At 64.8% G+C, this 49,431-nt stretch carries 52 protein-coding genes and 1 pseudogene; 28 read left to right on the forward strand and 25 right to left on the reverse strand.

What is annotated here, in order from left to right; translation table 11 throughout:
* Positions 1-945 precede the first annotated feature (945 nt).
* The 3 genes and pseudogenes from XI08_RS14795 to XI08_RS14805 form a co-directional block, all read right to left on the reverse strand.
* Complete coding sequence (locus XI08_RS14795) at positions 946-1,140, reverse strand: hypothetical protein (protein WP_018322145.1); 195 nt, start codon at positions 1,138-1,140, stop codon at positions 946-948.
* A 300-nt stretch (positions 1,141-1,440) separates the two neighbouring features.
* Positions 1,441-2,052: pseudogene (locus tag XI08_RS14800) on the reverse strand (aldo/keto reductase); the annotation flags it as partial.
* Positions 2,053-2,221: 169 nt separating this feature from the next.
* Complete coding sequence (locus XI08_RS14805) at positions 2,222-3,295, reverse strand: hypothetical protein (protein WP_271574942.1); 1,074 nt, start codon at positions 3,293-3,295, stop codon at positions 2,222-2,224.
* 248 nt (positions 3,296-3,543) lie between these two features.
* On the opposite strand from XI08_RS14805, the gene XI08_RS14810 reads away from it, so the two are divergent.
* Positions 3,544-4,572, forward strand: a complete 1,029-nt coding sequence (locus XI08_RS14810) for a patatin-like phospholipase family protein (protein ID WP_028175852.1) — start codon at positions 3,544-3,546, stop codon at positions 4,570-4,572.
* A gap of 6 nt (positions 4,573-4,578) precedes the next feature.
* Here the strand turns inward: XI08_RS14810 and XI08_RS14815 are convergent, their stop codons facing one another.
* Both XI08_RS14815 and XI08_RS14820 read right to left on the reverse strand, forming a co-directional pair.
* On the reverse strand, positions 4,579-5,007 hold the full coding sequence (locus XI08_RS14815) for a CBS domain-containing protein (RefSeq protein ID WP_027547081.1): 429 nt from the start codon (positions 5,005-5,007) through the stop codon (positions 4,579-4,581).
* 191 nt (positions 5,008-5,198) lie between these two features.
* On the reverse strand, positions 5,199-6,020 hold the full coding sequence (locus tag XI08_RS14820; protein WP_271574943.1) for a rhomboid family intramembrane serine protease: 822 nt from the start codon (positions 6,018-6,020) through the stop codon (positions 5,199-5,201).
* 452 nt (positions 6,021-6,472) lie between these two features.
* Between XI08_RS14820 and XI08_RS14825 the strand changes: the two genes are divergently transcribed.
* Together XI08_RS14825 and XI08_RS14830 are read left to right on the forward strand one after the other, a co-directional pair.
* Positions 6,473-7,027, forward strand: a complete 555-nt coding sequence (locus XI08_RS14825; RefSeq protein ID WP_027547079.1) for a PAS domain-containing protein — start codon at positions 6,473-6,475, stop codon at positions 7,025-7,027.
* A gap of 236 nt (positions 7,028-7,263) precedes the next feature.
* Positions 7,264-8,052 (forward strand): Crp/Fnr family transcriptional regulator, encoded by a 789-nt coding sequence (locus tag XI08_RS14830; protein WP_442869820.1) that lies wholly within the window; start codon positions 7,264-7,266, stop codon positions 8,050-8,052.
* Positions 8,053-8,330: 278 nt separating this feature from the next.
* On the opposite strand, the gene XI08_RS14840 is transcribed toward XI08_RS14830, so the two are convergent.
* Positions 8,331-8,816: a phasin gene (locus XI08_RS14840; RefSeq protein ID WP_271574946.1), complete on the reverse strand. Its 486-nt coding sequence runs from the start codon at positions 8,814-8,816 to the stop codon at positions 8,331-8,333.
* A 499-nt stretch (positions 8,817-9,315) separates the two neighbouring features.
* On the opposite strand from XI08_RS14840, the gene XI08_RS14845 reads away from it, so the two are divergent.
* Complete coding sequence (locus XI08_RS14845) at positions 9,316-9,744, forward strand: cupin domain-containing protein (protein ID WP_271574947.1); 429 nt, start codon at positions 9,316-9,318, stop codon at positions 9,742-9,744.
* A gap of 34 nt (positions 9,745-9,778) precedes the next feature.
* Here XI08_RS14845 and XI08_RS14850 read toward each other — a convergent pair whose 3' ends face one another.
* Entirely contained in the window at positions 9,779-10,585 is an 807-nt protein-coding gene (locus XI08_RS14850) for a transglutaminase-like domain-containing protein (RefSeq protein ID WP_271574948.1), read from the reverse strand.
* A gap of 174 nt (positions 10,586-10,759) precedes the next feature.
* Between XI08_RS14850 and XI08_RS14855 the strand changes: the two genes are divergently transcribed.
* A complete protein-coding gene (locus XI08_RS14855; RefSeq protein WP_271574949.1) occupies positions 10,760-11,200 on the forward strand; it encodes a GFA family protein in 441 nt (146 codons plus the stop codon).
* Positions 11,201-11,282: 82 nt separating this feature from the next.
* Here the strand turns inward: XI08_RS14855 and XI08_RS14860 are convergent, their stop codons facing one another.
* Positions 11,283-11,672, reverse strand: coding sequence for a COG4315 family predicted lipoprotein (locus tag XI08_RS14860; protein ID WP_027547072.1), 390 nt, complete (start codon positions 11,670-11,672; stop codon positions 11,283-11,285).
* 146 nt (positions 11,673-11,818) lie between these two features.
* Between XI08_RS14860 and XI08_RS14865 the strand changes: the two genes are divergently transcribed.
* Complete coding sequence (locus tag XI08_RS14865) at positions 11,819-12,325, forward strand: GNAT family N-acetyltransferase (protein WP_271574976.1); 507 nt, start codon at positions 11,819-11,821, stop codon at positions 12,323-12,325.
* Between the two features lie 11 nt (positions 12,326-12,336).
* On the opposite strand, the gene XI08_RS14870 is transcribed toward XI08_RS14865, so the two are convergent.
* Both XI08_RS14870 and XI08_RS14875 read right to left on the reverse strand, forming a co-directional pair.
* The gene (locus XI08_RS14870) at positions 12,337-14,271 is read right to left on the reverse strand and encodes a DEAD/DEAH box helicase (protein WP_271574977.1); all 1,935 of its coding nucleotides are present in this window, start codon (positions 14,269-14,271) and stop codon (positions 12,337-12,339) included.
* Positions 14,268-14,600, reverse strand: coding sequence for a hypothetical protein (locus XI08_RS14875; RefSeq protein WP_271574950.1), 333 nt, complete (start codon positions 14,598-14,600; stop codon positions 14,268-14,270). The genes XI08_RS14870 and XI08_RS14875 overlap by 4 nt, the downstream gene beginning before the upstream one ends.
* Between XI08_RS14875 and XI08_RS14880 the strand changes: the two genes are divergently transcribed.
* Positions 14,599-15,123 carry a hypothetical protein gene (locus XI08_RS14880; protein ID WP_271574951.1) on the forward strand — a complete coding sequence of 175 codons (525 nt, stop codon included), beginning with the start codon at positions 14,599-14,601 and terminating at the stop codon, positions 15,121-15,123. The two genes, XI08_RS14875 and XI08_RS14880, sit on opposite strands and share 2 nt — an antisense overlap.
* A gap of 128 nt (positions 15,124-15,251) precedes the next feature.
* The gene (locus XI08_RS14885) at positions 15,252-15,605 is read left to right on the forward strand and encodes a cupin domain-containing protein (RefSeq protein ID WP_271574952.1); all 354 of its coding nucleotides are present in this window, start codon (positions 15,252-15,254) and stop codon (positions 15,603-15,605) included.
* A 23-nt stretch (positions 15,606-15,628) separates the two neighbouring features.
* On the opposite strand, the gene XI08_RS14890 is transcribed toward XI08_RS14885, so the two are convergent.
* The 3 genes from XI08_RS14890 to XI08_RS14900 all read right to left on the reverse strand — a co-directional run bounded on the left by XI08_RS14890 (position 15,629) and on the right by XI08_RS14900 (position 17,939).
* Entirely contained in the window at positions 15,629-16,141 is a 513-nt protein-coding gene (locus XI08_RS14890) for a hypothetical protein (RefSeq protein ID WP_271574953.1), read from the reverse strand.
* Between the two features lie 104 nt (positions 16,142-16,245).
* A complete protein-coding gene (locus XI08_RS14895; RefSeq protein ID WP_271574954.1) occupies positions 16,246-16,671 on the reverse strand; it encodes a VOC family protein in 426 nt (141 codons plus the stop codon).
* 116 nt (positions 16,672-16,787) lie between these two features.
* Positions 16,788-17,939 carry a zinc-binding dehydrogenase gene (locus XI08_RS14900; RefSeq protein ID WP_271574955.1) on the reverse strand — a complete coding sequence of 384 codons (1,152 nt, stop codon included), beginning with the start codon at positions 17,937-17,939 and terminating at the stop codon, positions 16,788-16,790.
* 162 nt (positions 17,940-18,101) lie between these two features.
* Here XI08_RS14900 and XI08_RS14905 point away from each other — a divergent pair, with 162 nt between their 5' ends.
* From XI08_RS14905 to XI08_RS14920, 4 genes are all read left to right on the forward strand, one after another.
* Entirely contained in the window at positions 18,102-18,581 is a 480-nt protein-coding gene (locus XI08_RS14905) for a GNAT family N-acetyltransferase (RefSeq protein WP_271574956.1), read from the forward strand.
* A 172-nt stretch (positions 18,582-18,753) separates the two neighbouring features.
* Positions 18,754-19,995 carry an MFS transporter gene (locus XI08_RS14910; protein WP_271574957.1) on the forward strand — a complete coding sequence of 414 codons (1,242 nt, stop codon included), beginning with the start codon at positions 18,754-18,756 and terminating at the stop codon, positions 19,993-19,995.
* 133 nt (positions 19,996-20,128) lie between these two features.
* The gene (locus tag XI08_RS14915) at positions 20,129-20,740 is read left to right on the forward strand and encodes a PilZ domain-containing protein (protein ID WP_025575880.1); all 612 of its coding nucleotides are present in this window, start codon (positions 20,129-20,131) and stop codon (positions 20,738-20,740) included.
* Positions 20,741-21,070: 330 nt separating this feature from the next.
* Complete coding sequence (locus XI08_RS14920; RefSeq protein ID WP_271574958.1) at positions 21,071-21,694, forward strand: transglutaminase-like cysteine peptidase; 624 nt, start codon at positions 21,071-21,073, stop codon at positions 21,692-21,694.
* 121 nt (positions 21,695-21,815) lie between these two features.
* On the opposite strand, the gene XI08_RS14925 is transcribed toward XI08_RS14920, so the two are convergent.
* Positions 21,816-23,585 carry a CYTH and CHAD domain-containing protein gene (locus XI08_RS14925; RefSeq protein WP_271574959.1) on the reverse strand — a complete coding sequence of 590 codons (1,770 nt, stop codon included), beginning with the start codon at positions 23,583-23,585 and terminating at the stop codon, positions 21,816-21,818.
* Between the two features lie 448 nt (positions 23,586-24,033).
* Entirely contained in the window at positions 24,034-25,338 is a 1,305-nt protein-coding gene (locus tag XI08_RS14930; RefSeq protein WP_271574978.1) for a metal-dependent hydrolase family protein, read from the reverse strand.
* A gap of 442 nt (positions 25,339-25,780) precedes the next feature.
* Here XI08_RS14930 and XI08_RS14935 point away from each other — a divergent pair, with 442 nt between their 5' ends.
* On the forward strand, positions 25,781-25,990 hold the full coding sequence (locus XI08_RS14935) for a hypothetical protein (protein WP_271574979.1): 210 nt from the start codon (positions 25,781-25,783) through the stop codon (positions 25,988-25,990).
* A gap of 18 nt (positions 25,991-26,008) precedes the next feature.
* On the opposite strand, the gene XI08_RS14940 is transcribed toward XI08_RS14935, so the two are convergent.
* Positions 26,009-26,716 carry a GntR family transcriptional regulator gene (locus tag XI08_RS14940; RefSeq protein WP_271574960.1) on the reverse strand — a complete coding sequence of 236 codons (708 nt, stop codon included), beginning with the start codon at positions 26,714-26,716 and terminating at the stop codon, positions 26,009-26,011.
* A gap of 270 nt (positions 26,717-26,986) precedes the next feature.
* Here XI08_RS14940 and XI08_RS14945 point away from each other — a divergent pair, with 270 nt between their 5' ends.
* The 6 genes from XI08_RS14945 (at position 26,987) to XI08_RS14970 (ending at position 32,577) form a co-directional block, all read left to right on the forward strand.
* A complete protein-coding gene (locus tag XI08_RS14945) occupies positions 26,987-27,973 on the forward strand; it encodes an ABC transporter ATP-binding protein (RefSeq protein ID WP_027547057.1) in 987 nt (328 codons plus the stop codon).
* Between the two features lie 45 nt (positions 27,974-28,018).
* A complete protein-coding gene (locus XI08_RS14950) occupies positions 28,019-29,308 on the forward strand; it encodes an ABC transporter substrate-binding protein (RefSeq protein WP_271574961.1) in 1,290 nt (429 codons plus the stop codon).
* 4 nt (positions 29,309-29,312) lie between these two features.
* Positions 29,313-30,272: an ABC transporter permease gene (locus XI08_RS14955; protein WP_025575682.1), complete on the forward strand. Its 960-nt coding sequence runs from the start codon at positions 29,313-29,315 to the stop codon at positions 30,270-30,272.
* A gap of 2 nt (positions 30,273-30,274) precedes the next feature.
* On the forward strand, positions 30,275-31,153 hold the full coding sequence (locus XI08_RS14960; protein ID WP_025575681.1) for an ABC transporter permease: 879 nt from the start codon (positions 30,275-30,277) through the stop codon (positions 31,151-31,153).
* Positions 31,154-31,173: 20 nt separating this feature from the next.
* A complete protein-coding gene (locus XI08_RS14965) occupies positions 31,174-31,905 on the forward strand; it encodes an aspartate/glutamate racemase family protein (protein ID WP_271574980.1) in 732 nt (243 codons plus the stop codon).
* 177 nt (positions 31,906-32,082) lie between these two features.
* The gene (locus tag XI08_RS14970) at positions 32,083-32,577 is read left to right on the forward strand and encodes a hypothetical protein (protein WP_271574962.1); all 495 of its coding nucleotides are present in this window, start codon (positions 32,083-32,085) and stop codon (positions 32,575-32,577) included.
* 205 nt (positions 32,578-32,782) lie between these two features.
* Here XI08_RS14970 and XI08_RS14975 read toward each other — a convergent pair whose 3' ends face one another.
* A complete protein-coding gene (locus XI08_RS14975) occupies positions 32,783-33,136 on the reverse strand; it encodes a hypothetical protein (RefSeq protein ID WP_271574963.1) in 354 nt (117 codons plus the stop codon).
* Positions 33,137-33,240: 104 nt separating this feature from the next.
* Positions 33,241-33,561: a hypothetical protein gene (locus XI08_RS14980; protein WP_271574964.1), complete on the reverse strand. Its 321-nt coding sequence runs from the start codon at positions 33,559-33,561 to the stop codon at positions 33,241-33,243.
* Between the two features lie 95 nt (positions 33,562-33,656).
* On the opposite strand from XI08_RS14980, the gene XI08_RS14985 reads away from it, so the two are divergent.
* A complete protein-coding gene (locus XI08_RS14985) occupies positions 33,657-33,887 on the forward strand; it encodes a hypothetical protein (protein WP_271574965.1) in 231 nt (76 codons plus the stop codon).
* 76 nt (positions 33,888-33,963) lie between these two features.
* On the opposite strand, the gene XI08_RS14990 is transcribed toward XI08_RS14985, so the two are convergent.
* On the reverse strand, positions 33,964-34,494 hold the full coding sequence (locus tag XI08_RS14990; RefSeq protein WP_271574966.1) for a gamma carbonic anhydrase family protein: 531 nt from the start codon (positions 34,492-34,494) through the stop codon (positions 33,964-33,966).
* Positions 34,495-34,586: 92 nt separating this feature from the next.
* Positions 34,587-34,916: a DUF6949 family protein gene (locus XI08_RS14995; protein ID WP_027547050.1), complete on the reverse strand. Its 330-nt coding sequence runs from the start codon at positions 34,914-34,916 to the stop codon at positions 34,587-34,589.
* Positions 34,917-35,138: 222 nt separating this feature from the next.
* Here XI08_RS14995 and XI08_RS15000 point away from each other — a divergent pair, with 222 nt between their 5' ends.
* Positions 35,139-35,846, forward strand: a complete 708-nt coding sequence (locus XI08_RS15000; protein WP_271574967.1) for a hypothetical protein — start codon at positions 35,139-35,141, stop codon at positions 35,844-35,846.
* Positions 35,847-36,167: 321 nt separating this feature from the next.
* Positions 36,168-38,015 (forward strand): caspase family protein, encoded by a 1,848-nt coding sequence (locus tag XI08_RS15005; protein WP_271574968.1) that lies wholly within the window; start codon positions 36,168-36,170, stop codon positions 38,013-38,015.
* Between the two features lie 46 nt (positions 38,016-38,061).
* On the opposite strand, the gene XI08_RS15010 is transcribed toward XI08_RS15005, so the two are convergent.
* The gene (locus XI08_RS15010) at positions 38,062-38,967 is read right to left on the reverse strand and encodes an AraC family transcriptional regulator (protein ID WP_271574969.1); all 906 of its coding nucleotides are present in this window, start codon (positions 38,965-38,967) and stop codon (positions 38,062-38,064) included.
* 195 nt (positions 38,968-39,162) lie between these two features.
* Here XI08_RS15010 and XI08_RS15015 point away from each other — a divergent pair, with 195 nt between their 5' ends.
* Genes XI08_RS15015 through XI08_RS15025 form a run of 3 tightly spaced genes read left to right on the forward strand, consistent with a single transcriptional unit; the run spans position 39,163 to position 42,910 of the window.
* On the forward strand, positions 39,163-41,289 hold the full coding sequence (locus tag XI08_RS15015) for a molybdopterin-containing oxidoreductase family protein (RefSeq protein ID WP_271574970.1): 2,127 nt from the start codon (positions 39,163-39,165) through the stop codon (positions 41,287-41,289).
* Positions 41,290-41,291: 2 nt separating this feature from the next.
* Positions 41,292-41,597, forward strand: a complete 306-nt coding sequence (locus XI08_RS15020; protein ID WP_271574971.1) for a ferredoxin family protein — start codon at positions 41,292-41,294, stop codon at positions 41,595-41,597.
* Entirely contained in the window at positions 41,594-42,910 is a 1,317-nt protein-coding gene (locus XI08_RS15025) for an FAD-dependent oxidoreductase (RefSeq protein WP_271574972.1), read from the forward strand. The genes XI08_RS15020 and XI08_RS15025 overlap by 4 nt, the downstream gene beginning before the upstream one ends.
* A gap of 19 nt (positions 42,911-42,929) precedes the next feature.
* Here the strand turns inward: XI08_RS15025 and XI08_RS15030 are convergent, their stop codons facing one another.
* Both XI08_RS15030 and cysE read right to left on the reverse strand, forming a co-directional pair.
* A complete protein-coding gene (locus XI08_RS15030) occupies positions 42,930-43,148 on the reverse strand; it encodes a DUF3126 family protein (protein ID WP_007602550.1) in 219 nt (72 codons plus the stop codon).
* A gap of 125 nt (positions 43,149-43,273) precedes the next feature.
* Complete coding sequence (gene cysE / locus XI08_RS15035) at positions 43,274-44,098, reverse strand: serine O-acetyltransferase (protein ID WP_027547047.1); 825 nt, start codon at positions 44,096-44,098, stop codon at positions 43,274-43,276.
* 275 nt (positions 44,099-44,373) lie between these two features.
* Between cysE and XI08_RS15040 the strand changes: the two genes are divergently transcribed.
* Complete coding sequence (locus tag XI08_RS15040) at positions 44,374-45,738, forward strand: hypothetical protein (protein ID WP_271574973.1); 1,365 nt, start codon at positions 44,374-44,376, stop codon at positions 45,736-45,738.
* On the opposite strand, the gene XI08_RS15045 is transcribed toward XI08_RS15040, so the two are convergent.
* Together XI08_RS15045 and XI08_RS15050 are read right to left on the reverse strand one after the other, a co-directional pair.
* Positions 45,724-46,479, reverse strand: a complete 756-nt coding sequence (locus tag XI08_RS15045) for an alpha/beta fold hydrolase (protein WP_038967757.1) — start codon at positions 46,477-46,479, stop codon at positions 45,724-45,726. The two genes, XI08_RS15040 and XI08_RS15045, sit on opposite strands and share 15 nt — an antisense overlap.
* A gap of 35 nt (positions 46,480-46,514) precedes the next feature.
* A complete protein-coding gene (locus XI08_RS15050) occupies positions 46,515-47,651 on the reverse strand; it encodes a hypothetical protein (RefSeq protein WP_271574974.1) in 1,137 nt (378 codons plus the stop codon).
* Positions 47,652-47,969: 318 nt separating this feature from the next.
* On the opposite strand from XI08_RS15050, the gene XI08_RS15055 reads away from it, so the two are divergent.
* Both XI08_RS15055 and XI08_RS15060 read left to right on the forward strand, forming a co-directional pair.
* The gene (locus XI08_RS15055) at positions 47,970-48,215 is read left to right on the forward strand and encodes a zinc-finger domain-containing protein (RefSeq protein WP_008140025.1); all 246 of its coding nucleotides are present in this window, start codon (positions 47,970-47,972) and stop codon (positions 48,213-48,215) included.
* A gap of 19 nt (positions 48,216-48,234) precedes the next feature.
* Positions 48,235-49,431: FAD-dependent monooxygenase (locus tag XI08_RS15060; protein WP_271574975.1), on the forward strand; the 1,197-nt coding region annotated here is incomplete at its 3' end.

Below are 49,431 nucleotides of genomic sequence, written 5' to 3' on the forward strand. Positions count from 1 at the left end.
GCAAATGCCTTGACTTCAGAACCCCGGCAGAGGCCTTCTCCTCCCAACTGTTGCACTTCGAGTGTGAATCCACCTCCCGGCCTTCGCCGGGACGACATTGGGGAGGTGCGCGCAACTGCATCAACACCGTCATTGCGAGCGCAGCGAAGCAATCCAGAATCTTTCCGCGGTGACAGCCTGGATTGCTTCGCTGCGCTCGCAATGACGGAGTATGTGGTAGCAGCGTCGCTCAATTCGCATTCTCATCGCAGACACACCTTCGCACCCTCGCGGCTTGTTTCGCCCGAGCTTTGCTTCGTCACTTCGCCCTCAGATGAAAGAGGGCGCAGGGAAGGCCGGGAGCCGGTTGGCTCCCATTGGCCGCCATGCCAAACGCGGATTGCGCTACGATGCACAGCGGGGAAACAGGGCAACCGGAGCATCCCGGCCTTCCCTGCGCGATGGTTGGAACGGCTTATGTCGTGCTCTCCCCGGGGAGCGATGCACTATTGCCCCCGTCGCCTTACGGATGGCTGATGCGCGGGTCCGGTCGGGCCGCACACATCACCGCAAGACTTGGCGCACAGACCCCGGGCGCCAGGACGACACGATTTGGCCGTACGCCGATCACACCGGTCGTACGCGCGATGCTGTCGCTCACGGTTACCCGCCCTGCGATGCCTTTCGCGCCGATGTGACCCACGTCCACCGCCGCCCGGCCCGCGTTCGTGACGATCGCGATACGCCCCTCTTCCTTGGGCCGGAGTGCGCGCACTATCCGCTAATTCCGAATTTCGGTAAAGTGGAATATTTTCGCGTCCGCGCGTTGACCGGCATCTTGCGTGTCTTGCCCGTCGGGCAACGCAAGGTGTTGTAGCCCGGATGAGCGCAGCGACATCCGGGACCGCGGCACGAGCTGTCCCGGGTATCGCTCCGCTCACCCGGGCTACGGAACTGCGGACGCTGTTAGTCCTCGCTGGACGCCGCCGAGCGGTTGCGCAAGTAGGCCTGCGACAACAGGAAGAACAATGCGCGCTCGCCATGATATTTGGCGGACGGCCGGGTGCGCTCGAACCCGTCGGCAAATATCTTGCCGGACTGGTCGCACACCTGCCATCGCCAGCCAAACCGCTTACGCCTGGTGAGGATCACTTCGAACATGCCGACGGGCTTGGTCCCTGCTCCTGCCGGTCTCGCAAGCGCACACGCCTGCTCCGGCCTCCCCCGTTAGACGGATGCTCGACATATAACGCAGCAGGATGGAAAGAGAATAAAATTGATTGTCGAAAACGCGCATCTTGCACCGGCTGTGACGAAGTCGCGACGCCTGTGGAATAAGCCGATGCTTCCGGTGTTTTAAGGCCGTTCGAGCGCTTGATAGCGCTGACAGTGGTATTCAAATCCGAACACAGGACGAGAACGCCCGGTAAGCGAACACTCACCGGGCGTTGATGCGAGATGTCAGCGGCCGACTCGCGCCTGGAGATGCGCAGGATAGCGATCACCCTGCACCGCGACCTTGGCCAGCACTGCCGCAATCGCAGCGAGATCCGCCTCCGACAGCGTCACCGCGGCCGCGCCGACATTCTCCTCGAGCCGGTGCAGCTTGGTGGTGCCCGGGATCGGCACGATCCACGGCTTCTGCGCCAGCAACCAGGCCAGCGCGATCTGCGCCGGCGTCACTTTCTTCGCTGCTGCGATCTCGCCGAGCAGATCGACCAGGGTCTGGTTCGATTTTCGTGCGCTGGATGAGAAGCGCGGTACGATGTTGCGGAAGTCGCTCTTGTCGAACGTCGTGCTTTCGGTGATCGCGCCGGTCAGGAATCCCTTGCCGAGCGGGCTGAAGGGAACGAAGCCGATGCCGAGCTCTTCCAGCGTCGGCAGGATCTCCTGCTCCGGCTCGCGCCACCACAGCGAATATTCGCTTTGCAATGCGGTCACGGGCTGCACCGCATGGGCGCGGCGGATGGTCTGCGCGCCCGCCTCCGACAGGCCGAAATGCAGGACCTTGCCGTCGCGGATCAGGTCCTTCACCGCGCCCGCGGTGTCCTCGACCGGCACGTCGGGATCGACGGTGATGATCGGACTCGTGACCTCCCCTCCTCGTCATTGCGAGCGCAGCGAAGCAATCCAGAATCGTTCCGCGGAAAGACTCTGGATTGCTTCGCTGCGCTCGCAATGACGAGGTGGAGCGACCTAACGCGATATCGGCAGGGCGACTCGCGGCCCCCCTCACCCGGGATCAGCGCGCGACGACTTCGACTTCGCCGTCGACGCCGTTGACGACGTTGAAGCCGCGCTCGTAGACCTTGCCCTCGTTCTTGGCGATGGCGCGGTATTCGCCTTCCGAGAGCACGACGCGAGGGAAGGCGCCGATCGATTCCTTGATGACGTCGCCGCCTGGGGTGAGCACCGACCAGGCGGTGTTGGCGAGCGCCTCACCGCCCTTGTCGCTGACGAGCTTGAGCGTGATGACGGCGGCGCGGTGGGTGATGGTGACGTCGGTGAGCTTGCCGGCCTGGACGCGGATGTCCGAGCGCACCACCGAATTGGCGTCGCCATAGTTGGAGATGATGTAGTAGGTGCCCTCCGGTATCAGCACGACGTCGCCGGCGGCGACATTCGGCACCAGCGAGGCGCGCTCGCCGGATTCGAACTGGCTGCCCTTGTAGATCGCGAACGAGATCTGGTTCTGCGGAATGCGGCTGGTGCCGACACGGCCCTCGATGCGCAGGCCGCCAGCCGGCAGCACGAACGATTCGCGATCGGTCTCGGCCTTCAGGCTGACGGTGCGCACCGCGCTGACGAGCCCGAAGGCGACGTGCACGACGTAATTGCCGGGCGGCAGCACGATGTTGGGCGTAGCGCTGCGATCCTCGCGGATCAGCTTGAAGGTGCCGTTCTCGTCGGGACGGTCGGCGAACACGCGCCAGACCAGGCCGCTGGTGATCGGGGGGGTGTCCTTGCCGTATTTGGCGGTCAGCGACAGCACGCCCTGTCCGGGCACGGCGGCATTGAGCGGCGCGGCCGGCGGCACGGTCGTGACCGCGGGTGGCGGCATGCTGGGGGACACCGGCTGCATCAGGGTCGGCGGCAGGCTGGGGGGAGCCGCCCCCGGCCCGGAGGGTGGCGCCAGGCTGACGGCGCCGCCGGGGTCGGGCACCGACGCGGGGGGCACCGGCGGCGGGCGATCGGAGAAAAGCTGCGCCTGGGCAACGCCTTGACCCAGGATAACGAGGCACGCGGCAAGGATCAGCGCCGGCAGCAGCGATACGCTGCGCCGCCATCCGATGATGCCGTCACCCCCGATAGTCATGCCACCTGCTTTTCACCGAAAACGCGGCAAATTCAAGCCTCTGATACCCCAGGAAATACGGCCCCGCCACGGTTGATGGAACCCGGTTGACGCCTGCGTGATTAGACAGGAGGCAACCGCCCCTCGCCATACTCCTGCCCAGCGCCCTCTCCAAAGCGGCATAAACCATGCTTCGCCCCGGTTCTGGCGCAGAGCAGGTGCTATGCCTAATCTGGTGGTGCGGGCTGGCCACGCGTAGGAGAGTTCTGGTGCTCGACAGATTGAAGGGCCGCGGCGCGAATGGCTCGAACAGCGAGAAGATCGGCCTCGGCAGCATTCGCCGGCCGGTCATTGGCCTCGCCCTTGGCGGCGGCGCGGCGCGCGGCTTCGCCCATATCGGCATCATCAGGACCCTGCTCGCCAACGGTATCGTGCCCGACGTCGTGGTCGGCACCTCGATTGGCGCCGTGGTCGGCGGCCTTTATGCGTCCGGCAAGCTCGATACGCTGGAGGAGTGGGGCCGCGGTCTACAAGGCATGCGCAACATCCTTGGTTATCTCGACATCCGCCTCAACGGCTCGGGTCTGATCGGCGGCGAGAAGCTGGCGACCCGGCTCGAGGCAGCGTGCGGCCAGACCTTGATCGAGGACCTTCCGATCAAGTTCGCCGCCGTCGCGACCGAGGTTCGCACCGGCCACGAGATCTGGCTGACACGCGGCCGCGTGGTCGACGCGATGCGCGCCTCCTACGCCCTGCCCGGCATCTTCTCACCCGTGCTGATCGGCGATCGCTGGCTGGTCGACGGCGCGCTGGTGAATCCGGTGCCGGTCTCGGCAGCGCGGGCGCTCGGCGCTGAAATCGTCATCGCTGCAAATCTTTCCAGCGACATCTTCACCTATTCGACGACGGTCTATTCGCACGGCGCGGCACCCGGACCGGCCGCCCCTGCGGCCGAAGAGACGACGCCAAAACGGCGCTTCCCGAGATTCTTCTCGCCCGAGAAGACGGTAAAGCGCGAGTTCTTTGGCGGCGGGGACCGGCCCGGTCTCTCCTCGGTGATGGTTGACGCCTTCAACATCATGCAGGACCGCATCACCCGCGCCCGCCTCGCCGGCGATCCTCCGGACCTGCTGATTACACCGCGGGTCGGCCAGTTCGGCTGGTTCGACTTCCACCGCACCGACGACCTCATCGCGCTCGGCACCCGCGCCGCCGAGCGTGCGCTGGACTCGATCCAGGAGGCGATCCATGCGCTGGCGCCGCCGCCCGAGGGCGCGGCGCCCAAAGCCGGCGAATGACGGCGGTCAGGCCGTCTTGATGTAGTCGCGCAGGGCTTCCTGCTCGGACTCGTATTCCTGGACGCGGCGCTTGACGATGTCGCCGATCGAGATCAGGCCGACCACCTTGCCGTTGTCGACCACTGGCAGATGGCGGAACTTGCCTGTCGTCATCGTCTCCATGAGCTCGGCGACCGTATCGGTCTCCTTGCAGGTCACGACCTTGCGGGTCATGACCTGGGAGACCGGCTCGTCCAGCGCGCCGGCGCCGCGCTCGCCGATCACGCGCACGATGTCGCGCTCGGACAGGATGCCTTCCAGCCGGCTCTGGTCCATCACCAGCACCGCGCCGATCTTCTTCTCGCCGAGCAGTTTGACCGCGGCGGCCAGCTTGGCGTCGGACTCGACGCTCATGATCTGGTGGCCCTTGGTATTGAGAATGGAACGTACCGTCATTGTCGCCTCCCTGAATCGGAGCCGTCCGCCTTTCGGCAGTCGGGACTTGTTCCTCGAGTCTTCAACTAACAGTTTAGGCGCTGGTTTCACGCTTCAGGCGCTTTGCGAAGCATCGCCGCTAGCGGCCTGTCGCTTCGGAACATTCTTCGCGCGAATGATGGATGAATTCGGGCCGCGCCGCAAGCGCCGCTTCAAACTCGGTCTGAAACGTCCCGTGATGACGCATCCGCAGCATCGTTTCGCACGCGCGGCACCGGATCGAACAGCGCGAACAGCAACAGGCCGGCGAAGAAGCCGCCGATATGCGCCTGCCAGGCGACGCTCGTGGTTTCGGCATCGATGCCGATCGCACCGACGCCGAAGATGATGTTGACGCCGAACCACACCGCGAGGAAGCCGACCACCCGCCCGTCGCGCAGCGCGCGCGACAGCGGCAGGGCTGGAACCCTTGCAGCGGTATCGGCGTCCGAACGGCTGAACGACAGGAAGCTGCCGCGAACGAAGGCAAAGCGGATCGCCGCCGCCATCGCGCCCGACACCGAGGCCGAAGCGCCGATCATCGGCGCCACCGCATGCTCATGGGTGACGAGATGGGCGAGCGCGCCGGCCGCCGCCGTCACCGCCAGAAAGAGGAAGAACCTGATCGTGCCAAAACGCCGCGCCAGCGCGCTGCCGAACGGCAGCAGCCACAGCACGTTGAAGCCGAGATGGGTCAGATTGGCGTGCAGCAGCGAATAGGTGACGAAGCTCCAGACCTTGGCGCCGGCGCCGCCGGGGATCTGCAGATTGAGCAGCGAGGAATCGTAGCGCTTCGGGATGAAGCCGAAGACGTCGATGGTCCAGTTCTCCAGTTCCGGCGGCAGCAGCACCCGCAGATGGATCAGTGCCAGCAGGACGATATAGGCGGTCAACGCGAACGGTAGCGTTAGGATCGGCTCGCGCGGAGCCGCCTCGACGACGGCCGGCACGTCCGGCTGAGGATCGTGCGGCGGAGAATCTTGCGGGGAATCCAAGGCAGCTCGCTTTCAGGCGCGATCGGAGCGGTAAGCTTGGAGATAGTCGCCTTTGCCGGCCTTGCGCAAGTGCACAAAAGGAAAAGGCAGGGCCCTGGGAAAGCCCTGCCTGTCCGTGTCGGCCTTCCGGTTGCCAGAGGAATAAGGTGTATCCCCACCCCTCCCCGCGGCCCATGACCAAACTGTTTGACGCCTGTGTACAGGCCCCGCCGAGAACCTGGAGAAAAGCGGCGAGGCTTGCGACCGCGGTCACCATAGCAGGGCTGCGGGACACGGAAAGCGCATAGTTAATTTAACGTTAACGACGCAAAGACACCGCCCGGAGCGGCTAAAACGCCCTCGCGGCATGGACGCTGCAAATCCCCTCCTGCACAACAACAAAGGGATCGCGGGTGCACTGAAGCGGGACAGGTTTGTCCCGCGAGGTTGCGCCCCGGGGTAAGCGTTCAGTCATGAAACATCCGTCGAGCCGCGCGTTCTTCGCATATTGGGACAAGAAGCGCGGCACTGCGCGGGCCCCTGACCGGGCCGACATCGACCCGGCCGCAGTCCGCGGCCTGCTCGGCGACATCTTCGTGCTGTCCTGCGAACCAAAACTCGGCTTCCCGTTCCGCGTCGCCGGCACCCGCGTCTGCGCGCTTGCCGGGCTCGACCTCAAGGACCAGAGCTTTGCGGCGCTGTTCACCGATGCCAGCCGCAGCGAGATCGGGGAGATCACGACTGTCGTCGCCGACGAGACGCTGGGTGCGATCGCCGGCGTCACCGCCGCGCGCGAGGACGGCAGCAAGGCGCATCTGGAGTTGTTGCTGCTCCCCTTCAACGCCCGGCCGCACACGCCTGTCAGCGTCACCGGCGTGCTCGCACCGTTCGACGACGAATGCGGCGCGCTTGGCCCGTTCACCCTCACCTCCTGGCGCTATCTGCACCAGCCGGAGAAGCTGCTGCCGCGCGCGATCCGCAAATTGCAGATCGCCCGCGGGCTGATGGTGTATGAGGGGTTGCGGTAGGAGCAGCCCTCGTGTCGGGCGCGCAGTTTTTGCAAACCGCCGACCAGATTTTCAGCGCGCGCGTCGATTGAAAGTCAAACCGCGCCGGCGCGCGGGCGCGCGATCCGTCATTGGAACCTTGCCTGTTGAAATGCGTTGGTCCACTTGCCGTGGCAAGCGTCGGCGCGGCAACGCGGCTCGGCCGGTGACGATGCATTCGCTCGCCGCCGAGCCTCCGTCGAGGGGCTACTCCCGTGATGGAGCGCGCGACAAGAGTTGGTAATCGCCTGTTAGCTGCGTTACCGCCGGCCGACTTCGCTTTGCTCGCACCGCATTTACGAAAAGTACCGCTCCTGCACGACGCAGTCCTCGTTCGATCGGGCGACCGGATCGAGCACCTTTACTTCCCCTGCAGCGGCGCGATCGCCCTCATCATGGAGTTGCCGAACGGACAGACGGCGGCAACCGCGGTGATCGGCAACGACGGCGCCGTCGGACTCATGACGGCGCTCGGCCCCGTCCGATCTCCCCTGACGGCGGTTGTCCGCGTGGCCGGGACCGCACTGCAGATCTCACCGGCGCGATTTCAAGCGGCGCTCGAACGCAGTCCCGCCATCGCAAGCGCGGTTCAGATTGTGACCAGGGCGATGATGACGCAATTCCTGCACGTGGCGGCCTGCAACGCGCTGCACTCCGTCGAAGCGCGCCTCGCCCGCTGGCTGCTTCACATTCACGACCGGACGGATGGCGGTGACATCCTGCCCCTGACCCAGGAGACGCTGTCGGAATTGCTCGGCGTCCGGCGCACCACGGTCACGCACGTCGTGAGCGCACTTCGCGCATCAAGGGCCATCAAATCAAATCGGCGCGGCCAGCTCGAAATCGACAGGCAACGGCTCGAGGCCGTCGCTTGCGAATGCTACAAGGTGATGAGCCGCAGGATCGATCGGATCGTGTCGCAGGACGCGGTAAGGATCCTTCACGCCGCGCCGGCGCGGAATGGCTGCCCGCCCCCGGACTTCCCGTTCGCCAAGACCGACTCGTAGACCCAGGCCTCCCTGGCGAACCACTCGTGCGTCGCCGCGCACATCCGGCAATAGGTGCGCGAGAAAAAGACCGCACTGCAGCGAAACCTGTCGCCATCCATCTCGATGCCCGTCGGAATAGCGCTCCCGGTTTCCGGGCACTTGATCATCACCATACCCATCCTGATTTCCCTCCAGCTTGGCATCACCTCACGGCGAGGCCGGCCGCCATCGGCTGGACGGCGTCTCTTCTCGCGAAGACGCTCGTCCAGCCGATCCACGTGGCCGGCAGCTTCGATTCAAGCAGCCCTACGCAGTACCCGGTTGAAGCTGTTCTTGATCGGCTCGGCCGTCTCGGTCGCGACCTTCTGGGCCAGGTCCCAAAGCTCCCGGTTCTGGGCGGAAGCCGCTTCAAAGGTCTTGCGACCGTGTGCGGTGGAGAGGTTCACGAGGTCCGCAAACGACCTCGCATCCGCAAGCTGGGAGAAGAATTCCAGCGCGGTGCTGGTATTGGTGTTGGATATTTCGATGAGCTTGGTGCCGTAATCGGCGGAACGCCTGGCATTGGTCGAACAGGCGTCGCAGAGAGCCGTGGTGATCTCCTCGGACGTCACCTTCATCTGCTCGAAATTTGCCTTGGCCCGTGTCGCGGCCGGCGCGGCGAGATCGCCGAAGATTGCCTGGATGTTGAAAAACGGCATGTCGAACTTGAGCTTTGTATTTCCGTTCGCCGTCCCATTCAGCGGAGCGGCATTCGTTTCGGCTTTCATATCGGCATCACTCACGGGCTTTCATCCTTTCAAGCGAAACTAGACAATGGATTGAAGACTCCCCGACGCGTCCGGATGGGGACGCAACTTCCTCAACTTTCACGATGGTGGGATGCTGCTGCGGATATTGCGCTCTCGCCCCCTGCCGGAGCCAACTATGCCCTACGAAAGTCGACGCTTCGGTTCGCTTTCGGACTCTCGATTTGAATTAATTCGAATAATGCGACGAAGCGGCGCAGCGAGAATCCTGCGTCTTTAAAGTTGTTGTAATTGCATGCGCCAACTTCAGATCAGCGCCGGCGAGCTATTCAGGGGCGTCGATCCCCGGAGCCGTTTGAGCCGGAATGTTCTGCCGCCTGCTCAGCCGGCAAGTCGGCCTGCAACGGACCCTGTGCGACAAATTTGGCCGGTCGTACGCAGGCTGATCGTGTATGAAGGGCTGCGGTAGATTTCGTTTCGACGTGAGCGAGCGCCGCGATCTCGATGCAGCCTCTCTCACCTGGACGAAACAGCCATGCCCGACATCATCAGTTTCGGTACGCTCGAGCTCCGCTTCCTGCACAGCAAGGACGACACCGGCGGCAGCGTCGATATCTTCGAAATGACGTTGCAGCCGAATGCGCGGATGCCGATCCCGCACTATCACGACCGCTGGGATGAAACGATCTACGGGCTGTCCGGCGTCTCGACCTGGACGATCGACGGCCAGCAGACCGATCTTGGCCCCGGAGCCTCAGCCTTCATCAAGCGCGGCATCGTGCACGGCTTTATCAACCGTTCGACGGGGCCTGCGACATGCCTGTGCATCCTGAGCCCCGGGGTGCTGGGACCGCAATATTTCACCGAGATGGCAGCGCTCCTGTCGGCCGGCGCGCCACCCGATCCCGTGAAGATGAAAGAGACGATGCTGCGCTACGGACTGGTGCCGGCGCCGGCTGCGTGAGCCAAGCTCGCCGGCGAATGGAAATGACCGGCCATCATGCGATCTCGTCGGTCCAGACCTTGAAGCTGGCCAGCTCGTTCGGGCCGAAAGTCTGCGTGATCGGAACGTCGCAGGCATCGCGCCCCTGAGCGATCAGGATGCGGCCCTGCCGCGGCACGTTGTTGCGCGGGTCGAAAGTGTGCCAGCGGCCGCCGATGAAGGCCTCGAACCAGCCGGCGAAATCGCCCACCGCCCAAGGCTGCGGCGTGCCGACGTCGCTCAGATAGCCGGTGCAATACCGTGCCGGAATGTTCATGCAGCGGCAGAACGCAATGGCGAGGTGGGCATAGTCGCGGCAGACGCCCTTGCCCTCCTGGTATGCCTCCCACGCCGTCTTGGTGGCGCGCGCGTGCTCGTAGCCGAAAGCGATGTGGCCGTGAACGAAATCGCAGATCGCCTGCACCCGCGCCCACCCCGGGGGCGTCTTCTCGAACAGCTTCCAGGCGATCTCCGAGAGCCGGTCGGTCTCGCAGTAGCGGCTGCCGAGCAGATAAACCAGCGTATCGGAAGGCAGCTCTTCGATCCTGTGCTGAACCGCCGACGCAACCACCGGGTCCGGCAGGCCGTTGTCGCGAACCACGCCATCGGCGGCAAGGCGCACGCGGCCGGCCGGCGCGACCATGCGGCTGCACCAATTGCCGAACATGTCCCGATAGGGTGTGATCTCGACCGCAGGCATTGTGGTCAGGAAATCCGGCACGATGACATCGGAGGCACGCGTGAAATGCGTGCCCAGCACCATGATCATCGGCGTTGGCTGCGGGAAATCGTAGAGCATTTCGAATCCGACACGGAACTTCATTCGAAACGCCCTTTCGGCTGGATGTCAGCCCGAAATGGCTACGAAACCATGGATTACAAGGCGCGCGGCCCGACTTACGCGTGCCCGGCGCGGTTTGCGCACTGTAAATCGCACGCATAAGGCGATCGTTTGCGCTGCTTCACCGCCGCCGTCTCCGCGACTAGACTGCCTTCCGTGGAAGAACTGACCTGCGGGGAGAGCATGCTGACCGGAAGTTGCCTGTGCGGCGCCGTTGCGTATGAAGTGGATGCGGAGCCCGCACCCTTCGTGCATTGCCATTGCCAGACCTGCCGCAAGACGCACGGGTCGGCGTTTTCCAGCGTGATGCCGGTGCCACGCGCGGCGTTCCGGTGGGTGCGCGGCGACGAGTTGCTCGCCGCATTCGAGTCCTCGCCCGGCAAATTCCGCCGCTTCTGCACCCGCTGCGGCTCGCACATCACGGCAGAACGGATCGCGCAGCCGAACGTGCTGTTGCGCATGGGATGCCTGGATGCGCCGGTCGCGGGCCCCGCGCACGCTCACATCTGGCGCTCGGACGCGGCAAGCTGGTACGACCCCAAGGACGCGACGCCGGAACTGCCGGAAGGGGCCGCCGGCCCTCCCCCGGCGCGATAGAATTCCTCGCCCGAGACGCCGCCTGCGCTATCGGGCCGGACGTCGCCTGCCACAGCGATATCAGGCCCGTGCTTTCAATCGCTCACGGCATCGCCAGGTGCCAGGCGCCGTTGAGAAAACCGTCGCCGGTGATGTCGCCGGGCTTGGTGTCCTTGGCGAAAGTATAGAGCGGCTTGCCCTTGTAGGCCCATTGCCTGGAACCGTCGTCGCGCGTGATGATGGTGTAGCCGTCGCCGGCGGCATCGCTGGCCTCGGCCTTCAGCACCGGCCAGTTCGTCGCGCAAGGTCCGTTGCAGGCCGACTTGCCGTCCGCGTCCTTGTCGAAGGTGTAGAGCGTCATGCCCTTGGCGTCGGTGAGCACGTTGCCCTTGTCGGTCTTGCCGGTTTTCGTCGGCGGCGCGGCGAAGGCGGCGGGAATGATTGCGAGCGACACGGCGAGCGTGAGCGCAAGGCGGATCGGGGATGTCGTCATGGTCTCTCCTGTCATGCAATTGGCTTGCATGGGTAGGACGCCGCGCGAGCCGTCATATTCCTCTGCGCGCGGCAAAGAAATTTTTCGCTGCACGCATCATCGTGCCGGAATAAACTGGAATGAGTGAGACGGAACGACGGACCGACATGAGCAAGCCGCATTGGCGTCCCGCGCACATCTCCGACCTGCCCGCGATCGGCGCGATCGCGGCGCGCATCCATCCCGATCTGCCTGAACGCCCCGAGGTGTTCGCGGAGAAGATGCGGCTCTATCCCGATGGCTGCCATGTGCTCATTGCGGACGAGGAGATCGCCGGCTACGGACTTTCGCATCCCTGGCGCCGGCACCGGATTCCGCCGCTCGATGGATTCCTCGAACGACTGCCCGATGATGCGGACTGCCTCTATGTGCACGACGTCGCCGTGCTGCCGGATCATCGTGGCGGCGCAGCGCGTACATATGTCGCGAAGATGGAGGAACTTGCGCGCGCGTCGGGCATCGCCGCTCTCGCGCTGGTCTCGGTCTACGCCACGCGGCCGCTGTGGGAACATTTCGGCTTTCGGCCCGTCACGGCGGATGCGGAGCTGCGCGCAAAGCTCGCAGGCTACGGCGAAAGCGCCACCTACATGCTCCGCGACCTCGCCGCGACGTGACGCGCCTCGGCTCAGCCCCGATGCTTCTTCTTTGTCTTCTTTCCGGGCGCGCCCTTCACAGGCCACGCAGTGACCGCAGGCGGCTGTCCAGCGTGGCCGGGCTTGTTCTTATGCTTCTTTTTCTTCCCGAAAGCAGGAGCATCGTCGAATTTCGGCCCGCGCTCGCCGAAAGCCTTGCTGCGCGGCTTGAATCCCGCCTCGCGCGGGCGATCGTCGCGACGTTCACGATGATCGCTGTCGCCGCTCTCGCGCCGAGGCGGCTTTGACCGCTCTTCCGAAGGCGCTTGCCGCTGCGGCGCATCCGCCATCGGTTCGAGGCGGATATTGTCTTCCTTGTCCGGACGCTTGATCTTGGCAGCGAAGGAGTCCGCGACCCGCTCGGAAATTTGGAACTCGGTCGTCGTGTCCATGATCTTGATGGCGCCGATGTCGCCCTTGTCGATGCCGCCACGACGGCAGATCATCGGCAGGAGCCAGCGTGCTTCTGCGTTCTTTCTTCGTCCGATATTGGCGCGGAACCAGACGCTGCCCTCCGCCATGCCGTGTTTCGACGACGATTTCCCCGATTTGGGTCGCCGTTCGGCGCGATCGTCGCCGCCAGGTGCCCGGACATTGTCGCGACCGCGATCCTCGCGCGGCCGGCCGGTTCGCTCGCCGGGATCGATGATGTCTTCGGGCGACGGTAGCCGCGCGCGATAGAGCCGCGCCAGCGCGGCGGCAATATCTTCAGCCGAACGCTCGGCCAACAACGCCTGCGCCAGCGCCAGATCGTCGGGCGTCGTCTCCTCGGTGAACAGCACGTCCTTCATGCGCTCGTGATCGAGCTTGCGGATCTCGTCCGCCTGGGGCGCCGTTCCCCAGACAGCATCGATGCCTGAGAGATTGAGCAGCAGCTCCGCACGCCGCCGCCGTGCGGGCGGCACCAGCAGGACGCTCGTCCCCTTTCGGCCCGCACGTCCGGTACGGCCCGAGCGATGCTGCATGACTTCGGCGTCGTTGGGCAGGTCGGCTTGAATGACGAGGTCGAGGCTCGGCAGGTCGATGCCGCGGGCGGCGACGTCGGTCGCCACGCAGACGCGGGCACGCCCATCCCGCAGCGACTGGAGCGCCAGGGTGCGCTCGTTCTGCGTCAATTCGCCTGATAGCGCGACGACGGAGAAGCCACGCTCCAGCAGCGCCGCCTGCAAATGCCGGACGGCATCGCGCGTGCTGCAGAACACCAGCGCGCTCGGCGCCTCGAAGAAGCGCAGCACGTTGACGACCGCGTGCTCGACATCGGCGGGGGCGATCCGGATCGCGCGATACTCGATATCGGCGTGACCGCCCTCGTCGCCCGCGACCTCGATCCGGAACGCCTGCTGCTGATACTGCTTGGCCAGCGCGACGATGCCGCGCGGAAACGTCGCCGAGAACAACAGGGTGCGGCGCGTCTCCGGCGTGGTCTCGAGGATGAACTCCATGTCCTCGCGAAAGCCGAGATTGAGCATCTCGTCGGCCTCGTCGAGGACGACGGCCTTCAATTCGGAGATGTCGAGGCGGCCCCGGCGCAAATGATCGCACAGCCGGCCGGGCGTGCCGACGACGATGTGCGCACCGGCCGCCAGCTCACGCTGCTCGCGCCGCGGATCCATGCCGCCGACGCAGGAGACGACGCGCCCGTCTGCGTGCTCGTACAGCCAGGCCAGTTCGCGCTGAACCTGCAAGGCAAGCTCGCGGGTCGGCGCCACGATCAGGGCGAGCGGCGCGCCCGCCCGCTCGAACCGCTCGGTGCCATCAAGCAGATCCTTGGCCAGGGCCAGTCCGTAAGCGAGGGTCTTGCCGGAGCCGGTCTGGGCCGAAACCAGGAGGTCGTGGCCCGCGGCCTCCTCGGTGAGCACAGCGAGCTGAACGGGGGTCGGACGGTCGTAGTTGCGCTCGGCCAAAGCTCGGGCGAGCGGCGCACTCATGGTCGGGAATGACACGGGATAAACCTTGGTTGGTCCAGGCGCGGAACGTCGAGCCGCGCGACCTGAAGCTGCGTGCTCGGCAAATGGTCCGGCCGCACGCGTGGTGATTTGATTTGGACGCTCTTTACGCCAAGCGCGGGCAAATCACCATGCCTATGACGCATGGCTTTGGCGACATCGCGAATAAGCTTACCGGCCGCTCGACCTACTAAATGCAGCATTTCCGGGCCGTTTTGCTGCATATAGTGAGCTTTTGCCCCAAAGCGGCTGATTTTCGCGGCCGCCTCGCTTAAATTGTGCGCGATTGGACGTGCCGGGAATGCGCGCATGACCTCTTCCGTCAAACGCACCTGCGGCGATTGCACGCTCTGCTGCAAGGTGATGGGCATCGAGACGCTGGCCAAGCCCGCGAATGCCTGGTGCCGGCACTGCAAGCCCGGCCGCGGCTGCGCCATCTACGCCGAGCGTCCGGCCGAATGTGAGAACTTCGCCTGCTTGTGGCTGGTCAACGATCTCCTCGACGAGCGCTGGAAGTCAAGCCGGTCGAAGCTGGTCCTGACCACGTCGGAGGATGGCATCGAAGTCCGATGCGACCCGGGCTTTCCCGACGCCTGGCGCAAGGAGCCCTTCGCCGACGACATCCGCGCATGGGCCGTCGAAGGCGAGACCTGCGACATGACGGTGGTCGTGATCGTCGGCCAGCGCGTGGTTCTCGTCACGCCGGATCGCGAATTCGATCTCGGTGTCGTGGGGCCGGATGATCGGATCGTACGGGAGCTGGAGGGCACGAAGGTGGTGGGGGCGGCGGTGGTGAAGGAGAGCGAGATCGATACAGGGAGCCCGCACCGCTGACTTAACCGGCACCCTTGGATCTCGGCAGCCGGGATCAAGCGATCGACCGGCTAACCGGATACAAGTCTTGTCGCGTCGGCTATTCGATCCCAAATCGTGCCTCGCGAAAGAACAGCACCGGAGGGCCCATGGCCGACAGCATATCGCTTACCGACAAGCTCGCGACCTTTCAGGACTATTGGTCGCCGCGCACGATCACGACCTTCAACGATTGCGACGTGATGGTGGTGAAGGTGAAGGGAGAGTTCACCTGGCACAAGCACGAGGACACCGACGATTTCTTTCTGGTCCTCAAAGGCAATCTGGACATCGAATTGCGGGATCGCACGGTGACGCTCGGTCCGGGCGAACTCTACGTCGTGCCCAAAGGCGTCGAGCATCGCCCGGTGGCGCGCGAGGAGGTTCACCTGATGCTGATCGAGCCGACCGGCACACCGAACACGGGCGACAAGGCAACCGCCGCGGCGCGCAAGCTGGCATAGCGGGCAACACGCCTGGCGCGGCCTTAATCCCTGGAGGTCGCCAGTTTGCTGAAGCTGCCGACCAACCTGGCTCTTGCGCGCGCAACAGCATCCTTGGCCGCGCGGGCCAGGGCTCGGATGGCGCGCCAGGCTTCGGTCGCCTGCAGCCACGCCTTCGCGGCGGCGTATTTTCCGTAACTCCAGGCAAAAGCGGGAATTCGCATCAGCTTGTCGCGCGTGAGATGAAACAGGCGCTCGACCAGCACCAGCTTGAGCAATTCGCCGACAATGAAAGTCAGGGCACCGCTCAGGACCTGACCGGTTGCGGCGAGGTACGCAGCAACCGGCTTGACCGGCTCCAGAATAATGACGGGCACGGAGAACAAGGCGAGCGACGGATAAGGCGGCAACGATTTGATCCAGGCGCGCAATTGCCTGAATTCGAAGTGCCGCCCGATCCAGCGCGCAATCGGCCTCGCCACGGCCATGAAGATCGCATCCACCAGGAAGTAGATCGCAGCCAGGACGTAAGTGACAGGTTTCAGGATTCGCTTCACGGCACCTCTCCCGCGAAGTGAAAGCCGGAACTTGGGCTTAAGTTTCACCCCTGCGTGAATAGTTCGGGGATATCGGATGGAACTTTTTGGGCATCGGCTCCCGCTCAGATCTCCGCGTACACCTCCAATAAATTGCCGTCGGGGTCGCGGAAGAACAGCGTCCGATGTCCAAAGGACTGGTTCGTCGGCGGCGACAGCAGCTCAACACCCTGCCGAACCAGCTCGTCGGCGCACTGGTCGACCTCGGCCGCGGACACCCTGAAGGCCAGTTGCAGCGATGCAGTGCCGGGCGGGACCGGCGCGTCCGCCGCGATTCGGCTCGGCCTTGCCAGGGCCAGCGTGTTGCCGCCCAGACCGTACTCGATCCAGTTCGGCGAGAGCTCGCGCAGCAGCGGAAAGGCGAGCACGCCCTCGTAGAAGCGGCGCATCGCCGCCATGTCGCGCACGAAGATGACGGTGTAGTCGATCGCGCGAATGGCATGGAAGGGGGAGCGGGTGCGCTGGTTTGGTTCGGGTATCTGTTCGTCCATCGTCGTATCCTTCATTCCAAACGCCCGCACGTAGCCCGCATGAGCGAAGCGACATGCGGGAAAGCCTCGTCAACAAAGGTCCCGGATGTCGCTTCGCTCATCCGGGCTACAGATCTTCACTCCACCAGCTCCGGCCACGGCACGATCGTGGACTTCACCGTCTTCATCGCCATCGCATCCCTCACCGCCTGCGCGACGCCCTCTTCCGTGAACGGATAGATCGTCTGCATCTTCAGCCACGGATATTTGCCAGCCGTGCGGTAAAGCATGTCGACGCCGAGCGGCAGATCGTTGGCGGTAAAGCCCCAGGATCCGAGCACGTTGAGGTCCTTGGTGCAGATGCGGTGCCACGACGTGTCGATCGAGCCGGCGTCGGTGAACTGGCCCATCTCGACATAGGTGCCGCCGTCGCGCAGCATCTCGATGCCTTCGGGGCCGGCGGTCGGATGTCCGGAGCAATCCATCACGAGATCGGCGCCGAAGCCGCCTACGATCTCGCGCACGCGCGCGATGCGATCTTGCGGTGATTTCAGTTCCTCGATGTTCACCGTCGCCTCCGCGCCGAACGCGCGGGCGAGCTTGAGCCGCGGCTCCTCCGGCGCGCCGACGCAGATCACGCGCCCTGCCCCCATCTCCCGCGCGGCCGCGACCGCCAGGATGCCGATCGGGCCGGAGCCCTGGATCACCACCGTGTCGCCCCAGGAAAAACCGCCGGCGCGGCTGGCGCGGTTGAAGGCGCGGATGCAGGACGTCAGCGGCTCCGACAGTGCGCCCAGCCGCAACGACATGTCGTCGGGCAGCTTGTAGATCTTGGTGCCCGGCAGCATGTCGAGGTCGACATAGACATATTCGGCCCAGCCGCCCCACATGTGAGGCGCCTTGTCGAAGCCGAGATAGCGGCCGTAATAGACCGGCGTCAGGCACTTGTTGGCGGTCTGCGGGTAATGGATGCAGTAATAGCAGCGGCCGCACGGCATCAGCGGCGGGATCATCACCTTCGAGCCGACGGTCAGCGGCTTGCTCATGAAGTCCTCGGAAAACTCCTCGCCGCATTCGACGATGATGCCGCCGAGCTCGTGGCCCAGCGTGAACGGCCAGGGCAGCGGCTTCGGCCAGTGACCTTTGAGGATGTGCAGGTCGGTGCCGCACACCCCGCAGGCACCGATCTTGATCAGCGCGGCCTTGCGGCCGACCTTCGGCCACGGCACGGTGCGGATGACAGGCTCCGAGCCCGGTCCTGCGTGAGTGCAGACGCGGATGTGCTCCATGGTGTGTCCTCGCTGCCCGTCTGTTATGATTGATTGGTGCGGGCGTGGGGCGAAGCGTATGTGAGATGCGCGGTCGTGCCAAGCGCGAGTCTCGTAGCCCGCATGAGCAAAGCGATATGCGGGAGCAGCGGCCCCGGATATCGGGCTACGAGGACAACGCCGATGCTGCGTGACTATCAGCCAGTGGATGCGGAAGCGATCAGGCGCGTCGCGCTGGCGGCCTTCGCGCAATTCGAGCAGGACTTTTCCGACTGGCCGTTGTTTACCACCAATGTCGCGAAGATGCCGGAGCTTGCCAAGACCGGCGAGATCATCGTTGCCGAAGATAGCGGCCAGATCGTCGGCGCCGTGGCCTATGTCGGTCCGCAAGCCCCGAAGCCGGCGTTCTTCGATCCGGCCTGGCCGGTGATCCGCATGCTGGTGGTCGATCCCTCGGCGCGCGGCAAGGGCATCGGCCGGCAATTGACCGAAGAATGCCTGCGCCGCGCCGAGCGCGACCAGGCGGGCGTCATCGCACTCCACACAACGCCGATCATGACGGTCGCGCTGCCGATGTATCTGCGGATGGGATTTGCCAGGGTTCGTGAGGCGCCGGATATTCTGGGGGTGCCGTATGCGGTCTACGTGAAGTCGCTGGGGTAGGAGCAGGTTCGTAGCCCGCAACCTTGTAGCCCGCATGAGCGAAGCGACATGCGGGAAGACGCTTGCCCCGGATATCGCTTCGCTCATCCGGGCTACAGGACACACACCCAAGTGTCTTGAGCGCCCACCGACGAACGTGTAGGGACGACTCAAGTCCCACCCAGGTGCCCGCTTGAACCCCCTTCCCCAAAATCCCGTGGTCGCGTCCGGCTCGTTCGCGGCGATGAAGTCGGTGCCGTACCGGCTCCAGTTCACCGCCTACGTGCTGGCGATGATGGCGGACAATATCGAGCATGTGATCAGCTATTGGGTGGTGTTCCAGAAATTCCATTCGCCGACGCTGGGCGGATTTGCCGTGCTGTCGCACTGGCTGCCGTTCCTGCTGTTCTCGGTCGCGGTCGGCGGGCTCGCCGACCGGTTCGATCCGCGGCGGATCATCCAATGCGGCATGCTGCTGTTCATCGTGGCCTCGGCCGGATGGGGCTTCTTCTTCATCACCGATACGATCCAGATGTGGCACGCCATGCTGCTGCTGGTGATCCATGGCTGCGCCGGCGTGCTGTGGCAGACGCCGAACCAGTTGCTGCTCTACGACCTCGTCGGTCCCGCGGATCTTCCGAGCGCGGTGCGGCTGAATGCGATGGCGCGCTATCTCGGCATTCTGGTCGGACCTGCGGTCGGCGGCGTCATCATGCTCACCCTCGGCACCTCGCACGGCATCATCTTCAACACGCTGTTCTACCTGCCGATGCTGCTGTGGCTGTTCTGGGCGCCGGTGCGCGACAAGAGCATCGCCGTGCGGCGCTTCGCCGTGCGCGGACTTGCCGACATCGCGCTGACCATCCGTGCCATCGGCACGCAGCCGGTGCTGACCGCGATGACGTGGCTCGCCGGCCTCACCTCGTTCATGATCGGCAACGCCTATCACGCCCAGATGCCGGGCTTTGCCGGCGATCTCGGCCATGGCGACCCCGGCGTGTCCTACAGCGTGCTGCTCGCGGCCGACGCCGCCGGTGCGCTGCTCGCCGGCATTGCGCTGGAATCCTGGGGCCGGCTGAAGGGCACGCCGCGCACCGCGATCCTGCTGGCGATGCTGTGGAGCGCCTCACTGCTCGGCTTCGCGGCGGTGCGGGTCTATCCCGTCGCGATCGTGCTGCTGTTCTTTGCAGGCTTCTTCGAACTGTCGTTCAACACCATGGCGCAGGCCCTGGTGCAGCTGAACGCGCCGTCCGACATCCGCGGCCGCGTCGTCGGCCTTTATAATATGGCCGGGCTCGGGATGCGGGCCTTCAGCGGCATCACCGTCGGGCTATCAGGCGCGGCGATCGGCATTCACTGGTCGCTCGGGCTCTCGGCCGCGGTGCTGCTGGCGCTGCTGCTGTGGTTGTATCGGCAGGGAACAAGACCGGCCTGACCGTCCGCTGATGTGGCTCTTCGAGCGTATTGTGTCCGTCCGTGACCGGCGCGCCCGATCCTAACGCGGCATTAACCCTATGCACCTTAGGGTCGTGCCGGACTCCGCCCGGGCGGGGGGTCGGGTGTTGAAAATGGCGTTGGCGAACAAAAAACTTCTTCCGGCCGCCGAGGAACGACGGCGTTTCCAGCGGGTCAAGGTGCACCTGCTCGGCCGTTACATGCTGCCGGACCGCCGGGAATTCCCCTGCCAGGTGATCAACATGTCGCCGGGCGGATTGGCCCTGCTCGCCCCCGGCATCGGCAATGTCGGCGACCGCGTGGTCGCCTATCTCGACCATATCGGCCGCGTCGAGGGCAAGATCACCCGCATCATCGACAATGGCTTCGCCATGACGATCGGGGCGACGCCCAGGAAGCGCGACAAGCTCGCCGCCCAGCTCACCTGGCTCGCCAACCGCGACATCCTCAACCTGCCGGAGGACCGCCGCCACGATCGTATCGTGCCGCGCAACCCGATCGCGGTGCTGACGCTCGAGGACGGCACCAAGATGACCTGCCGCATCATCGACCTGTCGCTGTCGGGAGCGGCCATCGCCGCCGAGAACCGCCCGCCGCTGAAATCGATCGTCCTGCTCGGCCGGGTCCAGGGCCGCGTGGTCCGAAACCTCGAAGACGGCTTCGCGCTGGAGTTCATGCACGAGCAGCCGGTCGAGACACTCGAAGAGAGCGTTACCGCGCGGTAAAGCGAACGCGCGCCAAAACCACTGATTTTCCAGCCTCAAAGGCGGCCTCCGCGATGCGGACGCCGCATTTTTCGTGCGCGGTGACGGGTCCGCGCGGGTTAACGCGGGACCTGTTTGCGCCTCGGCGCAGCAGTTCCGCCAGCGTTTCCGCGTTAACTCCTAAAATTTGAATCAATTACAGTCATCTCGAATTTTATTCGAATTCGATTCAAGTATAGATCGAATTCGCCGCGCGTTTTACTTGTATTCGTCTCGACTTGACTTGACTGACTTAGCGGCAACTCAAAAGCTCCATGCGAAATGTGGTCCCAACAAGAAACGGGGGCCGCAATGTTTGATTTCAGGGGACAGGGGAAGAGGCTGGCGATCGCCGCCATGCTCTTCGGGATCAGCGCGACAGTGCAGGCCGGTGAGAACCGTCTGCTCTACGCAAGCCTCGGCGACACCACGCGCGCGCCGATCGGCTGGGTCGAGTTCTGTGCCGACAATGCCGCTCAGTGCCAGGGCGGACCGACGCAGCCGCGCGACATCGTGATGTCGCAGGCCGCATGGCGCGACCTCGTCAAGGTCAATCGCTGGGTCAACGAGACCGTCAAGCCTTTGACCGACCAGGAGCACTGGGGCGTGATCGAGAGATGGTCGCTGCCGTCGGACGGCTACGGCGACTGTGAAGACTACGTGCTGTTGAAGCGCAAGATGCTGATGGATGCCGGCTGGCCTCGCGAGGCCCTGCTCATCACGGTCGTGCGCGACAAGAAGGGCGAAGGGCACGCGGTGCTGACGGTGAAGACCGACAAGGGCGAGTTCGTTCTCGACAATCAGAACGAGAACGTCGTTGCCTGGACGGAGACCGGCTACCGCTTCGTCAAGCGCCAGTCGCAGAGCGATCCCAATGTCTGGGTCTCGCTCGGCGACACCAAGCCGGCGGTCTCCACCGCCAGCGCCAGGGACTAGCAGTCAGGAACAAACGAGTTACGCGGCCCGGTCACATCCCCACCCCTCCCCGTCCCAGACCGGTTCGCGCGCGGCCAGGCTTCCCCCAAAGCCTGGCCGCAACTTTATTGGGGATGCACGATCAGTCCTGCGAGGCCTGGCGAGACCACGGCACCCGCGCGGCGATGAAATCCCGCCACGCGCCCTGCAACGACGGCTGCACGCCGATCGATGCACGCGCCTGCCAGCCGGCGATCGCCGCCGCGGCGATGGCGCTGTCGGGCTCCGCATCAAGTCCATCGAGCAATGAGGCCGTGACCGCCATGTCGTTGAAGGCGCCGAGCTCCTCCTGCAGACCGGCGAGCCGGTGTGCAAATTTCCTCGCGGACTTGCGATCCGCAAACAGCGGCAGCAGGAACTCGCTGAGATAGCGCAGCCGCTTGGTCGCGAGCCGCACCCGATGCAGCTCGTCGATCGTGAGCGACTTGAACCGGCGGCCGCGCTTGAGCACCTTGGCATATTGCTCCGACAGGATGCGCTGCGCGAAGTTGACGGCGGGCTCGGCGAGCTGACCGAGGTCTTCGGCAGCAACGTCGTTGCGCCAGCCCCGCGTCTCGATCCAGTGACCGAGGCCGATCAGGAAAACCGCGCAGCGGCGATCGTCGAGCGCCTGATGCGCCTTGCGATAGGCGTCCGACTGGCACTTGGCCCCAGCCCGGCCCAAGGCATCGAAGCCGGCAACCGAAGCACAGGCTTTCGCGATCGTCGGCAAGGTCTCGAGCTGGAACACGTCCCAGTCTCGCGCGGCGGACAGGTCCTGCGTCAGCCATCTTGCTTCCGACCGCAGCGCGTCGAGATTGCTGAGTGCGCCGACCGATCGCATCAGGTCCAGCGCCGATCGCAGCCGGCGCAGCGAGACGCGCAGCTGATGGACGCCTTCCGGATTGCGCCCGTCCTCGGCCGCCGGCAGCGACTGAAGCAGGTGAAGGAAGCAGGAGCGCAGAATCGTCGCGAAGGCTTCGTCGAGCGTGACCGACGGATCGAGGCGAAGCTTGCGAGGCCTGCGTGCCGAGGGCGGCGCGCCCGCGGCAAGTTCGAAGCCGCGCGCCGACTTGGCACGAATGGACGGCTTCACCGCCCCCTGCTCCGCAAGCCGCAGCGCGACCTCGTAGATCGTGCTCGCGCTGCCGCTCTTGAGTTCCAGCTCGATCTCGCTCACGGGGATCGACCGGTCGCCGGCCGTCAGCACACCCTGGTCGAAGGCGATCTCGACCGTCCCGGACGGCAGATCGACGATCCTCGCATGCCGATGGACGTCGGCGGTGAAGACGGCTTCGAGCGGCTGTGCTTCGAGGTGGGAGCGAAGCTTCTCCGGAATGAACGGCATCGCCAGGGCGACATCCGGCGCCAGCGACGGAACGCTCGCCTCCCATTCGCCACGGCGCAGCGGATCGTCCGCCGTGTCGGTCTTCACGGTCTGCACGAAGCGCGCGCCGCTCCGGCGTACGCGCAAGCTCAGGCCGCTGCGCCGGAGCGCACGCTCGGCCGTGTCGTAATAGACGGATTTGAGATGTTTTCGCGAACCCTTGTTACGCGCGTTGGCCACGATGACCGGGGCGGCGTTGAAATGCGCCATGCGATCGGCATCGACGAGAAGCTTGAGTTCGATCTCCCCGGCGGGACGCTCGGCAGCGCTCGACTCAGCTGTTTCCTGTGCAGGCGGCGGAGTTTGAGATGGCGTCTGATCAATCACAGCGCCCTCGACGATAGTTGGTTCCGCGCCGGGCTCGCTCGGTTCACGTTGCCTGAGGAAGCCGGAGACGACTTGTGGTCTCTTGTTGTCCTTCGGGACAGGATTCCCATCCGGCGCGCCCGGAGTCCTGCGAGCCGCTGTTGCGTCTGACTTTAGCATTTAGGGTGACATGACAGTTTGATGACAGTGCGACAGCATATAGCCGGTGTGGCCCGCGAGGAATAGTAACGTTACGTCGTCGCGCCTAATCGTCCACACGACGCGTCGAATGCAAAATCCAGCAGGCGCTGTCACAATCCGGCGTGATGTCATGAATTAGATTGCTGCCGAGCGCGGCAAGTGATCGAATTGACAAGCGAATCTTGCCGTTCTCGAAACCGAGATGAACGCGTCAGCGAGCTTGCCTCATGCTAGCCGAGAAATTCTTTCTGGTCCTGGAGACGCTTAGAAGTCACGCCGCCGATGACAGGCCCGAGTTTGTGACAAGCCCGGCGCGATCTCCCGCGGTGCAGGAGACCGCAACCGGTTCGCTGCGCAAGAAGTCGGTTCCCGATCATCGGGACTAGAAGCGCTCCAATGTCGAAGGTCGCGCCTGCACATGCGCGCATCAGTGCGCAAGACTGTTCTTGTAGACTTTGCCGCCCTTCATGATCACAACGAAATTCTTCGCGGGATCTTCGATGAGAGCGATGTTGTCGAGCGGATTGCCGTCGACGAGCAGGAGATCGGCCAGCGCGCCCTCCTCCACCACGCCGAGCTTGCCGGGATAGGGATTGCGCAGGCCCGACAGGCTGAGCAATTCCGCGTTGGTCGACGTCGCCATGGCCAGCGCTTCGGCCGGTGTGTACCATCGGGTCAGCGCGACCAGCATCGATCCCTGCTTGTCCGCCAGCGCCTTCGAGAACAGGACATCGGTCCCGAACGCCGTCTTGATGTGGTACTTTTTCGCCAGCGCGTAGACGCGGTCGGTGCCGGTGACCACCTGCCGCATCTTGTCCTGCTCTGCCGGCCCGAGCCCGGACGCCATGGACATATCCAGGAACGGCTGGGTGCTGAGCCAGATGCCCTTCTCCGCGATCAGCTTCGCGCTCGCCTCGTCCATGAGATGACCGTGCTCGATGCATCTCACGCCGGCTGCGACCGAGCGCTGGATCGCGACCGGTGTATAGGCGTGCGTGACGACATAGGTGCCCCAATTGTCGGCGGCTTCGACCGCCGCACGCAGCTCGGGCTCGGTGAAGGTGGAGACGTCGAGCGGACTGAAGGGCGACGCCACGCCGCCGCCCGCCGTGAGCTTGACCTGCGAGGCGCCCTGCATGAGCTGCTCGCGCGCGCGCACGCGCACCTCGTCGGGACTGTCGGCGACCATGCTGCCGCCGACCAGCTCCATGCGGCTGAGCATGCCTCCGATGGTTCGCGGCAGATCGGAGAGCTGCCGGAAGTCGCCATGACCGCTGGTGATGGTGATGATGGCACCGGAGGGATAGATGCGCGGACCGGCGACGAGGTCCTCGTCGATCGCCCGCTTGAGGCCGAAACTGGGCCCGCCCATGTCACGCACCGTGGTGAATCCGCGCATCAGCGTCGCGGTCGCCTCGCTCGCGGCCAGCAGATTGTTGTAGCCGACGTCGCCGAGGGCCGCGGCCGGCGTCGGACGCACCAGCATCGCGTGCCAATGCGCGTCGATCAGCCCCGGCATCAGCACCCGGCCGCCGCCGTCGATTGCTTGGGCGTCGGCCGTGATGTTCACGGTCGATATCTTCTCGATCTTCGAGTTCCTGACGAGAACATTGGACGCGGCGGAGAGCGCGCCGCTCTTTCCGTCGAAGATCCGGACGTTGCGGAACAGGATTGAGGAGTCCTGCTGGGCCGGCGCTTGCGACGAGAGACAGAGGCTCGTTCCAACCGACATGAGCAGTGCGGCGACTCTGAAGAGTCCGGCCGGCGTGGTCAAATCCCACATGTCCAATCTCCACGCAGATACGCGGCCGCGCAAGTTCTGGCCGCAAGTCGCCGGGGCGAACATCAGCCAGCCGCGGTGTGCGATGTTACCCGCGGATTGATGCCTGCAAACCGCATTGAGTCAATTTGCAAACCACAGTGAGATTTTGCAAATCAGCCATACGACGCGATCAGCAACGTGCCCGGTGTCAGATAATGGGTAAGCGCGACTGCCGCACATGCGTCGAACTCAAATCAAAACGCGAATATCCGGCTTGGCGCGTGATCAACGACAGATTGCAACGTCTTCGCTCAGGAGTACGATCCTGCGCGATCTACGCGACTGCAGGCACTTGGCAGCGCGGATTTTTGGCAGAGGGGATTTTGCAGCATCTCAAATGACGAGGCGTAACATGGTGGCGCAAACGAGTGACGGAAACGTCCTGCTGGTCAAGAAACTCGGCGGACTCTTCGCAATCATACTTGGATGCCTGCTGACGGCCGTCGGCGTGACGTTCGAATCCAGCGGCACGACTTTTGTCGGCGTGCTGTTGCTGGTCCTTGGAGCCGGCCTGCTCGTGCTGAAGATCGTCAGACGAAACCAGGCGCCTCCGCTGACCTAGCCGGCGGCCGCGGTTCGCCTATGCGCCCAGCACATCCGCGAGCCGCGTCTCGTCGGCGGCGGGATCCTTCAGGAACAGCTCGGCTTCGATCTCGTTCAGATGCGACAGCATCTGCGCGCGGGCGGCTTGCTTGTCGCGCTTGCGGATCGCGGTGACGATCTCGGCGTGGTGGTCGGTGCCGCAGGCCGGGGTGTCGTGGCGGCGATAGAGCAGGATGATGAGCGAGGAGCGCGCGATCAGTTCCTTGAGGAAGCCGAGATAGATGCTGTGGCCACTCATCTCGGCGACGAGCTTGTGAAATTCGCCGGAGAGCCGGACCGAGGCGCGCGCGTCGCCACGCAGCTCCGCCTCGCGCTCTTCAGTGAGATGTTGGCCGAGGCGGTCGAGCCAGGCCGCTGACACCGCTTCACACGCGTGGTCGACGATGGTGGGCTCGATCAGTCGGCGCGCCTCGAACACTTCGCGGGCATCGGCGGGCGTCGGCCGCGCGACGAAGGCGCCGCGGTTTTTCTCGATGTTGACGATGCCCTCATGCGCGAGCTGCTGGAGCGCGGTGCGGACCAGCGTGCGGCTCGCGCCGTAGATCTCGCCGATCTCGTCCTCGCCGAGCTTCGTGCCCGGCAGCAGACGATGCTCGAGGATCGCCGCGGTCACACCCTCCCTGATACGGCTGACGCGATCGCTCGCGTCTGGCGCATCGGATTTCTGGCGGGTCTTGGCGGCCATCAGTTCGAGGGGGTTGGGTTTGAGGGCTCGATCGGCGACGTTTGGCTTTCAATGTTAGTCGACCAGCTGTATCCAATCACAGGCGAAACTTTATACAATCCGAGCACATTTTGTGTGCATATTACTGCCCACCCGGCGAGCCGCGCCGCTGCGCCGGATTCGATCTAACGACCTGACTCCATTGCACAGTTTTGGAATTCGGCACTCTCCGGGCGGTTGGCACGGACCTTGCGGAGAAAGCCGGAGCATCGCCCTCCCAGCGGACACGCCATGGCCACTCCTGCCGCTCTCGAACTGGTCGCCGTCACCAAGCGCTACGACACGACGTTGGCGGTCGACGACGTCAACCTCAAGATCCCGGCAGGCACCTATTGCTGCCTGCTCGGCCCCTCCGGCTGCGGCAAGACCTCGACCCTGCGCATGATCGCAGGCCATGAGGCGGTCAGCGAGGGCGACATCATTTTGGGCGCGCAGAACGTCACCGACCTCGAGCCCGCCAAGCGCGGCACCGCGATGATGTTCCAGTCCTACGCGCTGTTTCCGCATTTGACCGTGCTCGACAACGTGGCCTTCGCCCTGAAAATGCGCGGGATCGACCGGGCGACGCGGCACAAGCGCGCCGGCGAACTGCTCGAGCTGGTGGCCATGACCCCCTATGCGGCGCGGCTGCCGGCGCAGCTCTCCGGCGGCCAGCAGCAGCGCGTCGCGCTCGCCCGCGCCTTGATCACCGAGCCGCAGATCCTGCTGCTCGACGAGCCGCTCTCCGCGCTCGATCCGTTCCTGCGGGTGAGGATGCGGGGCGAGCTGAAGCGGCTGCAGCGCGAGCTCGGCATCAGCTTCATCCAGGTCACCCACGGCCAGGAAGAGGCGATGGCGCTCGCCGACCACATCGTGGTGATGAACCACGGCAAGATCGAGCAGCAGGGCACCGCCCGCGACATCTTCCACCATCCCCGCACCGAATTCGTGGCGCGCTTCATCGGCGGCCACAACGTCCTCAGCGACGCCGGCAAACTCATCGCCGTGCGCGCCGATCAGCTCGGCATCGTGCCGTTCGCCGATGGCGCGTACGGCGCGCCAGCGCTGCTGACCCAGACCGAGTACCAGGGCTCCTACATCGCCGTCTCGCTCACGCTCGACGACGGCACCGCCCTGTTCTCGCACCTCCCCGAGGCCGCCTTCGACGTTCACCCATTCCGACCGGGCGATCGCGTGCTGGCCACCTGGGATCCCGCCAAGGCGCAGCGCCTGCAATAGCGCCGTCATCCAGAGAATGCGCAACACAGAAGAGGAGTGAGCGATATGACCGAGACGACCAAGAAGACCGGCGTCAGCCGCCGTACGCTATTGAAGAGCACCGCGGGTCTCGCCGGCCTTGCCGCCGGCTCCGGCGCCATCACCGGCTTTCCTTATGTGAAGTCGGCCGAGACCAAGGTGCTGCGCTATCTCGGCACCGCCGTGAACGAGGGCGACGACATCTCCAAGCAGTGCCTCAAGGACACCGGCATCAAGATCGAATACATCACCGCGACCACCGACGACGTCACCAAGCGCGTGATGACCCAGCCGAACTCCTTCGACGTGCTGGACACCGAATATTTCTCGCTGAAGAAGCTGGTGCCGTCGGGCAACATCCTTGCCCTCGACGCCAGGAAGATCAAGGAATTCGACAACATCACGCCCGTCTTCACCAAGGGCGAGACGCCCGGCGGCAAGAAGATCGGCAACCAGGGCACCGCGCCCTGGAAGGTGCTCTATCTCGAAGGCAAGGACTCCAAGAAGTTTGCGACGTCGGCGACCGAGTTCGTGACGCTGATCCCGACCGTCTACAACGCCGACACGCTCGGCATCCGTCCCGACCTGATCAAGCGGCCGATCAGCTCGTGGTCCGAGCTGCTCAATCCCGAGTTCAAGGGCAAGGCCTCGATCCTCAACATCCCCTCGATCGGCATCATGGATGCCGCCATGGTCGTGGAAGCCACCGGCAAGTACAAATATGCCGACAAGGGCAACATGACCAAGGAAGAGATCGATCTCACCATGAAGGTGATGACCGAGGCCAAGAAGGCCGGCCAGTTCCGCGCGTTCTGGAAGGACTTCAACGAGAGCGTCAATCTGATGGCTTCAGGTGAGACCGTGATCCAGTCGATGTGGTCGCCGGCGGTGACGAAGGTGCGCTCGATGGGCATCCCCTGCACCTTCCAGCCGCTCAAGGAAGGCTACCGCTCCTGGGCCTCCGGCTTCTGCGTCTCCAAGGGCGTGTCGGGTGCCAAGCTCGAATGGGCCTACGAGTTCGTCAACTGGTTCCTGTCCGGCTATGCCGGCGCCTATCTCAACCGCCAGGGCTACTACTCGGCCGTGCTCTCCACCGCGAAGGCTCATATGGAGCCCTACGAGTGGGCCTACTGGATGGAAGGCAAGGCGGCCGAGAAGGACATCAAGGCGCCCGACGGCTCGCTGCTGGAGAAGGCCGGCGCGGTGCGCGACGGCGGCTCCTACGAGGACCGCATGGGCGGCGTCGCCTGCTGGAACGCGGTGATGGACGAGAACGACTACATGGTCCGCAAGTGGAACGAGTTCATCGCGGCGTAATTTGATGGACACGTCGGAGGACATCCTGCAACAGGCACCCCCGGGATTGATCCCGGGGTCGGGCACAGCGCGCGCCGCGAAAGTGACGCGCCTGTCGCCGTCCTTCATCTCCTGGCTCCAGGCCGGGCCGATGATGCTGGTGTTTCTCGCCTTCTTCCTGATCCCGCTGGTGTTCGTCGTCATCGTCTCGTTCTGGGACTACAACGAATACCAGCTGCTGCCGGCGTTCTCCGGCCGCGGCTATACCGACACGTTCGAAGGCTGCATCGCGCAGCTCCCGGATCTCTGCACGATCGGCAAGACCTATCTGATGACCCTGAAGCTGTGCTTCCTGGTCTGGGCCCTCACGCTCTTCATCGGCTTCTGGGTCGCCTACTTCCTCGCCTTCCACATCAAGTCCAAGACCTGGCAGATGGGATTGTCGCTGCTCTGCACGATCCCGTTCTGGACCTCCAACGTGATCCGCATGATCGCGTGGATTCCGCTGCTCGGCCGCAACGGCCTGGTCAATTCCGGCCTCGTCAAGACAGGGCTGATCAACCATCCGCTGGAATGGCTGTTGTTCTCCGAATTCTCCGTCGTGCTGGCGCTGGTGCACCTCTTCACCTTCTTCATGGTGGTGCCGATCTTCAATTCGATGGTGCGCATCGACAAGTCGCTGATCGAGGCCGCCTATGACGCCGGCGCCACCGGCTTCCAGACGCTCGTGAACGTCATCATTCCGCTCGCCAAGCCCGGCATCGTGATCGGCTCGATCTTCGTCATCACCATCGTGATGGGCGATTTCATCACCATCGGCGTGATGGGCGGCCAGCAGATTGCGGCGGCCGGCAAGATCATCGAGACGCGGGTGAACGCGCTGCAGTTCCCCGCAGCAGCGGCCAACGCCGTGATCCTGCTCGCGATCACCTTCCTGATCATCACCATGATGTCGCGCATCGTCGACATCAAGAAGGAGCTCTGAGCATGAAGGAAGGACGCCCGCGCTCTTTCTACGTGCTCGCGATCTTCTTCGCAGCCTATGTGCTGTTTCTCTACGGTCCGATGATCGCGATCTACGTGCTGTCGTTCCAGGGGCCGCAGGGCGGCCTCACCTTCCCGATGAACGGCGTGTCCACCTTCTGGATTGCAAAACTGTTCCAGGGCACCGGCATCGTCGATCTCGGCGCGGCCTTCCGCCGCTCGCTGCTGCTCGGCGTGATCGTCATGATTGTCACCGTCGTGCTGTCGGTCGCCGCCGGCATGGCCTTCCGCCGCAAGTTCAAGGCGCAAAGCATCCTGTTCTACTCGGCGATCGCGAGCCTCATCGTTCCCTCGATCATCACTTCGCTCGGCATCTCGCTTGAATTCCGCATCATCGACGATCTGATCAAGGCACACTGGAACGAGAATTTCGAGACCTCGATGGGCCTGCTCACCTCGGGCCTCGGCGCGCATCTGACCTGGACGCTGCCGTTCGGGCTTCTGATCATGTTCGCGATCTTCAACCGCTTCGATCCCAGGCTCGAGGAAGCCGCGCGCGATCTCGGTGCGACGCCATGGCAGACGTTCCGTCATGTCGTGCTGCCGATCATCCTGCCCTCCGTGATCGGCATCGGGCTGTTCGGCTTCACGCTGTCCTGGGACGAGCTCGCGCGCTCCAGCCAGGCGATCGGGGCGGTGAATACGTTGCCGCTCGATCTCCAGGGCCTCACCACCACCGTGACGAACCCCGACATCTACGCGCTCGGCACCGTGATCTCCGCCGTCTCGTTCACGGTGATCACGCTTGCGCTCGGCACCATCCACGTGCTGAACAAGCGGCAGGCGGCCAAGGGCTCGGACGCCGGCAAAGGGCTTGTCTGAGAAGGGGCTTGTCTGATCTGATGCGACTTCACGTCGTCAATCCCAACACCACCGCGTCGATGACGGCGAAGATCGCCGCTGCGGCGCGCAGCGTCGCCCTGCCCGGCACCGAGATCGACGCGCGCCAGCCGACGATGGGCCCGGTCTCGATCGAGGGCTTTTACGACGAGGCCTTCGCCGTCCCCGGCATGCTCGGCTGCATCCGCGAGGCCGACCGCGACGGCGCGGACGCCCACATCATCGCCTGCTTCGACGACACCGGCCTCGACGCGGCACGCGCGGCGGCGAAAGCGCCGGTGATCGGCATTGGCGAAGCCGGCTTCCACATGGCGAGCCTGATCGCGGCGCGCTTTGCCGTGGTGACGACGCTCGGTGTCTCCATCGTGCCGATCGAGCATAACCTGACGAAGTACGGCCTCGCCGGTCGCTGCGCCCGCGTCCGTGCCGCCGAGGTCCCGGTGCTCGCGCTCGAAGAGCGCAACGCCGATGCGCTCGCAAGGATCTCCGCGGAGATCACGGCCGCGATCCGAAACGACCGCGCGGAGGCCATCGTGCTCGGCTGCGCCGGCATGGCCGATCTCGCCGCCGAGCTCGCCGCCACGCACGGTCTGCCCGTGGTCGACGGCGTCGCCGCCGCCGTGACACTGGCGGAATCGCTGGTGCGACTCGGCCTGAAGACGTCCCGGCTGGGGCCCTACGCTGCGCCACGGTCGAAGACCTATTCCGGGCCGTTTTCGCCGTTTCAGCCCTGATCGCTGCTTCCGGCGCGGCGTTTGGAGGCCTTAAGGCCAGAAGATTGCTGGTTTTTCGCCTTCAGCCTCTTTTTGGTCCCATTTGTTGCCGAACTGTTGCGTTTTCGGGACATCCCGGCGGCCCCTGGGTTGCCGGTCTTCGCCACTCACCAAGTTTCAATTTGGGTTTTGTCAGCGATGATCGATCTCGCAGAGGACACACCGTCCAATCCCCTGTTTCGCCTCGGCGCCCAGCCCATTGCGCTGACCGCCGCCGCCCTTCTCCTGCTGATCGCCGGCGTGACTTCGATTGCGATCTGGCGCGCCTATACCGGCGCTGCGCCAGAGGCCGACCGGGTGGTGGCGTCACGGCAGCTCCAGGCCCGCACGGCCCAGGCCTCCGAGCAGCTGGTCGAGAAGACCAAGGGGCTGGAGGCGACCCAGCAGGAATCGATCGACCAGCTCCAGGTCGTGCAGGACCAGCTCCAGACCGTGAAGCGGCTGCTCGCGGCTCAGCAGGCCGATACCAAGCGCCTGTCGGAGCAGGTGGCGACGCTGAACGAGTCCATCGACGGCCTGCGCCAGTCGTTTGCCAGTGCCCGGGCCACCGAGGCCGAGACGCCGTCGGTTACCCGCAGGAAACCGGCACGCCAACGCGTCCATGCCAGCGCGCGCAAGCGCTCGCGCGGCTAAGCCGGTCACCCACGCGGACATAATTTTCGCCACTTGTGAACTGGATCACATTTGCCCGTGTGATTCCGCGCGATGCTCGCCGTCACCGGATGGCGTGAGCCGATTTCAATGTCCGGGGCTGGCAAGGTCGTTGACGGTATACTGCGTCAACGGCCTTGTTTTTTAGCAGGCCGGCAGGTCTTCCCGACTCACAGGTCTTCCCGCCTCACTCGCAGACGTCGACGCGCCGGAATCGCCATCCCGATGGCGTCATCACGCGCTTGCGCACGACATAGCATCCGCCATAACCGTCGTCGTAGCCGGTACCATAATAGTACGGGTCGCCGTAATACGGGGAGCCGTAGCCATAATAGCCACCGTAATAGCCAGCGCCGGCAATGCCCGCGCCGATGGCGAGGCCGGGCCAGAAGCCGCCGCCATGCCAGTGGCCGCCATGACCCCAGCCGCCATGGCCCCAGCCGCCGCCATGTCCAAAACCGCCCCCCGCCTGGGCCGCCTGCGGCGCCGCGAGCCCGATCGCTGCGACGGCCAGCGCTCCCATGATCATCTTGCGTAACATTGACTCGATCCTCTGCGTGGACACGCTCCACGCTTCAAAGCAGGATCAAGCTAATGCTATCGGGGCACTCCTGACAGCCACACTGTCTCACTTCCGCGCGAGCATCAGCAGCCGCGGCAGATGCTCTTCATCTTCTTGTCGAGCTGCCGGTTCTCGGCATTGACGGTGGCGTCGGCGGCCGCGCCGGAGCCGGTGCCGGTGGTGACTCCGGAGCCGGTGCCGGACGATTGAGCCGTCCCCAGGCTGTTGGTGCCGGGCGGCGGCGCCGGCGAGTTGGCGACGCCTCCGGTCGTCGATCCCGACGAACCGCCGGTGGATCCCGCAGAGCCGCCGGTCGCCTGTGCGAACGATACGGCCGGCATTGCCGCGAGGCTGAGGATCACGATCAAGGTCTTCATCGAAGCGGTTGCAGGCGAAGTGGCCATTGGAGATGCTCCTTTACCTGTCAACGGTCCGGACCAAGGCCCGTTCCGGAACAAGTGCCGTCACATCCGTTTGAAACGAGGAGGCAGCCACGATCATGCGCAAACTGATCGCGTTCGACGAGGACACGTTCGACAAGCTCAAGCAACTGGGACGCGACAGGATGGCGACGTTTCAAGAGCTCGCGGACGAAGCCTTTGCCGACCTGCTGAAGAAGCACGGCATCCCGATCGATCTCCGGGACGCATTGCGCAAGAGCGCCAAGCTCGGCGCCGAACCGGACAAGCCGGCCGCGCGTCCCAAAGCCAGAAAGGCCAAATCACCATGACCGATCGCGATCCTTTTGCCGAGGGCGAGCGCGCCGCGCGCGCCAACATCCCGGCAAAGGGGAGCCGGCACGCGCATCAGCCGATCCGCTTAAGGCCCTTCGTGAAGCGCGGGCCGTTGGCGACGTAAAACTTCGCCGCGCTTCCCATCCTCTGCACCTGGGCATCGTCGAGCGTGCGGATCACGCGTGCGGGCGAGCCGATGATCAGGGAGCGTTCGGGAAACTCCTTGCCCTCGGTGATGACGGAACCGGCGCCGACGATACTGTTGCGGCCGATCTTCGCGCCGTTCATCACGATCGAGCCCATGCCGACCAATGCACCCTCTTCGATCGTGCAGCCGTGCAGGATGACGTTGTGGCCGACGGTGCAGTTCTTGCCGATGACAAGCGGAAAGCCGAGATCGGTGTGGCAGGTCGAGCCGTCCTGCACGTTGGCGCCCTCGCCGATCTCGATCCATTCATTGTCGCCGCGCAGCACCGCGCCGAACCAGACGCTGGCACCCGGCTTCAGGCGCACGCGGCCGATCACGGTCGCCGTCTCAGCGATGAAATAGTTGCCGTCGGCGGGAAGATCGGGCGCCTGTCCGTCGAGCTCGTAGATCGCCATGGAGGTCTCCTGTCACGTCGACCACAGCCATAGCGAAACCGCCGTGACGACGCAAAGGGCCGCTCGGCGCTCCACACGTGAGGTTGCGAGCGTCAGACCAGAACGCCGGCCGCGCGCAGCGTCATCAGGAAGAAGGTGCCGCTCATCATGCTCCAGAAGCCGGCGATGAGGGTCGCCATCATCACGAATTCGACGCGGCGGCTTTCCACCCGCATGCCGCGGAGCGTGTTGCGCATGATGATGAAGGGCGCGGCGAACACCAGGAACGGCACCGCCGCGAAGGTCTTCGGGGCCACGCCGTCCTGCAACAGGCCGAAGCCGGCGGGCCGCTGCGCGAGCGCCTGGTATCCGTTCACGAGCGCGCCCGCGAGCGCGAAACCGATGCCAATCGAGAAGAAGGTATTAAGAGCTTCAGGTGTCATCGGAACAGTCCGCCCATACGCAACGCCGGAGCCTTCCTGTGACAAATGGTGTCGGTTAACGCTACATTATCCTTAAGGGAAGGTTAACGCCGCCGGCCATCTCGCGCAGGGCCCTCCCCCATCCCCGCAGCCGGGGAACGCTCCGCGAAATCGCCGCCACATGGCATATTCGCCGCTGATTCGTCGGCCATCGGCCGACCTCCGGCTTACCTCGCGCAACTCATGACGGTGTTTTCGGCAGTTCCCCTTAGATCCCCCCGGACGCGCACCCGGGCGCATATCGTCCCGATCGTGCTCGGCGGCGCCGCGGCGGTGTGCGCAGTCGCGCTCGTCGCCTATCTGTTGTGGCCGACCTGGGGCCCGAGCGGCGCCAACGCTCCGGACAAGCTGCCGGTGAGCGTCGGCGGTACGCTGTTCAACCTGCCGACGACGGCGATCCGCATGAAGATCCAGCGCCACACCGGGCCGCAGGAGCGCATCGATCTCGACTTCCTGTATCCCTCGCTGGAGCCGCCAGGCGCGCCGAAGCACGTCACCGCCGACACGGTGGATGCGGCATTGCTGCCGATCGACCGCATCTTCCTGTCGATCGCGGCCCATCACGATGCGCTCTCGCCCGAGCAGCGGACAGCCACGATCTATCCGCGTTATCTCGACCAGGCCGCGACGATGCCCGAGGACGGCCTGACGATGCGGATGTTCCGTGCCGACACCCCCTACGGCAGCGAGGACCTCTATTCTGCCGCAAGCCCCGCATTGACCGCGCGCTGCACGCGCGATGCGGCCACGCCCGGCATGTGCCTCTCCGAGCGCCGCGTCGGCGGCGCCGACCTCACCTTCCGCTTTCCGCGCAGCTGGCTGTCGCAGTGGCGCGATGCGGCGGAGGCGATGGATCGGCTGACGGCGCAGTTGCGGGGACCGAAAGGCTGAGCGCGGCCCTTTTGCCACCGCGAGGTTCGCCGACAGTGCGGGCCTGAGCCCTCCGGCAAAAACATCGAAAACAACCCCATGCACAGTAGCCAAGGGCTGCTCGACTTCGTATTTTTCGAAGCCGAACTTGACCCGTCGGGCAAGACAGGCGCATGATGCCATCATGGGGAAGATCGATTTGAATGGATGCGATCACGCATCACTCACCCGGCGCCCATTTGCTGGGATAAGCGCACGGATGTGTGACTGATATCACTGACCGCAGCTTGGCATTTTGGCCATTCTGCGGGTAATCTGACGCTATTGCATTCGGGGGCTGGAATGCGGCTTCGGCTGTTTGTTTTACTAATTCTTGCGACATGGCTTGGGACCGGCTCTGCGCAGGCCGAGAAGCGCGTCGCGCTCGTCATGGGCAACTCGGCCTACAAGAACGTGGCGAAGCTGGCGAACCCCGCGAACGACGCCACGCTGGTCGGCGGCATGTTCAGGAAGGCCGGCTTCGATACGGTCGACGTCAAGCTCGACCTGAACGTGGTCGAGATGCGCAGGGCGCTGCGCGATTTCGGCGGCAAGGCGCGCGAGGCCGACGTTGCGGTCATCTACTACGCCGGCCATGGCATCGAGCTTGACGGCACCAACTATCTGATCCCGACAGATGCTGCCCTGGAGACCGATACCGACGTTCTCGACGAGGCATTCCCGCTCGACAGGGTGCTGTTTGCCATCGAGCCGGCCAAGCAACTGCGCCTGGTCATCCTGGACGCCTGCCGCGACAATCCGTTCGCCAAGACCATGAAGCGCACGGTTGCCTCGCGCGCCATCGGCCGCGGCCTCGCCAAGGTCGAGCCGACCAGCCCGAACACCATGGTTGCCTTCGCGGCCAAGGCGGGCTCGACCGCCTCGGACGGCGATGCCAGGAACAGCCCGTTTGCCACCGCTCTGGTCGAACGTCTGCCGATGCCGGGCCTCGACCTGCGCAAGGCCTTTGGCTTCGTGCGCGACGACGTCCTCAAGACCACCGGCTACAAGCAGGAGCCGTATGTCTACGGTTCGCTCGGCGGTGACGATGTCCCGCTGGTTGCGGCCAAGCCCGCTGCCACAGGTCCGCAGGCGAATCCTCAGGATGCCATTCGCAGGGATTATGAGCTCGCGCTGCAGCTCGGCACACGCGACGGCTGGGAAGCCTTTCTGGGACAATATCCCGACGGCTTCTATGCCAATCTGGCCAAGGGGCAATTAAACAAGATCGCCGCTGAAGAAACACGCGCCACGGCCGAGCAAAAGGCGAAGGCGGCCGAGCAGGAGAAGGCAAGACTCATCACCGAGCGCGCCCAGAAGGCCGAGCAGGAGAAGGCGGCGGCCGCAGCCAAGGCGGCGGAAGAAGCCAGGATCGTGGCGGAGAAGGCCAAGCAGATCGAGGAGGCCAAGGCAGCCGCCGCCGAGCAGCGCCGGAAGGAAGCCGAGGCCGCAGCGGCCAAGGCCCTGGCTGACAAGCAGGCCGCCGAGAAAGCGCTCGCCGAGAGGCTGGCAAATGACACCAAGCAGGTCGCCGAGCAGCGGACCACGGAGAAGCAGCAGGTTCCCGACACCGCGCAGAGGGTTGTGGCTGTCGCACCAACCTCATCGCCGCCGAGCCTGTCTCCGCAAGAGACGGCAAAACTGGTGCAGTCCGAGCTGCGCCGCGTCGGCTGCCTGGCCGCCGCTGCCGATGGCGACTGGAATGCGTCATCGCAACGCTCGCTGACGCTGTTCAACAAATATGCGGGAACGAAGCTCGACGCCAAGCTCGCGAGCTTCGATGCGCTCGATGCCATCAAGGCCAAGCCGGGCCGGGTCTGCCCGCTGGTTTGTGATCACGGCTTCAAGGCCGACGGCGATACTTGCGTGAAGATCGCCTGCCGCGCCGGCTATCGCGTCAATGACGACAATGAATGCGAGAAGGTTCAGGACAAGAAGCCCGTCGCAACCCGCGATGATGCCAAGCCGCGAGATAACGAGCGAAAGAAGGTCGAGGCCGCGCCGTCGAAGCCGCAGGCGACTGGTCAGATGTATTGCAACGCTGCAGGCTGCCGCCCCGTTCGTCCGGGCTGTCACCTTGAACACTTGACTGGGGCGCAAGGGTATGCGCGGACCGGAGGCGGCGCCGGCGCGGCCGAAATCTGCAACTGAAGATTACCTATGACTTCCGCCTAGCGGTGGCGGCATGCCGATCGCATCAGTCGCGAAGCTTCTGCGCCCGATACAGGCTCGGCGTCGTCCCGACCGCCTTGCGGAAGGCGCGGTTGAAATTGGCCTGCGATGAAAATCCCGCAGCATAGGCGATGTCGACCAGCGGCCGGTCGCTGGTGGACAGGAGCCGCTTGGCCAGATCGAGACGCTGACGGCTGACATATTCATGCGGCGCGCTACCTGTCGCGGCCTTGAAGCTGCGCGAGAAATGCGCCGGGCTCATGCACGCCACCGATGCCAGATCCTTGACCGTAAAATCGCGCTCGACGGATGCGTCGATAAACTCCGTCACACGCGAAAGGCGCCTGGCATCGAGCGGTTTCTGGCCGGCATAGGCATAGGGCTGCTTCAGCCGGACTGACGTCGCCGCATAGCTGTGCACCAGATGAGCCGACAAGGCCCGTCCCAGGCTTTCGACCAGAAGGCGGCCGGTGGAGGTTTCCTGTTCGAGTTCCCCGAGGATCCGAGCGGCGACGTGCTCGATGAATATGTCCTGATCGATGCTCTCATAGCGGATGGACATTCCCGACGGATCGATGTCGAGATCCCGGAGCATGGTGTCGTCGAACGGCTGTCCGGGAAGAAAGATATGCAGGCATTCCTGCATCTGGTTCTCGACACGAATGAAATCCTCGCGGATGCCAGCCGGACAGAGCCACACGGTGCCCTTTCTGCCGAAAGTGCGCTGGCGCATGCCCGCGCCTTCCCGATCGACGACCGAGTTGCCGCGCAGCAGCACCGCGATCTCGGTGTCGCGCGGCAATTGCGGCGGCAGATCGCCCGGCTCGTGGCTCCAGCGCTCGGCAAGGAGCTGCGACCACCGCCGGTCGTTGGAGGTCTGAAGCATTCTGCCGGTCACATATTTATCGACAGAATTACCGAGCATACCCATCGTGTCTCTCCGTCAGATAACGCGATGTGCGGGCAAGAGGTATTGCTGGATCAAGCAACTACCATGCCAGAAACGGCCCCTTGCGTCTACCGGCCGAAAGCAGTCCAGGACAACAACACCGCACGTTTTGAAAAGCCAGCTCGCGCGCATCGCCGCATCCTTCTGATCGTCTTGAATCAGGAAACGGAGAGATCCATGGCCCGAACCACGGTCATAGGCGCGTGCCCCCACGATTGCCCGGATACCTGTTCCATCCTGACCACGGTCGAGGATGGCAAGGCGATTGCCGTCCGCGGCAATCCGGATCATCCGTTCACGCGCGGACGACTCTGCGTCAAGGTCAACAACTATGAGGAGCGCGTCTACAGCGACAAGCGCGTTCTCCATCCGCTGAAGCGGGTCGGCCCGAAGGGCTCCAGGCAGTTTCAGCGGATTTCCTGGGACGAAGCCCTGGAGACCATCGCGGCGCGCTGGAAATCAATCATCGCCGAGCACGGGGCGCAGGCGATCCTGCCCTACAGCTATCTGGGCACGCAGGGCATCATCAACGGGCTCAACGTCGGCGATCCCCTCTTCAACAAGCTCGGCGCGACCGTTCTGGAGCGCACGTTCTGCGACTCCGCCTCGTGCACGGCTTACATGATGACGATCGGGCACACACCAGGCGTCGATCCCGAAAGTTTCGTGCATTCGAAATACATCATCCTGTGGGCTTGCAATACGCTGAGCACGAACTCGCATCACTGGCCGTTCATCGAGCAGGCGAAGAAGGCCGGCGCCAAGCTCGTGGTGATCGATCCCGTCCGCACCCGCACCGCGCGCCTCGCCGACTGGCATATTCCGATCCGGCCCGGCACCGACGCCGCGCTCGCGCTCGCGATGATCCACGTCATCATCAAGGAGAATCTGGTCGATCGCGACTACGTCGACAAGCACACCGTCGGCTACGACGAACTGGCAGAACGGGCGTCGAGCTACACCCCCGAATTCGCTTCGCAGGAAACCGGCATTCCCGTCGACGACATCATCAAGCTGGCGCGGGAATATGCCACGACCCCACCGGCTGTCGTGCGGATCGGCGTGGCGGTCGAGCGGCATGCCGGCGGCGGCCAGACCGTCCGCGCGATCGCATGTCTTCCGGGATTGATCGGCGCCTGGAAGCATGTCGGGGGCGGCCTGCTCCAGCTGCCGATCTGGGCGTTCCCGGTCAGATGGGACGTGCTGATGCGTCCCGATCTCCAGCCGCAGAAGATGCGCGTGCTCAATTCCTGGCGTCTGGGAGCCGCGCTGACGGGCGAGCTCGGCTTCGACCCGCCGATCAAGGCGCTGTTCGTCTACAATGCCAATCCCATGGCGATGGTGACCGAGCAGGGCAAGCTCGAAAAGGGGTTGGAACGCGAGGATCTCTTCACCGTGGTCAGCGAGCACTTCCTGACCGACACCGCCAGATATGCCGACATCGTTCTGCCCGCGACCACCCAGCTCGAGCAAAAGGACATCATGTTCTCCTGGGGACACCTCTACTTGTCCTACAACAACCAGGCGATCGAGCCGCTCGGCGAGGCCGTCTCCAACACCGAACTCTTCCGCCGCCTTGCGCGTGCGATGGGCGTCACGGATCCAGCCTTCTTCCGCAGCGACGACGAGATCATCGAGGCTTCGCTCGACTGGACCAGCCCGGTGCTCGAAGGCATCGCGCTCGACGACGTCAAGATTAAGGGCTATGTGCGCCTCAACATGCCGGCGCCCGCCGACTGGGCTCCGCATCGCGAGGGCAATTTCCCGACCGCCTCCGGCAAGTGCGAGTTCAAGTCGACGATCGCCGGCGGCGGCAACTTCGTGGTGCCGCTGTTCCGCCAGGGCTACAACGGCGACCAGGATGGCGCGCCGGTCGATCCCCTGCCCCACTACATCCCCCCGAACGAGAACACGCGCACGGCGCCCGCGCTCGCAACGCGATATCCGCTGAGCCTAATCTCGCCGAAGAGCCACGCCTTCCTGAATTCCAACTACGGCAACCTGCCGGCCCAGACCGCGCAGGCCGGCGAGGAGCAGGCGGTGCTGCTCAACCCGGACGATGCGGCAAGGCGCGGGATCGTCGAGGGCGCGCCGATTCGCGTGTTCAACGATCGCGGCTCGTTCGAGGCGTTCGCCACCGTTTCGTCGGACATCATGCCGGGCGTCGTGGTGGCACCGTCCGGCTATTGGCAGCGGTCCAACCGCAGAGGCGCGACGGTTCACGCGTTGACGCCGCCTGCGTTCGCCGACCTCGGCCGTGCCCCGACATTCTCCGACATCCTCGTTCAGGTCAGCGGGGCCTGACGATGACATATGTGGTCACCGACAATTGCCGCGGTTGCCGATACACCGAATGCGTCACCGTCTGCCCGGTGGAGTGTTTTCACGTCGATGACGCCATGACCTATATCGATCCGGAAAACTGCATCGACTGCGGCGGCTGTGCACCGGCCTGTCCGGTCGGCGCGATCGAGCCGGACTATCGCCTCGCCGCGGACAAGAAGTTCTGGATCGACGTCAATCGGAAACGCGCGACCGAGACTCCCGTCATCAGCGCACGCCTGGCGCCGCTGCCGGGCGCCGACCAACGCAGGCAGGCTCTGGGCCGATGACGGGTTCTGCTGCGGACGAACTCCGCGTCGCCGTCGTCGGCAGCGGACCGAGCGGCTTCTACACGACCGAGGCCCTGTTGCGTTCGGGCGCGGTCGTGACCGTCGACATGTTCGAACGGCTCCCGGTGCCGTACGGGCTGGTGCGGTTCGGCGTTGCCCCCGACCATCCGAAGCTCAAGCAGGTCACGACGGCCTTCGACCGCATCGCCGCCATGCCCGGGTTCCGGTTCGTCGGCGGCATCGCGGTCGGAGACGACGTCACAATCGACGAGTTGCGCGAGGCCTATGACGCCGTTGTCCTCGCGACGGGCGCCGAACTGAGCCGGACGCTCGACATCTCTGGCGAGGCATTGCCGGGGAGTCACAGCGCCGGCGATTTCGTCGCATGGTACAACGGGCATCCGCAATTTGCAGATCTGCGCTTCGATCTCGACCATGAGACCGCAATCGTCATCGGGCACGGCAACGTCGCGCTCGACGTGGCACGCATCCTCGCCAAGACGGCGGACGAGCTGCGCCAGACCGATATCACGCGGCGCGCCCTCGATGTCCTGGCGGAGAGCCGGATTCGCGAAATCCACGTCATCGGCCGCAGCGGGCCGGCGCAGGCCAAGTTCACCGCAAAGGAATTGCGGGACTTTCTCGAACTCGGTGCATGCGACACATTCGTCGATATGCGCAACCTCACCTCCGATGAATTCGAGCCGCAACGTGTCGACGATCCGGAGTTGACCGAAAAACTGGCGTTGCTGCGCGCATTCTCGCAGCAGACCACGACGAAGCCGCGGCGCTGCGTCTTCCGATTTGGTCTGTCACCGGCCGCAATCAGAGGTCGAAGCCGTCTGGAGATGATCTCGTTCAAGCATGGATCTGGCGCCGTCGAGGACATCGCATGCGGCCTCGCTTTCCGCAGCGTCGGCCGCAAGACCGCGCCCATGGCCGGTGTTCCCTACGACTTGCATCGCGGCGTGCATGCGAACATCGACGGGCGTGTCGCAGCCGATCGTTCGGTGATCGAGGGCCTCTATGTCTGCGGATGGAGCAAGCGCGGACCGAATGGCACGATCGGCACCAATCGCGGCTGCGGGGTTGCGACCGCAGAGGCCGTCCTGGCGGATATCGCGCACCGACGGCCACGCTCGGAGACGCCCGACGCGCTGCTCGCGCGCCTGACCGGCCGCGTCGCACGCATCGTGAGCTATCCGGATTGGGGCACGATCGATGCGGCCGAGAAACGCAGGGGGGCCGCGCTCGGTAAGCCCCGGGAGAAATTCGTCACAATCCCCGACATGCTCGCCGCGATGGGTGCGTGACTCCGCGGCGCCGCAGTGACTATTCCTGATCGACGAGATCGTCCTCGAGGATCGCCATCTGGAACTGGAACGAGCGATCGTCGTCCTCGTCGTCGACGAACAGCACGCCGATGAACTCCTCGCCGATATAGACCTCGGCGGAATCGTCCTTCTTCGGCCGCGGCACGACGCGGATCTTGGGATTGCCGAATACGCGCTTCAGGTACGCGTCGAGCTTCCTTACTTCCTTGACGTCCACGGCAAGTCTCCAATCGAAATCTGAGTTGGCGGGGTTTTAGGACGAGACGCGACGAACCGCCAGCATGAATTGCCAAAGAATTTGGGGACGAGAAGGGCCGGAGAATCCGGCCCTTCTTCTCGAGCTCAAAGCCCCGTCGCGTTGATCATCTGATCCATGGTGCGCGACGGCTCGGCACAGCCGGCCTCGCCGACGATCTTGGCGGGCACGCCGGCGACCGTGACGTTGTGCGGGACCGGCTTGACCACGACCGAGCCGGCGGCGATGCGCGCGCAATGGCCGATCTCGATGTTGCCGAGGATCTTCGCGCCCGCACCGATCAGCACGCCATGGCGAATCTTCGGATGACGGTCCTCGTTCTCCTTGCCGGTGCCGCCGAGCGTGACGCCGTGCAGGATCGAGACGTCGTCCTCGATCACAGCCGTCTCGCCGCAGACGAAACCGGTGGCATGGTCGAGGAAGATGCCGCGGCCGATGCGCGCGGCGGGATTGATGTCGGTCTGGAATACCGCAGAGGCGCGGCTCTGGAGATAATACGCGAAGTCCTTGCGGCCCTTCAGCCAGAGCCAGTGCGCAAGGCGATGGGTCTGGATCGCGTGAAAGCCCTTGAAGTAGAGCAACGGATCGATGAAGCGCGAGGTCGCGGGATCGCGATCGTAGACGGCGACGAGATCGGCGCGGAAGGCGTTGCCGAGATCGGGTTCGTCGCGCAGCGCCTCGTCGTAGGTCTGGCGCACGAGATCGCCCGACAGCGCCGAATGATCGAGCCGGTCGGCGAGACGATGGATCACCGAATCCTCGAGGCGGCTGTGGTGCAGCACCGTCGAGTAGATGAAGGTCGCAAGCTCCGGCTCGCGATGGACGATGTCCTCCGCTTCGCTCCGGATCCGGTCCCAGATCGGATCGAGGGATGCGAGCTTTCCTCCCGGATTGACCTGATGCACTGACATGGGATCTGCTCTTTCGAATGGGCTCGTTTTGTTGGCTCTATAGCACAGTCTAGGCGACAAAGTCCTGACGGGCTTGCCTGAGAGTGAACAGCACCTTGCCCGCGAGCGCCTGCCAACGCGTTGAAACACAACGATATTTTCTGACGCCCCCAGGCGGCAAGGTCGGTTAAAAGTGGTCAGGGTTTCGCCAAATTCAAGCCGGGCAGCGTCAAACTATTGGTGAATTCTCTCCCAACCCTTATTGCGGGCATGGTCCGGGCGACGACGGAGCGGATTTGACCACCACCACCGATCATTTGCGCGCGCGCGCCGCGGGCTCGTTCTGGCTGCGGCTCGCGGCCCTGGCCCTGCCCCTCCTGATCATCGCGCCGGCGTTCTGGAACGGCTATCCGCTGTTGCAATGGGATACCGGCGGCTATCTGGCGCGCTGGTACGAGGGCTATCTCGTCCCCAGCCGCTCCACCGTGTTCGGCCTCTACCTCCACTACGGCGAAAGCTTCGACTTCTGGATCAACCTCGCGATCCAGTCGCTGGCGACACTGTGGCTGTTGCAGCTCAGCTTGCGCGTCCTCGGCCTGATGCAGACGTTCCGCTTCGTCGCGATCAGCCTGCTCCTGATCCTGTCGACCGCGCTGCCCTGGCTCGCCAGCATGCTGCTCACGGACATCTTCGCGGGATTGTCGGTGCTGTCGCTGTTCCTCCTGGTCGTCGGAGCGCAGCGCACCTCGCCGCTCGAAAAGGCCGCGCTGTTCGTCTTCACCGCCTTTGCCGCCGCAACCCACAGCGCCACGCTCGGCGTGCTGCTCGGCCTCTGCGTCGCCGGCTGGATGGCGCGGCCGTTCGTGGGCCGCAGGCTTCCGCTCGCAGGACTGGCGCAGGCGAGCATGACCATCGTCGCGGGCGGCCTGATGCTGGTCTCGGCGAACCATGCGCTGTCGGGCAAATGGGCCTGGACGCCCGGCGGCTACGGCGTCGCCTTCGGCCGCATGATGCAGGACGGCATCGTCGCGCGCTATCTCAATGACCACTGCCCGCGCGAGCGCTTCAAGCTCTGTCCCTACCGCAACGAATTGCCGGCGACCGCCGACGAGTTCCTGTGGGGCAACAGCATGTTCAACACGCTCGGCCGGTTTGAGGGGATGAACGACGAGATGAGCTATATCGTCGTGCACTCGCTCGCCGACTATCCGGCCTGGCAGGCCGGCGCGGCACTGCGGGCGGTCGGCCAGCAATTGCTGCACGTGGCGACCGGCGAAGGCACCAATGGCTGGATCCCGCACACCTACGGCATCATCGAGCGCTACATCCCCGCACAGATCGCGCCGATGCGCGCGGCGCGTCAGCAGAATTGGGACGTCGATTTCAAATACATCAACCGGCTGCATGTTCCCGTCGCGCTGGCCTCGATGCTGGCGCTGGTCGGGTTGCTCGCGCATGCGCTGGCGCGCCGCCGGCTCGACGATCTGACGTTGCTGGCGGCGACCGTGACGCTCGCGCTGCTCGGCAACGCCTTCATCTGCGCCGTCATCTCCGGTCCGCACGACCGCTACGGCGCGCGCATGGCGTGGGTTGCGACCTTCGTGGTGCTGATGGCGCTGGCGCGCGCGTTCGGCGACGAGGAAGGCTCAGCCGCGGCGTGAGAGAAAATCGAGCACGCCGGTCTTGTAGACCTTGTCGCCGACCGCGCGCATGTGATCGCGGCCCGGGATGTCGAGCACTTCCGAGCCCGGAATGATGGCACCGAGCGCGCTGGCCGAGCCCGCGACGTCGTCGGTAGAGCCGACCGCGATCAGCACGGGCACGTCGATGCGAGCAGCTTCGCCCCTGGTCATGAGGTCGCGCGTGCCGCGCAGGCAGGCGGCGAGCGCCCGCCGGTCAGAGCGGGTCTGATCGGCGAAGGCGCGAAACGTGCGCCCGACGGGATCGGAGACGTCGTCCAGCGCGGGCGCTTCCAGCGCCTTGGCGACGTTCTCGCCGGGTCCAGTGCCCTCGATCAGGCCGCCGATGCCGATGCCGCCGAGGATCGCCGAGCGCAGCCGCTGCGGCTCGTTGAGGGAGAGCCACGCCGTCATCCGCCCGCCCATCGAATAGCCCATGATGTCGGCCTGCGGGATGGCGAGATGGTCCATCAGCGCGAGCACGTCGCCGGCCATGGTCGGGATCGAGTACTGCGCGGGCTCGTAGAGCTTTGCGCTTTCGCCATGGCCGCGATTGTCGAGCGCGATGACACGGCGGCCGTTCTTGCGCAGCTCCGAGACCCAGGTCGGATAGACCCAGTTCACGTTCTTGCTGGAGGCAAAGCCGTGCACCAGGATGATCGGATCGCCCTCGCCTTCGTCGAGATAGGCAATTTCAACGGCGCCGTTGTGAAAGCTCGGCATCAGATATTCCGCGGTCTTGAGGGGAAGGGTTGATTTTAGGCCGTACCGGCCGCGCTTGCCAGAGCGGCTTCGGCGGCGACCTGCGCCCGGCGAAGCCGCCGCGCCCGTCTGCGATCGCACCAGGCTTGCGTCAGGCGCTCGGTGGTGGCCTTGATCGAGGACAACAGGCCGAACAGCGTCAGCGCCGCACCGAGCAGCCAGAGCGCAAGGTCGAACGCGCCGCCGACGAGCAGCAGCGCGCCGCGGCCGAGGAGTTTCATGATCGCGCGGGTCTTGCTGCCCTGCGCTTCCGCAAGCCGCGCCGCGCGCGCGACGTCCTTGGGGCCTTCGGCGATGCGCAAGCTGTCCATGGCGCCGCGCGTGCCGGTCTTCTCGGCAACGCGCGTGACGTCCTTGCCGAGCCGGACCAGCGCACCGGCCTTCTCGGCCCGGAACGCGGCCTTGATCGCGCTCACGGTCTGACCCGGCCGCAGCACCGAGCCGGACGCCACCGCGTTCTGGAGCATCGGCGTGTCGACGACCTCGCGCGCGGACCGGCCGGCCCAGGCCGCGAGGCCCTCGCCGAGCCGCCCGACTTTCCGCGCATCCTTCACCAGCGTCAGGCCGGCGCGCACGGGCGCGGCGCCGCCGACGGACACATAGGTTGCCGCCGTCACCACGAGGCCCGCGGCTGCAAGGCCCAGCACCAGGCGATCGGTGTCCTCGCCCATGGCGAGATGCTTGCCCTCGCGCACGACGTCCCTGACGTCGCCGATCACGAAGAGATCGCCGGCCACCGTTCCGGACAGGCTCGCTACATCGTCGGCGCTGCCGGTGACGAGCCCGGTGGCGAAGCGCTTGGCGAAATGCGAGGTGGAGTTTTCGGCCTTGACCGCATCGCTTACGCGGCTCAGGAGGTCGTCGGGCAGCGCGATGTTGCGGTCACGCGCCAGCGCAACAAAACTGTCGGCGAGATCGGCATCATCAGCGGCGAGCGCAGCCTCGATATTGTCCTGAATCAGGCGGTCGTTCTGCCGCAGAACGGCGTCGAGCTTCAGCTCGGACAAAGCGGCCGGATCGTCCTGGGCGGCGAAAATCGCGCCGGCCTCGCGGGCGTGCGGCGCGACCTGTGCGAGCATGAAGCTGCATGCGGCGATGCCGGTCAACGCTGTGCTGATTCGCAGCCACTTCATGCCAAGAGCCCGGACTTCCCTGATCGTTTGCCTAGATCGTTTGCGCCTGATGGTTGGTCTTTTGCCGCAATTGCACGCGTCCACAGACATAGTATGCCAAAATTGCGACACAACGTCCCCGACGAAAGAAGGGCTTCTCTCAGGCCGCAAGATTGTGTCGAATTTGCATGAGCAAATGAGCATGGGGCAATTGCGGAGCTTTCGGTTCCGCTGGACTAGCAATCATCTGCACCCGCCAGTATGGTCCGCGGCGCCTCAAAGATGCCGCGTCAGTTTTTGATTGTGTCTGCCGCCATTGCCACTCCAGGATGAACTACGATGTCCGACCATGTCGTCCCGCACTTCCATAACGATGCCGGTGTTCCCGTCATCGAGATCGGCTCGCAAGAGTTCATGTGCGTGGGCGCCAACCCTCCGTTCGATCATCCGCACGTCTTCCTCGACCTCGGCAACGACAACGAGATCATCTGCCCCTACTGCTCGACGCTGTACCGCTTCGCGACCGACCTGAAGGCCGGCGAAGCCCGACCGCCGGAATGTGTCCTGAAGGACAAGGTGGCCTGACCGCTTCCACCGGTCAGGGGTGGCGCTCTCCCGAACGATTGTCATCGCCGGTGCCGGAATCGGTGGCCTGACGGCCGCGCTTGCGCTGGCGTCCCGCGGCTTCCGCATCGTCGTGCTGGAAAAGGCCGAGCGCCTCGAGGAAGTCGGTGCGGGCCTGCAACTCTCTCCCAATGCGAGCCGCGTGCTGGTCGAGCTCGGCCTGACCGAACGGCTCAAGCTGCGCGCCGTCGTCCCGGAGGCGGTCTCGATCATGAGTGCGCGGGTCGGCGGCGAACTCCTGCGCATGCCACTGGGTGAAGCGGCATCCATGCGCGCCGGCGCCCCCTATTGGGTGGTGCACCGTGCCGACCTGCAATCCGCGCTGGCCGGCGCAGTCTCCGACCATCCCGACATCGACCTGAAGCTGGGTGCGACCTTCGAAGACGTCGCGCCTCACGCCAAGGGCCTGACCGTCGTCCATCGCAGCGGCACGATCCGCCGCAGCGATCTCGCCAGCGCGCTGATCGGCGCCGACGGCATCTGGTCGACGGTACGCCAGCATCTGTTTCCCGAGATCCAGCCGCGCTTCTCCGGGCTGATCGCCTGGCGCGGTACACTCGATGCCACGCAGCTGCCGAAGGATTACACCGCGCGCCGGGTCCAGCTCTGGATGGGCCCGAACGCCCACCTCGTCGCCTATCCGATCGCGGGCGGACGCCAGATCAACGTGGTCGCGGTACTGCCTGGCACCTGGAACAGGCCGGGCTGGAGCACGCCCGGCGATCCGCTCGAAGTGATGGAGGCTTTCGCCGCGCCGCGCTGGCCGTCGCAGGCGCGGATGATGCTCGCCGCAGTCGATAGCTGGCGCAAATGGGCGCTGTTCGGCGTGCCCGACGGCTGCCCCTGGAGCAAAGGCCCGGTCGCGCTGCTCGGCGATGCCGTGCATGCGATGCTGCCGTTCGCCGCGCAAGGCGCCGGCATGGCGATCGAGGATGCCGCCGTGCTGGCACGCCATCTGAGCCCCGAGACGGCCGAGAGCACGGACGGCATCATCGCAGCGCTGAAGCAATATGGCCGCGCACGCCAGGCGCGCGTGCGGCGGGTGCAGCGGACCGCGCGGCAGCAGGGCCGCATCTATCATTTCAGCGGACCGCTCGCGATCGGGCGCGATCTTGCGATCCGGGCGCTCGGCCCGGAACGCATGCTGGCGCGGCAGGACTGGATCTACGGCTGGCGG

This window comes from Bradyrhizobium sp. CCBAU 11361 (genome assembly GCF_028128935.1).
In the GTDB taxonomy this organism is placed as follows: domain Bacteria; phylum Pseudomonadota; class Alphaproteobacteria; order Rhizobiales; family Xanthobacteraceae; genus Bradyrhizobium; species Bradyrhizobium niftali.

Bases quoted from the DNA above. Each gene is read 5' to 3' on its own strand.
- XI08_RS14845 (WP_271574947.1), top strand. From the start codon at position 9,316: ATGCCCGACATCATCAGTTTCGGTACGCTCGAGCTCCGCTTCCTGCAC.
- XI08_RS14915 (WP_025575880.1), top strand. From the start codon at position 20,129: ATGGCGTTGGCGAACAAAAAACTTCTTCCGGCCGCCGAGGAACGACGG.
- XI08_RS14880 (WP_271574951.1), top strand. From the start codon at position 14,599: ATGACCTCTTCCGTCAAACGCACCTGCGGCGATTGCACGCTCTGCTGC.
- XI08_RS14975 (WP_271574963.1), bottom strand. From the start codon at position 33,136: ATGTTACGCAAGATGATCATGGGAGCGCTGGCCGTCGCAGCGATCGGG.
- XI08_RS15025 (WP_271574972.1), top strand. From the start codon at position 41,594: ATGACGGGTTCTGCTGCGGACGAACTCCGCGTCGCCGTCGTCGGCAGC.
- XI08_RS14860 (WP_027547072.1), bottom strand. From the start codon at position 11,672: ATGACGACATCCCCGATCCGCCTTGCGCTCACGCTCGCCGTGTCGCTC.
- XI08_RS14805 (WP_271574942.1), bottom strand. From the start codon at position 3,295: ATGACTATCGGGGGTGACGGCATCATCGGATGGCGGCGCAGCGTATCG.
- XI08_RS14900 (WP_271574955.1), bottom strand. From the start codon at position 17,939: ATGGAGCACATCCGCGTCTGCACTCACGCAGGACCGGGCTCGGAGCCT.
- XI08_RS15020 (WP_271574971.1), top strand. From the start codon at position 41,292: ATGACATATGTGGTCACCGACAATTGCCGCGGTTGCCGATACACCGAA.
- XI08_RS14870 (WP_271574977.1), bottom strand. From the start codon at position 14,271: ATGAGTGCGCCGCTCGCCCGAGCTTTGGCCGAGCGCAACTACGACCGT.
- XI08_RS14930 (WP_271574978.1), bottom strand. From the start codon at position 25,338: ATGTCGGTTGGAACGAGCCTCTGTCTCTCGTCGCAAGCGCCGGCCCAG.
- XI08_RS14985 (WP_271574965.1), top strand. From the start codon at position 33,657: ATGCGCAAACTGATCGCGTTCGACGAGGACACGTTCGACAAGCTCAAG.
- XI08_RS14885 (WP_271574952.1), top strand. From the start codon at position 15,252: ATGGCCGACAGCATATCGCTTACCGACAAGCTCGCGACCTTTCAGGAC.
- XI08_RS14825 (WP_027547079.1), top strand. From the start codon at position 6,473: ATGAAACATCCGTCGAGCCGCGCGTTCTTCGCATATTGGGACAAGAAG.
- XI08_RS15015 (WP_271574970.1), top strand. From the start codon at position 39,163: ATGGCCCGAACCACGGTCATAGGCGCGTGCCCCCACGATTGCCCGGAT.
- XI08_RS14960 (WP_025575681.1), top strand. From the start codon at position 30,275: ATGAAGGAAGGACGCCCGCGCTCTTTCTACGTGCTCGCGATCTTCTTC.
- XI08_RS15010 (WP_271574969.1), bottom strand. From the start codon at position 38,967: ATGGGTATGCTCGGTAATTCTGTCGATAAATATGTGACCGGCAGAATG.
- XI08_RS14875 (WP_271574950.1), bottom strand. From the start codon at position 14,600: ATGCGCGCATTCCCGGCACGTCCAATCGCGCACAATTTAAGCGAGGCG.
- XI08_RS14830 (WP_442869820.1), top strand. From the start codon at position 7,264: ATGGAGCGCGCGACAAGAGTTGGTAATCGCCTGTTAGCTGCGTTACCG.
- XI08_RS14940 (WP_271574960.1), bottom strand. From the start codon at position 26,716: ATGGCCGCCAAGACCCGCCAGAAATCCGATGCGCCAGACGCGAGCGAT.
- XI08_RS15000 (WP_271574967.1), top strand. From the start codon at position 35,139: ATGACGGTGTTTTCGGCAGTTCCCCTTAGATCCCCCCGGACGCGCACC.
- XI08_RS14935 (WP_271574979.1), top strand. From the start codon at position 25,781: ATGGTGGCGCAAACGAGTGACGGAAACGTCCTGCTGGTCAAGAAACTC.
- XI08_RS14925 (WP_271574959.1), bottom strand. From the start codon at position 23,585: ATGCTAAAGTCAGACGCAACAGCGGCTCGCAGGACTCCGGGCGCGCCG.
- XI08_RS15045 (WP_038967757.1), bottom strand. From the start codon at position 46,479: ATGCCGAGCTTTCACAACGGCGCCGTTGAAATTGCCTATCTCGACGAA.
- XI08_RS14955 (WP_025575682.1), top strand. From the start codon at position 29,313: ATGGACACGTCGGAGGACATCCTGCAACAGGCACCCCCGGGATTGATC.
- XI08_RS14895 (WP_271574954.1), bottom strand. From the start codon at position 16,671: ATGGACGAACAGATACCCGAACCAAACCAGCGCACCCGCTCCCCCTTC.
- XI08_RS14920 (WP_271574958.1), top strand. From the start codon at position 21,071: ATGTTTGATTTCAGGGGACAGGGGAAGAGGCTGGCGATCGCCGCCATG.
- XI08_RS14865 (WP_271574976.1), top strand. From the start codon at position 11,819: ATGAGCAAGCCGCATTGGCGTCCCGCGCACATCTCCGACCTGCCCGCG.
- XI08_RS14980 (WP_271574964.1), bottom strand. From the start codon at position 33,561: ATGGCCACTTCGCCTGCAACCGCTTCGATGAAGACCTTGATCGTGATC.
- XI08_RS15050 (WP_271574974.1), bottom strand. From the start codon at position 47,651: ATGAAGTGGCTGCGAATCAGCACAGCGTTGACCGGCATCGCCGCATGC.
- XI08_RS14945 (WP_027547057.1), top strand. From the start codon at position 26,987: ATGGCCACTCCTGCCGCTCTCGAACTGGTCGCCGTCACCAAGCGCTAC.
- XI08_RS14905 (WP_271574956.1), top strand. From the start codon at position 18,102: ATGCTGCGTGACTATCAGCCAGTGGATGCGGAAGCGATCAGGCGCGTC.
- cysE (WP_027547047.1), bottom strand. From the start codon at position 44,098: ATGTCAGTGCATCAGGTCAATCCGGGAGGAAAGCTCGCATCCCTCGAT.
- XI08_RS14995 (WP_027547050.1), bottom strand. From the start codon at position 34,916: ATGACACCTGAAGCTCTTAATACCTTCTTCTCGATTGGCATCGGTTTC.
- XI08_RS14970 (WP_271574962.1), top strand. From the start codon at position 32,083: ATGATCGATCTCGCAGAGGACACACCGTCCAATCCCCTGTTTCGCCTC.
- XI08_RS15005 (WP_271574968.1), top strand. From the start codon at position 36,168: ATGCGGCTTCGGCTGTTTGTTTTACTAATTCTTGCGACATGGCTTGGG.
- XI08_RS14850 (WP_271574948.1), bottom strand. From the start codon at position 10,585: ATGAAGTTCCGTGTCGGATTCGAAATGCTCTACGATTTCCCGCAGCCA.
- XI08_RS14965 (WP_271574980.1), top strand. From the start codon at position 31,174: ATGCGACTTCACGTCGTCAATCCCAACACCACCGCGTCGATGACGGCG.
- XI08_RS14795 (WP_018322145.1), bottom strand. From the start codon at position 1,140: ATGTTCGAAGTGATCCTCACCAGGCGTAAGCGGTTTGGCTGGCGATGG.
- XI08_RS15055 (WP_008140025.1), top strand. From the start codon at position 47,970: ATGTCCGACCATGTCGTCCCGCACTTCCATAACGATGCCGGTGTTCCC.
- XI08_RS14990 (WP_271574966.1), bottom strand. From the start codon at position 34,494: ATGGCGATCTACGAGCTCGACGGACAGGCGCCCGATCTTCCCGCCGAC.
- XI08_RS14815 (WP_027547081.1), bottom strand. From the start codon at position 5,007: ATGACGGTACGTTCCATTCTCAATACCAAGGGCCACCAGATCATGAGC.
- XI08_RS14950 (WP_271574961.1), top strand. From the start codon at position 28,019: ATGACCGAGACGACCAAGAAGACCGGCGTCAGCCGCCGTACGCTATTG.